This window comes from Streptosporangium sp. OZ121 (assembly GCF_051918885.1).
Lineage (GTDB): Bacteria > Actinomycetota > Actinomycetes > Streptosporangiales > Streptosporangiaceae > Streptosporangium.
Genome location: NZ_JBPXMC010000012.1, coordinates 57,026 through 114,696, shown reverse-complemented (window position 1 = coordinate 114,696; position 57,671 = coordinate 57,026). Strand labels below are relative to the sequence as shown.

The 57,671-nt window shown below is 71.8% G+C and carries 45 protein-coding genes and 4 tRNA genes (2 of these 49 running past the window's edge); 23 read left to right on the top strand and 26 right to left on the bottom strand.

Going from position 1 to position 57,671, the window contains the following annotated elements; genetic code table 11:
- The 4 genes from ACTOQ1_RS22355 to manA all read right to left on the bottom strand — a co-directional run.
- Positions 1–1,301, bottom strand: the 5' portion of a protein-coding gene (locus ACTOQ1_RS22355) for a hypothetical protein (RefSeq protein WP_440069932.1). Its footprint begins 949 nt before the window's first position; 1,301 of the gene's 2,250 nt are visible here — the first part of the coding sequence; its start codon is at positions 1,299–1,301; the stop codon falls past the left edge of the window.
- Positions 1,302–1,527: 226 nt separating this feature from the next.
- A complete protein-coding gene (locus tag ACTOQ1_RS22350; protein WP_440069930.1) occupies positions 1,528–2,457 on the bottom strand; it encodes a hypothetical protein in 930 nt (309 codons plus the stop codon).
- Between the two features lie 180 nt (positions 2,458–2,637).
- Positions 2,638–2,844, bottom strand: a complete 207-nt coding sequence (locus ACTOQ1_RS22345; protein WP_440069929.1) for a hypothetical protein — start codon at positions 2,842–2,844, stop codon at positions 2,638–2,640.
- 503 nt (positions 2,845–3,347) lie between these two features.
- Positions 3,348–4,451 carry a mannose-6-phosphate isomerase, class I gene (manA, locus tag ACTOQ1_RS22340; protein WP_440069927.1) on the bottom strand — a complete coding sequence of 368 codons (1,104 nt, stop codon included), beginning with the start codon at positions 4,449–4,451 and terminating at the stop codon, positions 3,348–3,350.
- A gap of 584 nt (positions 4,452–5,035) precedes the next feature.
- On the opposite strand from manA, the gene rfbC reads away from it, so the two are divergent.
- Positions 5,036–5,629 carry a dTDP-4-dehydrorhamnose 3,5-epimerase gene (gene rfbC / locus ACTOQ1_RS22335; protein ID WP_440069926.1) on the top strand — a complete coding sequence of 198 codons (594 nt, stop codon included), beginning with the start codon at positions 5,036–5,038 and terminating at the stop codon, positions 5,627–5,629.
- A 163-nt stretch (positions 5,630–5,792) separates the two neighbouring features.
- Here rfbC and ACTOQ1_RS22330 read toward each other — a convergent pair whose 3' ends face one another.
- The gene (locus ACTOQ1_RS22330) at positions 5,793–6,755 is read right to left on the bottom strand and encodes a TetR/AcrR family transcriptional regulator (RefSeq protein ID WP_440069924.1); all 963 of its coding nucleotides are present in this window, start codon (positions 6,753–6,755) and stop codon (positions 5,793–5,795) included.
- 254 nt (positions 6,756–7,009) lie between these two features.
- Between ACTOQ1_RS22330 and ACTOQ1_RS22325 the strand changes: the two genes are divergently transcribed.
- Complete coding sequence (locus ACTOQ1_RS22325) at positions 7,010–8,554, top strand: MFS transporter (protein ID WP_440069922.1); 1,545 nt, start codon at positions 7,010–7,012, stop codon at positions 8,552–8,554.
- Here the strand turns inward: ACTOQ1_RS22325 and ACTOQ1_RS22320 are convergent.
- Positions 8,460–8,762, bottom strand: coding sequence for a hypothetical protein (locus ACTOQ1_RS22320; protein ID WP_440069920.1), 303 nt, complete (start codon positions 8,760–8,762; stop codon positions 8,460–8,462). The two genes, ACTOQ1_RS22325 and ACTOQ1_RS22320, sit on opposite strands and share 95 nt — an antisense overlap.
- Before the next feature lie 125 nt (positions 8,763–8,887).
- On the opposite strand from ACTOQ1_RS22320, the gene ACTOQ1_RS22315 reads away from it, so the two are divergent.
- Together ACTOQ1_RS22315 and ACTOQ1_RS22310 are read left to right on the top strand one after the other, a co-directional pair.
- Positions 8,888–10,114, top strand: a complete 1,227-nt coding sequence (locus ACTOQ1_RS22315; protein WP_440069918.1) for a sensor histidine kinase — start codon at positions 8,888–8,890, stop codon at positions 10,112–10,114.
- A gap of 37 nt (positions 10,115–10,151) precedes the next feature.
- Positions 10,152–10,823: a response regulator gene (locus ACTOQ1_RS22310; protein ID WP_440069917.1), complete on the top strand. Its 672-nt coding sequence runs from the start codon at positions 10,152–10,154 to the stop codon at positions 10,821–10,823.
- Between the two features lie 30 nt (positions 10,824–10,853).
- Here ACTOQ1_RS22310 and ACTOQ1_RS22305 read toward each other — a convergent pair whose 3' ends face one another.
- The 10 genes from ACTOQ1_RS22305 to ACTOQ1_RS22260 form a co-directional block, all read right to left on the bottom strand.
- On the bottom strand, positions 10,854–11,771 hold the full coding sequence (locus ACTOQ1_RS22305) for an NAD(P)H-binding protein (RefSeq protein ID WP_440069915.1): 918 nt from the start codon (positions 11,769–11,771) through the stop codon (positions 10,854–10,856).
- Between the two features lie 189 nt (positions 11,772–11,960).
- Complete coding sequence (locus ACTOQ1_RS22300) at positions 11,961–12,509, bottom strand: hypothetical protein (RefSeq protein WP_440069914.1); 549 nt, start codon at positions 12,507–12,509, stop codon at positions 11,961–11,963.
- Positions 12,506–12,973, bottom strand: a complete 468-nt coding sequence (locus ACTOQ1_RS22295) for a hypothetical protein (RefSeq protein ID WP_440069912.1) — start codon at positions 12,971–12,973, stop codon at positions 12,506–12,508. Before ACTOQ1_RS22295 ends, ACTOQ1_RS22300 begins: the two co-directional genes overlap by 4 nt.
- Before the next feature lie 34 nt (positions 12,974–13,007).
- Positions 13,008–13,790, bottom strand: coding sequence for a hypothetical protein (locus ACTOQ1_RS22290; RefSeq protein WP_440069910.1), 783 nt, complete (start codon positions 13,788–13,790; stop codon positions 13,008–13,010).
- A gap of 25 nt (positions 13,791–13,815) precedes the next feature.
- On the bottom strand, positions 13,816–14,316 hold the full coding sequence (locus ACTOQ1_RS22285) for a hypothetical protein (RefSeq protein ID WP_440069908.1): 501 nt from the start codon (positions 14,314–14,316) through the stop codon (positions 13,816–13,818).
- 48 nt (positions 14,317–14,364) lie between these two features.
- Complete coding sequence (locus tag ACTOQ1_RS22280; protein ID WP_440069906.1) at positions 14,365–15,906, bottom strand: hypothetical protein; 1,542 nt, start codon at positions 15,904–15,906, stop codon at positions 14,365–14,367.
- On the bottom strand, positions 15,903–17,354 hold the full coding sequence (locus ACTOQ1_RS22275) for a pyridoxal phosphate-dependent decarboxylase family protein (protein WP_440069904.1): 1,452 nt from the start codon (positions 17,352–17,354) through the stop codon (positions 15,903–15,905). The genes ACTOQ1_RS22280 and ACTOQ1_RS22275 overlap by 4 nt, the downstream gene beginning before the upstream one ends.
- Before the next feature lie 1,106 nt (positions 17,355–18,460).
- Positions 18,461–18,532, bottom strand: a tRNA-Val gene (locus ACTOQ1_RS22270).
- A gap of 14 nt (positions 18,533–18,546) precedes the next feature.
- Positions 18,547–18,617: transfer RNA gene (locus ACTOQ1_RS22265), tRNA-Cys, on the bottom strand.
- 27 nt (positions 18,618–18,644) lie between these two features.
- Positions 18,645–18,716: transfer RNA gene (locus tag ACTOQ1_RS22260), tRNA-Gly, on the bottom strand.
- Between the two features lie 153 nt (positions 18,717–18,869).
- Between ACTOQ1_RS22260 and hutH the strand changes: the two genes are divergently transcribed.
- On the top strand, positions 18,870–20,417 hold the full coding sequence (hutH, locus tag ACTOQ1_RS22255; RefSeq protein WP_440069902.1) for a histidine ammonia-lyase: 1,548 nt from the start codon (positions 18,870–18,872) through the stop codon (positions 20,415–20,417).
- Between the two features lie 105 nt (positions 20,418–20,522).
- Here the strand turns inward: hutH and ACTOQ1_RS22250 are convergent, their stop codons facing one another.
- Positions 20,523–21,839 carry an NAD(P)-binding domain-containing protein gene (locus ACTOQ1_RS22250; RefSeq protein WP_440069900.1) on the bottom strand — a complete coding sequence of 439 codons (1,317 nt, stop codon included), beginning with the start codon at positions 21,837–21,839 and terminating at the stop codon, positions 20,523–20,525.
- Positions 21,840–21,912: 73 nt separating this feature from the next.
- Between ACTOQ1_RS22250 and ACTOQ1_RS22245 the strand changes: the two genes are divergently transcribed.
- Genes ACTOQ1_RS22245 through ACTOQ1_RS22235 form a run of 3 tightly spaced genes read left to right on the top strand, consistent with a single transcriptional unit; the run spans position 21,913 to position 24,651 of the window.
- A complete protein-coding gene (locus tag ACTOQ1_RS22245; RefSeq protein ID WP_440069898.1) occupies positions 21,913–22,800 on the top strand; it encodes a LysR family transcriptional regulator in 888 nt (295 codons plus the stop codon).
- 4 nt (positions 22,801–22,804) lie between these two features.
- On the top strand, positions 22,805–23,824 hold the full coding sequence (locus ACTOQ1_RS22240; protein ID WP_440069896.1) for a chorismate-binding protein: 1,020 nt from the start codon (positions 22,805–22,807) through the stop codon (positions 23,822–23,824).
- Positions 23,821–24,651 (top strand): aminotransferase class IV, encoded by an 831-nt coding sequence (locus tag ACTOQ1_RS22235; protein ID WP_440069894.1) that lies wholly within the window; start codon positions 23,821–23,823, stop codon positions 24,649–24,651. The genes ACTOQ1_RS22240 and ACTOQ1_RS22235 overlap by 4 nt, the downstream gene beginning before the upstream one ends.
- A 120-nt stretch (positions 24,652–24,771) precedes the next feature.
- Here ACTOQ1_RS22235 and ACTOQ1_RS22230 read toward each other — a convergent pair whose 3' ends face one another.
- Positions 24,772–26,214 (bottom strand): LVIVD repeat-containing protein, encoded by a 1,443-nt coding sequence (locus tag ACTOQ1_RS22230; protein ID WP_440069893.1) that lies wholly within the window; start codon positions 26,212–26,214, stop codon positions 24,772–24,774.
- A gap of 52 nt (positions 26,215–26,266) precedes the next feature.
- On the opposite strand from ACTOQ1_RS22230, the gene ACTOQ1_RS22225 reads away from it, so the two are divergent.
- Positions 26,267–26,872, top strand: coding sequence for a DUF305 domain-containing protein (locus ACTOQ1_RS22225; RefSeq protein ID WP_440069891.1), 606 nt, complete (start codon positions 26,267–26,269; stop codon positions 26,870–26,872).
- 168 nt (positions 26,873–27,040) lie between these two features.
- On the opposite strand, the gene ACTOQ1_RS22220 is transcribed toward ACTOQ1_RS22225, so the two are convergent.
- On the bottom strand, positions 27,041–27,457 hold the full coding sequence (locus ACTOQ1_RS22220) for an SsgA family sporulation/cell division regulator (RefSeq protein WP_184547867.1): 417 nt from the start codon (positions 27,455–27,457) through the stop codon (positions 27,041–27,043).
- A 472-nt stretch (positions 27,458–27,929) separates the two neighbouring features.
- Here ACTOQ1_RS22220 and ACTOQ1_RS22215 point away from each other — a divergent pair.
- From ACTOQ1_RS22215 to ACTOQ1_RS22190, 6 genes are all read left to right on the top strand, one after another.
- Positions 27,930–28,001: transfer RNA gene (locus ACTOQ1_RS22215), tRNA-Val, on the top strand.
- 167 nt (positions 28,002–28,168) lie between these two features.
- Positions 28,169–31,045: a helix-turn-helix transcriptional regulator gene (locus ACTOQ1_RS22210; protein ID WP_440069889.1), complete on the top strand. Its 2,877-nt coding sequence runs from the start codon at positions 28,169–28,171 to the stop codon at positions 31,043–31,045.
- Between the two features lie 947 nt (positions 31,046–31,992).
- Positions 31,993–35,595, top strand: a complete 3,603-nt coding sequence (locus ACTOQ1_RS22205; protein WP_440069887.1) for a galactose-binding domain-containing protein — start codon at positions 31,993–31,995, stop codon at positions 35,593–35,595.
- A 320-nt stretch (positions 35,596–35,915) separates the two neighbouring features.
- Positions 35,916–37,817: a DNA helicase RecQ gene (gene recQ / locus ACTOQ1_RS22200; protein WP_440069885.1), complete on the top strand. Its 1,902-nt coding sequence runs from the start codon at positions 35,916–35,918 to the stop codon at positions 37,815–37,817.
- A 137-nt stretch (positions 37,818–37,954) separates the two neighbouring features.
- Positions 37,955–38,617 (top strand): potassium channel family protein, encoded by a 663-nt coding sequence (locus ACTOQ1_RS22195; protein ID WP_440069884.1) that lies wholly within the window; start codon positions 37,955–37,957, stop codon positions 38,615–38,617.
- A 232-nt stretch (positions 38,618–38,849) separates the two neighbouring features.
- Positions 38,850–39,746 (top strand): LLM class F420-dependent oxidoreductase, encoded by an 897-nt coding sequence (locus ACTOQ1_RS22190; RefSeq protein WP_440069882.1) that lies wholly within the window; start codon positions 38,850–38,852, stop codon positions 39,744–39,746.
- A gap of 73 nt (positions 39,747–39,819) precedes the next feature.
- Here the strand turns inward: ACTOQ1_RS22190 and ACTOQ1_RS22185 are convergent, their stop codons facing one another.
- Complete coding sequence (locus ACTOQ1_RS22185) at positions 39,820–40,437, bottom strand: hypothetical protein (RefSeq protein WP_440069881.1); 618 nt, start codon at positions 40,435–40,437, stop codon at positions 39,820–39,822.
- A gap of 319 nt (positions 40,438–40,756) precedes the next feature.
- The gene (dapD, locus tag ACTOQ1_RS22180; protein WP_440069879.1) at positions 40,757–41,734 is read right to left on the bottom strand and encodes a 2,3,4,5-tetrahydropyridine-2,6-dicarboxylate N-succinyltransferase; all 978 of its coding nucleotides are present in this window, start codon (positions 41,732–41,734) and stop codon (positions 40,757–40,759) included.
- A 93-nt stretch (positions 41,735–41,827) separates the two neighbouring features.
- Here dapD and ACTOQ1_RS22175 point away from each other — a divergent pair, with 93 nt between their 5' ends.
- Positions 41,828–42,433 (top strand): glycoside hydrolase family 25 protein, encoded by a 606-nt coding sequence (locus ACTOQ1_RS22175; protein ID WP_440069878.1) that lies wholly within the window; start codon positions 41,828–41,830, stop codon positions 42,431–42,433.
- 68 nt (positions 42,434–42,501) lie between these two features.
- The gene (gene thrS / locus ACTOQ1_RS22170; RefSeq protein WP_440069876.1) at positions 42,502–44,469 is read left to right on the top strand and encodes a threonine--tRNA ligase; all 1,968 of its coding nucleotides are present in this window, start codon (positions 42,502–42,504) and stop codon (positions 44,467–44,469) included.
- Positions 44,470–44,571: 102 nt separating this feature from the next.
- On the opposite strand, the gene ACTOQ1_RS22165 is transcribed toward thrS, so the two are convergent.
- Positions 44,572–45,237, bottom strand: coding sequence for an Asp23/Gls24 family envelope stress response protein (locus tag ACTOQ1_RS22165; protein WP_440069875.1), 666 nt, complete (start codon positions 45,235–45,237; stop codon positions 44,572–44,574).
- Positions 45,238–45,484: 247 nt separating this feature from the next.
- On the opposite strand from ACTOQ1_RS22165, the gene ACTOQ1_RS22160 reads away from it, so the two are divergent.
- Entirely contained in the window at positions 45,485–45,769 is a 285-nt protein-coding gene (locus tag ACTOQ1_RS22160; protein WP_440069873.1) for a hypothetical protein, read from the top strand.
- A gap of 74 nt (positions 45,770–45,843) precedes the next feature.
- On the opposite strand, the gene ACTOQ1_RS22155 is transcribed toward ACTOQ1_RS22160, so the two are convergent.
- Complete coding sequence (locus ACTOQ1_RS22155) at positions 45,844–47,376, bottom strand: ISL3 family transposase (protein ID WP_440069871.1); 1,533 nt, start codon at positions 47,374–47,376, stop codon at positions 45,844–45,846.
- A gap of 158 nt (positions 47,377–47,534) precedes the next feature.
- On the opposite strand from ACTOQ1_RS22155, the gene ACTOQ1_RS22150 reads away from it, so the two are divergent.
- A complete protein-coding gene (locus tag ACTOQ1_RS22150; RefSeq protein WP_362846648.1) occupies positions 47,535–48,086 on the top strand; it encodes an HIT family protein in 552 nt (183 codons plus the stop codon).
- Here ACTOQ1_RS22150 and ACTOQ1_RS22145 read toward each other — a convergent pair.
- From ACTOQ1_RS22145 to ACTOQ1_RS22135, 3 genes are all read right to left on the bottom strand, one after another.
- Positions 48,029–50,338 carry a hypothetical protein gene (locus tag ACTOQ1_RS22145; protein WP_440069869.1) on the bottom strand — a complete coding sequence of 770 codons (2,310 nt, stop codon included), beginning with the start codon at positions 50,336–50,338 and terminating at the stop codon, positions 48,029–48,031. The genes ACTOQ1_RS22150 and ACTOQ1_RS22145 overlap by 58 nt on opposite strands.
- A 164-nt stretch (positions 50,339–50,502) precedes the next feature.
- Positions 50,503–52,107: a glycoside hydrolase family 10 protein gene (locus ACTOQ1_RS22140; RefSeq protein ID WP_440069867.1), complete on the bottom strand. Its 1,605-nt coding sequence runs from the start codon at positions 52,105–52,107 to the stop codon at positions 50,503–50,505.
- Between the two features lie 159 nt (positions 52,108–52,266).
- Positions 52,267–54,399, bottom strand: a complete 2,133-nt coding sequence (locus ACTOQ1_RS22135; RefSeq protein WP_440069865.1) for an elongation factor G-like protein EF-G2 — start codon at positions 54,397–54,399, stop codon at positions 52,267–52,269.
- A gap of 288 nt (positions 54,400–54,687) precedes the next feature.
- On the opposite strand from ACTOQ1_RS22135, the gene pgsA reads away from it, so the two are divergent.
- The 4 genes in view from pgsA to ACTOQ1_RS22115 are tightly spaced (at most 12 nt apart) and all read left to right on the top strand, a layout consistent with a single transcriptional unit that may run on beyond the window.
- Positions 54,688–55,305, top strand: a complete 618-nt coding sequence (gene pgsA / locus ACTOQ1_RS22130; RefSeq protein WP_440069863.1) for a phosphatidylinositol phosphate synthase — start codon at positions 54,688–54,690, stop codon at positions 55,303–55,305.
- A 12-nt stretch (positions 55,306–55,317) separates the two neighbouring features.
- Positions 55,318–56,250 carry a phosphatidylinositol mannoside acyltransferase gene (locus ACTOQ1_RS22125; protein WP_440069862.1) on the top strand — a complete coding sequence of 311 codons (933 nt, stop codon included), beginning with the start codon at positions 55,318–55,320 and terminating at the stop codon, positions 56,248–56,250.
- Positions 56,247–57,479, top strand: coding sequence for a glycosyltransferase family 4 protein (locus ACTOQ1_RS22120; RefSeq protein ID WP_440069860.1), 1,233 nt, complete (start codon positions 56,247–56,249; stop codon positions 57,477–57,479). The genes ACTOQ1_RS22125 and ACTOQ1_RS22120 overlap by 4 nt, the downstream gene beginning before the upstream one ends.
- Positions 57,476–57,671, top strand: partial view of a hypothetical protein gene (locus tag ACTOQ1_RS22115; protein WP_440069858.1) — the 5' portion only. Its footprint extends 344 nt past the window's final position; only the first 196 of its 540 coding nucleotides appear in the window; its start codon is at positions 57,476–57,478; its stop codon lies off the right edge, out of view. Before ACTOQ1_RS22120 ends, ACTOQ1_RS22115 begins: the two co-directional genes overlap by 4 nt.

Sequence of the window (57,671 nt, the reverse complement as noted above, 5' to 3'; positions counted from 1 at the left end):
ACCACCGCCTGCTGGAGCAGGAGCGCCTCGGCGCCCGGGTTGAGCAACCGGGCGCGGTGGGCGTCCAGGGCGCCGCCGATCGTCGCGGAGCGGAACCGCAACCTGCCGCCGGTGGCCTCCATCTCCCGCAGGTCCACCATGCTGTCGACGACCACACCCTGGGCTGCGATGAGCGAGTTCCTCTCCGGCAGGCTCCACCGGGTTCCCCGGAGGATGAGGCCGCCCCTGATGTGCGCCCCCGCCAGGCGCAGCGTGCCCTGGACCGCCGTCCCCTCCTCGATGAGGAGGTTGGAGCGCACCTCGGCGTTGGTCAGGTCGAGGGCGCGCCCTCCGCCGACCGTGAGCTCGCACCCCCGGTGGATCCGCACGGTGCTGAAGGAACCCATCGAGAGGTCCACGCCGCCGCCGATCCGGCACTCGCCCTCGACGCTGAGATCCCCGCCCACGAAGAGGCCGGGGGCGCTGATCGCGGTTCCACCGTCGCGCCTGCTGGAGTATCCGGCGCCGCCGATCGCCTCGGTGGGCTCGAGGGTGGCGCCGCGGATCAGGAACTGGCCGGAGATCCGGGCGTTGCCCAGATCGACGCGGCCGCGGATCAGCGGGCGACGGCCCGTCTGGTCGTCGATGAGGAAGACGCTGCCGCCGATCTGCGCGTCGCCCAGGTCCAGGGCCAGCCCGCGGTCGGGACGGGTCAGCCGGGCACCGGTCAGGTCCAGCGAGCCCGCCACCTGAACCCCCAGCAGCCGCATCCCGCCGCGTGCCTCGAAGCCGTGCAGCAGCCGGATCGTCCCGCCGACCCGCATCCGGTCGGCCTGGACCGCCCGCATCGCGGAGTCGATGACCGTGTCCAGGCAGATCAGGCGCCCGCCGATCTCCGACTCGCACAGCCAGACGGCCGCGCTGCGGGAGGTGCTGGCCGAGGTCCACAGGTCGCCGGTGACGTGCGACCTGGACAGGTCCAGGTCGCGGCGGACCCGCAGCCCGTTGGCCAGGATTCCCGGCACCGCGCAGCCGTCCAGCACCAGCAGGTGCAGGTCGGCCCCCTCCAGCAGAACGGGCCGGTCGAACACGCAGCCGGTGAAGCGCAGGGGGAAGGGCACCTCCATCCCGCTCAGGTCGAGGTCGCCGCAGATTCTCGCGCCCTGGATCGCCAGCCCGCGCGGGTCTATCTCCTCGCGGCCGCGCCGGCACAGCTCACGGACCAGGCGGCCCTCGACGACGAGCTCCTCGCCGTCCCGCGCCCGCAGGACCCGGCCCGCCACGCAGGCCCGCAACAGGGTCACCTCGTCGATCACGGTCACGCCGCGCGGCCTCCCGTCGGTCCAGGAGAAACAGGGGGAAGCCGGCTCCTCGGCGGGAACCGGCCCGGCCACCCTACCGAGGGGGGCTCGGTGTGGCCTCGACGCGGCGACGGGGACGCGGGCCGCCCCGGCCGCCGTCGCGCCCGCTGCGGCGGGCGTCCCGGTCGCCGCGCGCTGCGGCCGCCGCCGTCCAGGCCGTCGTCCAAGCGGCTGTCCAGGCGGCTGTCTAGGCCGGTGGCGCGAGCCGTTTCACCTGGTCGCGGGCGTTCGCGTCGAGGTTCGCCTGGAGCAGCCCGTTGTTGACACCGGGGTCGCAGGCGGTCAGGACCCGGACGGCCGCGGGCGGTCCTTCCGGGTAGCCGAACAGGAGCAGGAGGGTGTCGTCCTGTGCGCCCCCGCCTCCACGGCACACGTTCTCGCTCGGCAGGGTGTCCAGGGAGTTCAGCGTCGCCGCCAGGGCCGCGGCCGTCGGCCCGCCGTGTTCCAGCCGGGGAGACGGCCTGTCGTACGTGGCCCGCCCGCAGACCAGGACCGAGACGGGTTCGCCGGGCACCATCCGCTCGTTCTGGCCCCGGCGCCCGGGAAACCCTTGGCAGGGGTCGTCCGGCGGCGCGGGGCTCCACGTGCCGGTCCGGTAGGCGGCGGCGATGTCCCGCCCGACGTACGAGCGGCTGCCGACGGTGCCGTTCGTCGTCGTCACGCAGGAGTTGGCCTCCTCGGCGCTGCCCACCCACAGGGCCTCCCCGCGGGGATAGGCGAACCTGATGAGGTAGTTGGTCATCGCCCCGCCCTTCTGCGTGCACGGGCCGCCGGGATCGGCCGTGGTCACCGGGAGGTAGTCCAGGTCGCGGGCCATGGCCCCGGCCTCGCCGGTCAGGATCCGGGATCCGGCGAGCCTCTCTCCTCCCGGGCGCGCGTTGTGCCCCGGGTAGGCGCAGATCATCGCCGTGACCGGCTCTCCGGGGACGAGCGACTCCTCGACCCCGTCGAGGTCGGCGGCTGCGGGCACCCATCCGCCGGGCCTGTCGCCGTCCCAGCGCTCCGGGCACGAGGCCGGCACGGACGACGGCGCGCGCACCGCCTGCGAGATCAACGCGGACGCCGCGCACACCGCCGTCACGGCCAGGGCGATGCGGACACTGTGGAGAATCCTCACGATGCTGGAACGTCAATCCCCTGAGAAAGGTTCGGACGGTGGTGGGAAGGAGCCGCGCGTCTCGCCGGCTCGGGGACCTTCCGCGAGATTTCCGCGTACGCGTCAGGTGCCGGGCGGCGCTCCGTCTTCCGGTGGGAAGTGGGCGGGAACGTCGGGAGGTTCTCCACGCCTGCCTCCTGGTCACTTCCTGGGGGCGAATCCGTGCCTGACCTCGCCCTTGGTGCAGCGCGGGCAGGGGCGGTACTGGCGAGGGAAGAAGGTGGCTTTCAGCGTGCCAGATCCGCTGCATTTACGGCATTTTGATAGATAGTTACGGATCCAATCGGAAATAACCCATATGGCGAGAACGGCGATGATGAGCAGCGCGGTTTCCACGGTGAACTCCACCTGGTGAGGGTTCCATGAGGCCTTCCCTCATAACACCCCGTGTTCACGCCGACGCGTTACGTTTCGATGGGCGGTATATCGCCTGCTCATATCAGTTGCGGCGACACCCGGAATTATGATTACCCCTCTTGCGGGGTTTTGGGGTGGGGCGGCGGGCGGTGCAGACCGATCGATACCGCAGAAACCGAACGGCACACCATCATCCCCGCGCCCGTCCCCGGCTCCCCCCGTGGGAGCCGGGACCGGGACGTTCAGTCGGTCGCGAGGTGCTCGGCCTCGTGGTGCAGTACCTCGACCAGGATCAGCTCCAGACGGAGGTCCGGATCCGTGAGGTCGTCGGACGGTGTCATCGAATACCTCCAGCCTCGCCGGTGGGGACGCCCCGCCTACCTCTGGGGTGTATCCGCCATACCAGGCCGGTATGAACGCGAGGGCCCCGCCCGGCGTCCCGCGCGGTCCCGCCCTCCGGCCCCCGGCGCCCTCAGGAGCGGCCGGGGAGCACGTCAGTCGATTCCGGGTTCGGCCCAGAAGACCGTTCCCGAGCCGTGCAACCCGACGGGCCCGTGGGCGGCGGGGACGAAGACGGACTCGCCGGGACGCAGGGTGTGCTCGCCGGTCTCGACCTCGCCCTCGGTGCACAGCAGGATGCGCGGCACCCCGCCCTCCAGGGTGAGGCCGGAACCCGGGACGGCCGTCCCGAGGCGGAACTCGGGGACGGGGGTCCGGTAGAGGTTGCCGACCGGCTCGACCCGCAGGGCCGGGACCGAGGGGTCGGTGACCCGCAGCAGCTCCTCCACGTCCATCGGCTTGCCGGTCAGCCCGGCGCGCAGCACGTTGTCGGAGCCGCCCATGATCTCCACACCGAACCCGCTCAGGTAGCAGTGCAGGACCCCGGCGCCCAGGAAGAGCGCCTCGCCCGGCCGCAGCTCGTGGCGCCGCAGGAACAGCGGTGCCAGGCAGGCGGGGTCCTCCGGGTGGATTCCCGCCAGGCGTACGACCAGCTCGTTGTCGGGGCCGCCGGCGGCCGAGGCGGCCCGCGTGACGGCGGCCACGAGGTCCGCCCTGCCGTCCTTCGGCCACTCCACCAGGGCACGGAGCGCGGCGGAGGCGTCTGCGGCGGCCAGCGGCGCGACGACGGGCTCCAGCTCCGCGACGCCCAGGGCGCCGATGAGGGCCGCCGCCTCCCGGGGAGGACGGAATCCGGCCAGCGCGGTGAACGGGGTCAGCGCGCAGATCAGCTCGGGCTTGGGGAACGGATCGACGTAGGTGCCCCGGGCGAACCCCTCCCGCGCCTGCTCCTGCGAGGGGTGGACCTGGAGCGAGAGCGGCAGGTCCACGGCGATCAGCTTCAGCAGGTACGGCAACCGCGAGCCGAACCGCTCGACGGTCTCCTCGCCCAGCTCGGACACCGGGTCGGCGGCCACCGTCTCGGCGAGGGAGTGCCACGTCCCTGCGCGCAGCACCGACGAGGAGCCGGACGGGTGGGTGCCGAACCACATCTCCGCCTCGGGCAGCTCCGCGGGGGAGGGGCGCCCGGCCAGCGTGGCGATCGCCGTGCGCGAACCCCAGTCGTAGTTCTTCACCGGGTTGCGCAGGAGGTCCGTCATGACGCCTCCGCCGATGCGGGCGCGGCGGTGCCGGGCCGCCCGCGGCCGTTCTCCGGCCGGGAGGACCGTCGCGCGCGCGTGCCGCCGGGCCCGGCCTTGCCTGCCGCCGCGCGGGCGGCGGGGATGAAGGAGTCGTTCATGGTCCCCTGTGTCCGTGTGAGTCTGTGTGAGTCCGTGAGCGGGAATCGGAATGCCGCAGAACGCCGATGTTACGCGTCCTCGATGTCGTACGGCCGCCGGGGCGTGCCAAGACACCGTACGGCCGGCAGGGCGTGCGCCAGGATCTGGTGCCCGGGAGCCGGGGACGGTCGCGTACCGGCGGGAGCGTGACACTCCTCGCCGTCTCCGCTGGCCGGAAGTGGCCAGATCGGCCGGTCACCGGCCTGACGGGTGCCCACCTGGGACAACCCGGTCACGACGCCCCGGAGCGGTCCCGCGGAAGGCCGTGCGCGCCTTCACGACGTACGGACGGGTTCACAACGGGCCGGTGGTCCTGGAGACTCCGCTGGGGAGCACTCGCCCCGCGTGCCGTTCCTCCGGGAGCCGCCCCCGGACGGGGCGGGATCACGGAAGGAGAGGTGAGCATGCGTTCGCTCGGTATCGAGGGTGCGTGGGTGTTCGAACCGAAGGTTTTCCTCGACGACCGGGGCGGTTTCCACGAGTGGTTCCGCCTGGAGGCCTTCCGCGAGACCACCGGCCAGACCCTGGCCCTCTCGCAGGCGAACTACTCGGTCTCACGCCGGGGGGCACTGCGCGGCGTGCATTTCGCCGATGTCCCACCCAGTCAGGCCAAATACATCAAATGTGTCAAAGGCGCGGTTTTTGATGTGGTCGTCGACATCCGCGTCGGGTCGCCCACCTTCGGGCAGTGGGAATCGGTGATCCTGGACGACGAGGACCACCGGGCCGTCTACGTCTCCGAAGGGCTCGGGCACGCCTTCATGGCGCTGACCGACGACGCGATCGTGGTGTACCTCTGCTCCGAGGGATACGCGCCGGGGCGCGAGCACGGGATCGATCCGCTCGACCCGGAGCTGGGGATCGAGTGGCCTTCGGGGGTGGCGCCGCTGCTGTCGGACAAGGACGCGAAGGCCCCCACCCTCGCCGAGGCCCGGCGGCAGGGCCTGCTCCCCGCGTACGAGGAGTGCAGCCGGCTCTACGCCAGGCTACGGGCCTGAGGCGGCGTCTGGCTGTCATGGGGATTCGGCGGTCGAGGCTTCCGGCCCCACCGCCGCGGCCTTTCCGCCGCCTCGCGACGTCGCGCCCGCGGGCCCGACGTCGCGCCCCGGCTCTCCGTCGTGTGCCGGCCGGTCAACCCCCGGCCGGTCAACCCCCGGCCGGTCAACCCCCGGCCTCGTCAGCCCCCGGCCCCGTCCGATGGCCCTCTATCAGGACGGCGAGACCGTCGAGAAGGCGCCGCAGCCCGAACTCGAACCACTCGTCGAGGTCGATCGCGTCGCCTCGCTCCTGGTGGAGCCTGGACAGCATCGGGAACCGGCCGGACTCCAGGATCTCCTGGAGCATCGGGGCCTTCAGGGCGCGCCACTGCCTCGCGGTGACACCGGTGCGCCGCTCGCTCTCCACCTCGTTGACGAGCAGCAGGGCCCAGCCCTGCACGTGGGCGCTCACCATGATGGCCACCCGGTGCATCGTCATCAGGTCCAGGCCGAGACCGTCGACGGCCCGCATCGACCGTTCGACGTCGGCCAGCACGTTCGGCCCGAGCGGTGGCTGGGGCGTGGCGATGACCCGCAGCACCCACGGATGCCTGGAGTACATCGCCCACTCCCGCCTCGCGGCGAGCTCGAGCCCCGCGCGCCAGTCCCCGGCAACGGGGTCGCAGGGCGCGCTCTCGCCGAAGACGGCCTCGACCATCAGCTCGATCAAGGTGTCCTTGCCCGGCACGTAGCGGTACAGCGACATCGTGCCCGCCCCCAGTTCGGCCGCGACGCGGCGCATCGACAGCGCGTCCAGTCCCTCGGCGTCGGCGACGCGGATCGCGGTGCGGACGATCCGCCCGGTGCTCAGCCCGTCCTGAGGCTCACGGCGCTCCGGCCCGGTCTCCGCCGTCGGCCCGGTCTCCGCCGTCCGGTCGCCCCCTTCGGCGGGCTTCGCCCGCTCGGTCCGTGTGAGCGTGCCGGAGGCGTCGCGGGCAGGCGTGAGGGAGGGCCCGGGAGGGGTGGCGGCCCGCTCGGCCGCCCTGGTCCGGTACGCCCGCGCCTGGCACGCCCGCGAGCAGTATCGGGGACGCCGCCCCCGGCGCGCCGCGTTCAGGGGTTCCCCGCACTGTACGCACGTCGACATGCGTTGCCCTCGCTCGATTACGTCACTTCCGGCTGTCGGTGACGAAATTCTAGCACGCGTTTTTGTGACGTAATAACTGCGGCCAGGTGAGGTCGGCGTGATGAAATTTCCAGCAGGACGAAAAAATAAGCCCTATTTCGCAGGAAAAAAGCGGCAATCCTACACGCTGATTGGATCATTGATGATTCCCGACCCTTGTGCGTACGATGTATGCGTCCAGGTGCGTACGCTGTACTCGCGGAAGGTCGGGATTCATGATGAAAGGTGCGGCGGGGAAAAGGGAGTGGCTCGGCCTCGCGGTGCTGGTGCTGCCCGTGCTGCTCGTCTCGGTGACGGTGACGGTGCTGTACTTCGCGCTGCCCTTCCTGAGCGCGGACCTCGCGCCCACCGGATCCCAGCTGTTGTGGATCGTCGACGTCTACGCGTTCCTGCTGGCGGGTCTGCTGGTCGCGATGGGCGCCCTGGGCGACAGGATCGGCCGCCGCAGGCTGCTGCTGATCGGCGCGGCCGTCTTCGGCGTCACGTCCGTCGCCGCCGCGTACGCTCCCAGTGCCGAGCTGCTCATCGCGGCCCGCGCCCTGCAGGGGGCCGCGGCGGCGAGCCTGATGCCGCCGACCCTGGCGCTGATCCGCGACATGTTCCGCGACCCGCGGCAGCGCCGGACGGCCGTCGCGCTGTGGGCCGCGAGCTTCGCCGGGGGAAGCGTGCTCGGGCCGATCGTGGGCGGGTGGCTGCTGGAGCGCTTCTGGTGGGGTTCGGTCTTCCTGATCAGCGTTCCGGTCATGGTCCTGCTGCTGGTCCTGGGGCCCTTCCTGCTGCCCGAGCACCGAGCCCCGGCCTCGGGAGGGTTCGACCTGCCCGGTGCCGCGCTGTCGCTGGCGGCGGTGCTGCCGGTCGTGTACGGGATCAAGCAGCTCGCCACCGGCGGCCCGGCTCCGGTGGCGGTGCTCGCGGTCGCCGCGGGGCCGGCGCTCGGCGCCGCGTTCCTGCGCAGGCAGCGCGGCCTGGCCGACCCCATGCTCGACACGCGCCTGTTCGCCGACCGGGACTTCACCCTGCCGCTGGTCACGAGCACGCTCGCCGTCTTCGCGCTGGTGGGCCTGTTCTACTTCGTCGCGCAGTACCTGCAGCTGGTGCTCGGGCTGGGGCCGCTGGTGGCCGGACTGCTGACGCTGCCCGCGGCCGGCATGGCGCTCGTCGGCGCGCTCCTGGCCGCGGGGATCTCGCGCCGGGTCCGCCCCGGGTACATCCTGGGCGCGGGCATGGCGCTCGCCGCCGCGGGGTTCCTGGTGGTGAGCACGCTCGACGCGGACTCCGGCCGGTGGCTGCTCGTCACCGGACTGCTCCTGCCGGGAGCGGGGATCGGCGCGGTGCAGGCGCTGGCCTCCGGGATGATCGTCGACGCCGCCCCGCCGGAGCGCGCGGGCTCGGCCTCGGCGGTCCTGGAGGCCGCCACCGAGCTCGGCGGGGCGCTCGGCGTCGCGACACTGGGCAGCGTGGGCCTGGCCGTCTACCGAGACCGGTTCGCCGCCATGGCCCCCGAGGACCTGCGCCCCGACGACTCGGGGGCGGCCGGGGAGGGACTGGGCGGGGCGGCCGGGGTGGCCGCCCGGCTGCCGGAACAGGCCGCGGCGGAGCTGCTCGACGTCGCCCGCACCGCCTTCACCGGCGGGATGCAGGTCGCCGCGCTCCTGTGCGCCGCCCTCATGGCGACGGCGGCGGCGTCGGCCGCGATCCTGCTCCGGACGGTGCCGGCGGATCCCGGCGGATCGACGCCTCGACGCCTTCGACAGCGGTGATCGCGCCGTACGCGAGCAGCCGTACCAGGCCGGCGTCGTCCGGATGGCCGGCACGCCAGGCCGCGACGTCGGCGTCGGTGACGCGGTACGGCGCCGGCGCGGCGAGCAGGGCGAGCCGCGCCCCCGGCCGGTCGGCGCCGGGCAGGTCCGCCAGCAGGGGAAGGCTCTCACCGGCCGGCCGCCGCCTGCGCACGGTACGGGCCAGCACCCTGCCACCCAGTCGGACCCGGCACCGGGGGCGTAGCGGTCCCGGGGGCTACTCCACCGGCAGTAGCCCCGGTCCCCTCTCCGCGGAGGAGGCGGCGAACACGGCGCCCGGTCTACTGTTCGAACATGAGTCGCATGCGCGGATGGCGCCGTCACGTGCGCGGGTTGCGGGGGCGCGCGTACGGATGGCGCGATCGGGTGCGCGGATGGGGTGGCAGGGTGCGCGGGCGGGGCGGTCGCGGGCAGGTGCCGGACGCGGCGCTCGCCGGGGGGATCGCCCTGCTGCTGGTGGCGGGCACGCTCGCCGGGCCCGCGCAGGGCGCCCCGCACGGGCCGGCCGAGTACGCGCTGCTGCTCGCCGGCGCCCTGTCGCTCGCGGTCCGGCGCCGCTTCCCGGCCGTGGTCGCGCTGGTCGCCGCGGTGTGCATGACGGCCTACTCCGTGCGGGCCGGCACCGGCCCCCCGGCGGCCTTCCCGGTGCTGGTGGCCGTCTACACCGCGGTCCTGGCCGGTCGCCGCGCCGCCGCCGTGGCCGCGAGCGCCGTGTTCCTGAGCGGAGACCTGGCGGCCGGCCTGTCGCCCGGGTCCGCAGGGGTCTCGCAGAACTCCACCGGCCTGCTGGTCGGCTGGTTCGTCGCCGCGGGCGTCATGGGCGTGGTCTCCCGCCACCGCGGGGACGACCTGAGACGGGCGGAGGAGCGCGCCGCCGAGGCGGAACGCACCCGCGAGGAGACGGCCCGCCGCCGCGCGGACGAGGAACGGCTGCGGATCGCCAGGGAACTGCACGACTCGCTCACCCACAGCATCTCCGTGATCAAGGTGCAGGCCGGGGTCGCGGTCCACCTCGCCCGCAAGCGGGGTGAGGAGGTGCCCGGACCGCTGCTCGCCATCCAGGAGGCCAGCGGGGAGGCCATGCGGGAACTGCGCGCCACCCTGGAGGTGCTGCGTGACGACGGGCCGCCCGGCAGCGGGCTCGACCGCCTCGCCGAGCTGGTCGAGCGGTCGCGGGCGACGGGCCTGCCCGCGACCGTGGTCGTGGACGGGGAGCGGCGGGCGCTCTCGGCGGACGTCGACCGCACCGCGTACCGGATCGTCCAGGAGGCGCTCACCAACGCCGCCAGGCACGCCGGTCCCGCGGTGGCGTCGGTGCGCATCACCTACGGCACGAAGGAGCTGACCGTGCAGATCGACGACGACGGCAGGGCGGCGCCCGGTGCCGACCCGGTGCCCGGGGTCGGGCTGAGCGGCATGCGCGAGAGGGTCACCGCGCTCGGCGGGCGGCTGCGCGCCGGCCCCCGCTCCGAGGGCGGTTTCCGGGTCCGCGCCGAGCTGCCCGTGGACGGTCCCGCGTGACGCGCGCCCGCACCGGGCTCCCGCCGGAGGGCGCCCCGTGATCCGCATGCTGCTCGTCGACGACCAGGCGCTCATCCGCGCGGGATTTCGCGCCCTGCTCGACGCCGAGGACGACATCGAGGTGGTGGCCGAGGCGGCCGACGGGCTGCGGGGCGTCGCGCTGGCCGTCCGGCACGTCCCCGACGTCGTGCTCCTCGACATCCAGATGCCCGTCCTCGACGGTATCGAGGCGACCCGGCGGATCGCCGCCGATCCGGGCCTGGCCGGGGTGCACGTCGTGATCCTGACCAACTACGGGCTCGACGAGTACATCTTCGACGCCCTGCGCGCGGGCGCGGCCGGATTCCTGGTCAAGGACACCGAACCCGAGGACCTGCTGCAAGGTGTCCGGGTGGCCGCGCGGGGAGACGCCCTGCTCTCGCCCGCCATCACCCGCAAGTTGATCGACCAGTACGTCTCCCGTCCGCCCGGCGTGGACACGGAGGAGGTGCTGAAGGTCCTCACCAGGCGCGAGCGGGAGGTCGTGGCGCTGGTCGCCCGGGGCCTCAGCAACGACGAGATCGCCGCGCACATGGTGATCAGCCCGTTCACCGCCAAGACCCACGTCAGCCGCGCCATGATCAAAACCGGTGCCCGCGACCGTGCCCAGCTCGTCGTCCTCGCCTACGAGTCGGGCCTGGTCGCGCCCCGGTCCGCGGGCGGCCCGTAGCCGGCAGGCCGGACCGGGCGGCGCGGGTGTTCACCGGGTGAAGTCGGCGGCCCGTTCCGCGACGAACTCCTCCACCGTCGTCGCGGGCCTTCCCGTGACCGCCTCGACGTCCCTGGTCGCCCGGTCGTAACGGTTCAGGCGGTGCAGGCGCGCCATGGTGATGATGTGCTCCTCGGTGTGCGCGGGGAGCCCGGCGGGGGAGAGGACCTCCTCGGCCCAGGTGTCGAGCGGGACGTCCACGTAGGTGATCTTCCTTCCCAGCGCCCGGGAGTACTCCTCGGCGACACCGGTCATCTCCTGGGACCGTGGTCCGGTCAGCTCGTAGACGTTCCCGATGTGCGGTCGCGGGTCCTCCAGGATCGTGGCGACGACGGCCGCGACGTCGCCGGCCGCGACCGGTGACGTGCGGCCGGTGCCGAAGGGAAGCCGGATGGTCCCGCTGTCGGCGATGGAGCGCTCGGCCAGCGTCGTGAACATCGGGTTCTCCAGGAAGGAGGTGGGCCGGACGTGCACGACCGGAAGCCCGGACCAGTCGAGCACCTGCTCCGACAGCCAGTGCAGCCGCTGCTGGTGGGACTCCTCGGTGCTCAGCGCGTTCATCTGGGACACGGTCATCTGCGAGATGCCGACCAGGGCCTCCAGGGCGCCCACCGCGCGGGCGACCGTCGCGACGGTCGCGGTGGCCTCCAGGTACGACGGTGACACGCTCATGCCGAAGAACATCCGGGAACAACCGCCGAGGGCGTCGGCCACGTCGCCGGGCCGGGTGAGGTCGCCGATCACCACCTGGGCCCCGAGGGCGCGCAGCGCGTCCGCGCGCCCGTCGTCGCGGTGCGCCATCGCCCGAACGGGCAGGCCGTGTCCGCGCAGCAGCCCGACCACGGTGCGGCCGACGCCCCCGACGGCCCCACCGGCGCCGGTGACGAGGATGGGATCGTCGTCGGCCATCGCCGTGCCTCCTCACCGCCTCGCTCCCGAGCCCCGGCCGATCACCCCTCATGGCTCACCCGGCGCTCCGACGTACCGTATTCGAGACGTTACTCCAGGCCACGGCGCCGCCGGGCCGCGGGGTCACCGGCCTGGACGCCAAGGCCGCCGGCCCGGTTCACCACACCGCGCCGGCGGCCCCGGACACCGTCAGACGGGCAGTACCCGCAGGGCGGGGTAGCGGACCGAGTTCAGGTACAGCTTGTCGGTGCCGTGTTCCTTCTCCAGCTCCAGGACGAATCGATAGCGGTAGAGACCCGGCCGGGCCTCGCTCATCACCGCCCCGGCCCAGTAGTAGTAGACGGCGGTGTACTGGTCGCGCATCCGGTCGGGAGCGCCGTAGACCTTGAGCTCGGTCATGATCCGGCGTTCGGCGACGTCGTCCTCGTCGCCCTTCTCGATGTCGAGGAAGACGATGTTGTTGATCTTCGGCATCGGGGGCCAGGTGCCGTCCGCGCCGCGGTGCATGTCGATCGGGCGGATGATCCAGTTGATCACCTGGCCCTGCTTGCAGATGGTCTCCAGATGGTCGCTGCCCTGCCCGATCCCGCCGACGCTGTTGTCCATCATGTAGAGGCAGCCTTCGAGGGACTTCGTCGCGGCGGCCCGCTCCATGTCGACGAGGGTCACCACGTTCAGCTGGACGGAGTTGAGCTGGCCGCGATCGGCGAAGTCCGTGGCCGCGTACGCCTGGGTCATCGGCCTTCCTTTCCCTCGTTGGCGGGACCGGCCAGGGCCGGCCGGGCGGTGGGGGTGAACGGCGTGCTGACGGTGCCGAGCAGGAACGAGAGCCGGTACGGGACCGGTTCGGTGAGGTCCTGCTTGACCTCGGCGGTCCAGAACACGATGTCGGTGCCGGGATACACCTTCTGCGTGGGCTCGGCGATCCGGGGGTCGATCTCGATGTCGCTGAGGGACACGTAGGTCTCGCACTCCAGCGGGATCACGTTCCACAGCAGGGTGTCGCCCTTGCGCACCCGGCTGTGCAGCGCGGGGGTGCCGAAACCGGTGGACCCCGCGGCCTTGTTGGTGTCGTAGAAATAGAGGTTGTCGTCCAGGTTCTCCGACGCCAGCGCGGCCACGGGGTCGACCACCGCGGTGATCGTCACGGGCCGGGCGGGCCGGGCGGGCTGGCGTTCTGGCTGCTTGTTCCTCGGGGGCATGCGGCTCCTCCGCTCGAAAACGTTCCGGATCGGGTCAGCGGACGGCCGGGACGGCCGGGAGGGGGAGCGCGCCCACTCCGGCACCGGTGAACCCGTTTCGCTTCGGGTCGTTGATGATCTTGAGGCTGGACGTGCAGGTCATGTCCACGGACTGCCAGACCATCTCGTCGTTCTGCTCGACCAGCTCGTGCAGCTGGATGTGCATGGTGTATGGGTAGACCCCGGGCCGGCTCGTGTCCACGGTCGCGGCCCAGTACCAGCCGTCGTAGATCATGTCGGGCGACCCGTACTGGGCCGGGTACATGATCTTCTCCGTGACGGCCTCGCCGGTGATGTCGGTGATCACCGGAGCCGGGTAGTTGTACGCGGCGGAGCTGCTCGTGGTCTTGCCGGTGACGTCCAGCAGCTTGGCCGCGGTGAGGCCGCGCCCGCCGCCCTGCTTGCCGGCGCGCTTGCCGACCCGCCGCTGCAGCCGCTTGAGATCGGTCTCGCTCACGCCGTCCTCGGTGTTGAGCGAGGCCAGCTCGTTCAGCGTGCGCCGGTCGTCGGCGCGTTCCTGCTCGGCCAGGTAGTTGCGCGGCACCGTCGGGGGGATCGACCCCAGCGCCGCGGGCAGCCAGTTCAGCACCTGCTCGGTCGCCTGCGACCCGTCGAGGAAGTGGGTGCCGGGCACGATCGTCACCAGCTGCTCGGTGCCCACCCCGGCCGAGCCGAACAACTTCATGTTGTCGAACCAGTACGTGTTGCCTTCGAGCGACCGCGTCCGGAGCGCGTTCTCGACGTCGAAGAGCACGATGATCCCGTGTTGCTGGGCCATGAAACCGCCTTTCGCAGAACGTGGCTCACACGCGCAGCAGCGCGGGCGAGTCGATGTGCAGCACGCTGTTGGGGCCTTCGTGGAGCCTGAGGGAGAGCCGGTACCGGTACGGGACGCCGGGCGTCATGTCGTAGGGCACGACGCCCTCCCACACCAGCAGGTCGTAGTTCTCGAAACCGTTGGAACCCGTGGCGTCGGCCCTCGCCCCGGGCACGGCACCGGGCGCCGCGACGCTGGAGGGCGCCGCCGGGTGCGGCGGCGCGGCCTGGCCCGCCGGGGACGGGACGGCCGCGCCGGACAGGAACTCGATGGCCTGGATCTCGACCGGGGTCTGCACGTCCACGTGGATGGGCGTCCACTGGACGACCTGCCCCGGGGCCACCGCCGTGATGAGCTCGGGGGTCCCCTGGTGCCTGCTCCCCGCCGAGCTGTCGTCGACCAGCGAGAGATTGCCGTTGTGCAGCGTCCGGTCGGACAACGCCCCGACGGCGTCGACCATCACGACGATGCTGATTCTCTGTCTCATCGATCCTCCCTTGTCGGATGTCATGTGGGCGTACGGGCCACCACGTGCTCAGCCCCGGTCCCTGACCAGCGGCGTCTTGCCGACGGTGGTCCGTTCGATCTGCGGTGAGGAGGGGGGCGTGAACACCAGCCGGAACCCGTATCCGGTCTGCTCGATGGCCGCCGCGTTGGCCTCCCGGTCGTTGAAGAGCGACAGGGAGCTCGGCAGCGCCTGGGTGAACAGCTGCCGCGTCCCGCTCGGGCCGAGCGCGTGCTCGACGGCCGCGGTCATGCCCTCGGCGTCGTCCACCGCCACCAGCAGGGTGAGGGTCCGGTCCTCACGGTGGTTGTGGAACTGGACCTCGTGCGCGACCAGGTCCAGGTCGACGCCGGTCGTCGAGCGCAGCCGCCCGCGCAGGGCCGCGTAGGCCAGCGTCGCCGAGTACTGGCTGTCGTTGAGGTGCAGCACGTCGGCGGTGCGCCCGGCGAACTCGAATCGCTCGGTGCGCAGCCCCGGCCCGTTCAGGGCGGGGCGGCGGATCATCCGGTCGCCGAGCTTGAGCCGGAGCAGCGGCGTCTCGTCGGCGTGCAGCCGGGTGACGACCAGCTCGCCCTCCTCGCCCTCGGCGACGGCCCGGCCGTGCTCGTCCACGATCTCCACCAGGTGCAGCCCCGGCACGGCCGAGAGCGCCGGCGAGGCGTGGTCGAGCTGGAGCCCGACGCACTCGGCCTGGGTGGCGGCGAAGTAGCTGAGGATCGACACGTTGGGGAAGAACGCCTGCAGCTCGTCGCGCTTGCGCTGCGGCAGGGAGCCGCTGCCGTACATGGCGACCCGGAAGCTCGCCCTGGCGTGCGGGGGCAGGCCCGCGCCCAGCTCCGGCAGGAGCGCGATGCCGGCGGTGATGCCCATCAGCGCCTTGTGGCCCGGGTAGGAGAACATGTGCTCCAGCACCGGCGCGCTCACCGGCCCCGCGCCGATGTAGTTGACCTCCGGGACGTGGGACAGGACGCCGCCGACCATGGTCCCGCTGCTCCACATCTGGTAGTCGGCCAGGGTGGTGAACAGCCAGCGCGGCGCGGGGCCGCGCAGGTAGCGGCCGAGCTGGTAGGCGCCCATGAACGCCCCGGCGATGCGGTAGGTGTCGCGCAGCTCCCGCAGGGAGTACACGATCTCCAGGGGCATGCCGTCACCGGTGCCGCCGCTGGCCACCACCTCGAACCCGCCGTGGTCGAGCGGCACGACCATCCCGGCCCGCGCGCCCATGAACATGTCCCGCTGCACGGTCTTGTCCGAGAGGGGGATCCGCTCCCACTCGGACATGTCGGCGGGCGCGTCGCGGATCCCGAAGTAGTGCAGCCGCTCGCGCCACAGCGGATTGAGCAGCGCGATGCCGACGAGCTGCTGGAGCCGGCGGAACACCAGCGCGTTCTGGAGGTCGAGCGGGGACTCGCAGTACGGGACTCCGGCGAGCCGCCCGCACTCCTCCAGCTTCCCCGTGAACGACGGCAGCCGGGTGACGTCGTCCACCGAGCGGGGCCGCAGCTCCTCCTCGGGGATCAGCCGTGCCGCCAGCTCCGCCGAGGTGGTGATGTCCAGATCCGTCATGGTCATGAGTGACTCCCGTTTCGCTGGTCGTGCCGGGTCGTGGCGCTCGCGCGCAGCACCCGTTGCCCGATGTCCCTGATCTCGGCGATGAGCATCGCCAGGTGGTCGGCGTCGATCAGGTGGTTCATCACCACCACGCGCAGCGCCGCCACCCCGTCGATGTCGACCTTGGAGATGAAGAAGCGCCCGCCGCCCCGGATCCGGTTGCGGATCTCCAGCTGCAGCCGGTGCACGGTCGCCGGTTCCAGGCCGTCCGGCCGGTACCGGAAGCACAGGATGTTGGACTCCGGCTCGTGCGCCACGGCGAAGTCCGGCTCGGCGGCGAGCATCCGGTACGCCTGCCGGGTCATCGCGCACAGCCGGTCGATCCGCTGCGCGAACAGCGCCGGGCCGTAGACCGACCAGACCGTCCAGAGCGGCATGATCATCGGGCGTTTCGTGCACTCGAAGTTCTTGTCCGCGCTGTCGTAGGCGCTGTAGACGTCCGGTTCCTCGTCGAAGACGTAGCTGGCGCGCTGCCGGAACGCGCCGCGCGCCGACGTGCCGTCGCGGTAGAAGAGCAGCGTGCACGGCGCCGGCATGAACAGCATCTTGTGGGCGTCCCAGGTCAGCGAGTCGGCCTGCTCGATGCCGCGCAGCCTGTCCCGGTGCCGGTCCGACAGCAGCAGGCTCGCCCCGTGCGCCCCGTCCACGTGGAGCCAGAGCCCATGCCGGTGTGCCACGGCCGCGAGCTCCTCCAGCGGGTCGAAGGCGCCCATCGACGTGGTCCCGGCCGAGGCCACCAGGCAGAACGGTCGCAGGCCGCGCCGGTATGCCTCGGTCAGTGCCGGGCCGGCCAGATCGGGGCGGATCCGCCCGGCCCGGTCGACCGGGAGCCGGACGATCTGCCGCTCGCCGATGCCGAGCACCCCGGCCGCCCGGGTCACGCTGTAGTGGGCCTCCTCGCTGACCGCGATGGCCGGGGACCCCTGCATGCCGCCGGCGCCGCGCGTCCAGATCTGGGGGAAGGCGCGGTTGCGGGCGGCCAGCAGCGCGGTCAGGTTGGCCAGGGAGCCCCCCGAGGTCGTCACCATGGCGAACCGGTCGCGGCTCCAGCCGATGAACCGGTTGAGCTCCTCGGCCATGAGCCGCTCGGCGACGCTGGGGAGCTGCCCGGCCTCGTAGAAGGAGGAGGGCTGGTTGACCACCGAGCCGACCAGGTCCATGAGGCTGGCCAGCGGCACCACGCCGGAGAACTGCCGTCCCATGTAGCCGGGCGAGTACACCGGGATGCCGGTCCCGGTGTACAGGTCGACGATCTGGTTGACCCGGTCGGCGTCGAAGTCGGCGACGCGCTGCCGTTCCGGGGTCATCAGCCCCCGCGCGGCCTTCAGCAGCACCGCGGGGTCGAGGAGGTCGAGCCCTCGGACCGACCGGTCGCCCAGATACGTCGTCAGGCGGCTGACGATGTCCACGGCGCCGTCGTGGAAACGTCCGGGGTCGAAGGCCGCGGTGAGGGCCGGCGTGGGAGACCGGGAGCCTTCGCCGGTCGCCGGCTCTGGAGTCGTCGGCTCTGGAAAGGAACTCTGGACATCGGAAAGCGAACTCGTCACGGAGGAGGCTCCAAACGATCCGGCGTCGAGAACGCCATATGGTCGCGCCTGGGCGGGAGTCCGGGCATGGTGAATTGAACTCCCGGGCGATCACATGGAGGTTCTCGTGAATAAATACGTGATCTGCGATGGTGCGTCGGGCGAGAAATAGATCTCCGGCATCCGGGGCGCGAGGTGGAATTCGCGCCGCCGGGCCGTTTCGACGTGTTGGAACGGTCCAACTTCGGGAGGGAAGGTTGATCGGTGATGGTGGGGGATGGCACGAGGGGCGTCGCCGCCCCTGCTCACGTCCTGTTCGAGCGGTCCGGATCGGTGCGGCGGCGCTGCCGCCGACGATCAGGATCTGGAGGAGATCCGTCGTCGACGAACAGCGATTAATTCGAGGTGAATTTCACTCGCCGGATACGTTGGCACGCCCGTCATGTAAGCGACCTAACCATTGATGACGTGAGGGGCGCAAGACCTCGGACGCAGGTGGAGTGGCAGATTCCGGCCACAGTTACTCACGCGCGGCGATTGGGATGGGGAGATGCTCGGTGGCTCTTAGTTGTTTTGGGGCTTATGGGTTTTTCTTGCGAACGTGGATTAAGCCCGGCGTTTGAGGTCGCCCGGCGGAGGGCGGTCCTTCGCGCCGAGGACGCCCGGGCCCGCGCCGAGGCCGAGATCTTCGAGGCCGCCCCCGCGCCTGCGGAGCCCTCGACGGAAGCCTGCGGAGCCCTCGATGGAAGACCGTGTGAGGGCGCCGGGGCCCGCAGGGCGAGAAGGCTCCGGGCCGATCCCTCGATCCCGGGACCTCGGGGACTCCTGATGCGCCAGAACCGGGCATGTCATCCAGGGGGGCCGAGATGCCGGGGAAACCCGTTCGGGCGCGGCGCGAGGGGGCTCCTGTGAGATCCGGGGCGACGGCCGAACGCGGGAGGCCAGATCCGAAGATCTTCGAATCTGGCCCCTGAGCTGGTAAAACCGGGTGGACGATACAGGGATTGAACCTGTGACCTCTTCCGTGTCAGGGAAGCGCTCTCCCGCTGAGCTAATCGTCCTCGCTGAAAACCAGAGGTGGAGACGGGATTTGAACCCGTGTAGACGGCTTTGCAGGCCGTTGCCTCGCCTCTCGGCCACTCCACCGAGTGGGGGGCGCATGCCCCTTTTCCGAGCGGAAGACGGGATTCGAACCCGCGACCCTCACCTTGGCAAGGTGATGCTCTACCACTGAGCCACTTCCGCGTGCCTCCGGGACCGGCCCGGACTCACGGTGAGAACTCTAGCGAATACCCGGCGACTCCCCAAACCGAATACGACCGGTATCTTGAGATGTAAGGAGCCGGCAAGGGTTTCACCGGTTACCAGTGCTCCCCCCTACGCGAGAGAGTTGACAGCATGCGCGACAACGAGGTCGTGAACATCGGGCCGGAGCCGTTGAGCTTCGAGGAGGTCGTCAGGGTCGCCAGGCACGGTGCTCCCGTACGCCTGGGCGACGACGCCGTGGCCGCCATGGCGGCGGCCCGCACCCGCGTGGACGAGCTGGCCGAGAGCCCCACCCCCGCCTACGGCGTCTCCACCGGGTTCGGCGCCCTGGCCACCCGGCACATCGACCCCTCGCTCCGCGCCCAGTTGCAGCGATCCCTCGTACGCTCGCACGCCGCCGGGTCGGGGCCCGAGGTCGAGATCGAGGTCACCCGGGCGATGATGTTGCTGCGCCTGCACACCCTGGCCACCGGCCACACCGGCGTGCGCCCGAAGACGGCCAAGGTGCTGGAGAGCCTGCTCAACGCGCGGATCACCCCCGTCGTGCACGAGTACGGAAGCCTCGGCTGCTCCGGCGATCTCGCGCCGCTCTCCCACGTGGCCCTCACGATCATGGGCGAGGGCGTCGTCCGCGACGCCGCGGGGGAGCGGGCCGATGCCGCGGAGGCCCTCAAGCGGGCGGGCATCGAGCCCGTGGAACTGGTGGCCAAGGAGGGGCTCGCGCTCATCAACGGCACCGACGGCATGCTCGGCATGCTCATCCTGGCCATGGACGACCTCGCCCGCCTGTTCAAGACCGCCGACGTGAGCGCGGCCATGAGCGTGGAGGCGCTCCTGGGCACCGACCGTGTCTTCGCCGCCGACCTGCAGGCCCTGCGCCCGCACCCCGGGCAGGCGGCCAGCGCCGCCAACCTCAGGGCCCTGCTCGGCGGCTCGCAGATCATGGAGTCCCACCGGGACGGCACCTGCACCCGCGTCCAGGACGCGTACTCCCTCAGGTGCGCCCCGCAGGTCGCCGGGGCCGCCCGCGACACCCTGGCGCACGCCGCCCTGGTCGCCGGGCGGGAGCTGGCCTCCGCGATCGACAACCCGGTGGTCCTGGCCGACGGCCGGGTGGAGTCCAACGGCAACTTCCACGGAGCCCCCGTCGGCTACGTGCTCGACTTCCTGGCCATCGCGGTCGCCGACATGGCGAGCATCTCCGAGCGCCGCACCGACCGCATGCTGGACGTGGCCCGCAGCCACGGCCTGCCCGCCTTCCTCGCGGACGACCCCGGCGTCGACTCCGGCCACATGATCGCCCAGTACACCCAGGCGGCGGTGGTCTCCGAGCTCAAGCGCCTGGCCGCGCCCGCGAGCGTCGACTCCATCCCGAGCTCCGCCATGCAGGAGGACCACGTCTCCATGGGCTGGTCGGCCGCGCGCAAGCTGCGCCGCTCGGTGGACGGCCTCACCCGGGTGCTCGCGGTGGAGGTCCTCACCGCCGCGCGGGCCCTGGACCTGCGCGCCCCGCTGCGGCCCGCCCCGGCGACCGGGGCCGTGGTGGACGCGCTGCGCCAGTCCGTCCCCGGTCCCGGCCCCGACCGCTTCCTCGCGCCGGAGATCGAGACGGTGGTCCGGCTCGTCGCGGCCAACGCGGTCGTCGCCGCCGCCGAGACGGTCACCGGCCCCCTGTCGTAGGGCGGTCACGGCGCCGTCACGGCGCCGTCACGGGCCGCCGGCGCGGTGATCCCGCCGTCACGGCCCGCGACGAGCCCGGTGGACGCCGCGCCGTCACCGCCGCCGTCACCGGCCCGCGGGGAGGGCGGCGATCACCTCCACCTCGATGAGCAGCCCCGGCCGGAACAGCCGCGAGACCTCCACGGTCGTGCTGGCCGGGGGTTCGCCGGTGATGAAACGCTCGCGTACGGCCCCGTACTCCCGCAGCAGCGACATGTCGGTGAGGTGGCTCCGGATGTGCGTCACGTCGTCGAACGTGCAGCCCTGGTCGGCGAGGACGCGTGACAGCAGGTCCATCACGTACTCGGACTGGCGCGTCATGTCCCCCTCGCCGACCACCCTCCCCTCCTCGTCCAGCGCCACCTGCCCCGAGACGAACAGCAGGTCCGCGGCCCTGGTGGCGTGGGAGTAGAGCCCGTTGGTGGCGGGAACCGTGGCCGGGTTCAGTCTCGTCACGCCGGTACGGCCCGGCCCTCCCTCCCCTGTATCTCCGATGCCCCTGATGTCCCTGGTTTCCCCCTGGCCCGCCTGGCCCGCCTGGCAAGGCTCGCCCGTCCGGTCCGCCCCGGTGGGACCGGTCGCGGCGACGTGCGTGAAGATCGCGGTCAGGTCCGCCCCGCCGAGCCCGGCCGCCACCGCGCCCGCCAGCCTGGCCCCGGCCGCGGCGACGAGCGTCTGGGTCCCGTGCGCGGCCAGCCCCATGTCCTTGGCCGCCAGGCCGAGGGCGTAGCGCGTCCCGTACGGACCGCTCTCGACGGCCGGGCGGACCCGTTCGACGAGCGGTCCCAGCGGCGTGCCGCCGAGCACGTCCAGCAGGGCCGCGGTGTCCACCCCGGTCGCCTCCGCGTACGCGACGGTCTCGGCGAGCAGCACCTGGGCGGGCACCAGCGCGCTCATCACGGCCAGCTTCATCGCCGCGCCCGCGCCGGGGCCGCCGGCCTCGAGCACCCGGCCGAACACCTCCAGCGCCTTCCGGCAGCGGGCCAGATCCCCGGGCAGGCCCCCGGCCAGCACCACCAAGGTGCCGTCCGCGGCCGGCCCCACGCTGCCCAGGACCGGCGCGTCGACCAGTCCCACCCCCGGGGGAAGCAGGTCGCGCAGCCCGGCCACCGCCTCGGGCCCGATCGTCGACATCTCCGCGACCACCGTCCCTGGCCGCAGCCCCGGTGCCGCGTCCGCGAGCACCCGCCTGGCCGCCGCGGGGTCGGCGAGCATCGTGACGACCAGCTCCGCGCCCGCCACGGCCTCGGCGGGCGACGCCGCGGCGGCGGCCCCCTCGACCGCGCGGGGGGTGCGGTTCCACGTCGTCACCGTGTATCCGGCGGCCACGAGCCGCCGGGCCATCGGGGCGCCCATGCGTCCCAGACCAAGAAAGGAAATCACGCGCTCCACGCTACGAACCGGGAAGGCATTCCACCAGCGACTAGATTGCATGCAAGCCATGCGAAGGAGGAATGTGTTCGACGTCGAAGGGCTGCGCCTGCTGGACACCGTGGCCCGCACCGGGTCGTTCACCGCGGCCGCCGCCAGGCTCAACTACACCCAGTCGGCCGTGTCCCGCCGCATCGCCACCCTCGAACACCGCGCGGGCGGCCCGCTGTTCGAGCGGCTGCCGCGCGGGGTGCGGCTCACGCCCGCCGGTGAGGCGCTGAACCATCACGCCCAGGTCGTCCTGAACCGGCTGACCAGGGCGGAGGAGGAGCTGGCCGGGATCCACGGCGGCTACCGGGGGCGGCTGCGGGTGGGGGCGTTCGCCACCGCCAACGTCGCGCTCGTGCCCGGCGCCCTGCGCGCGTTCCGCGAGGACTTCCCCGAGGTCGAGCTCGTCCCGATCGAGGGGCCCAGCGGGAGCCTGCTGCGCCGCATGCGCGAGGGCGGCCTGGACGTCGCGGTGGTCAGCGACTACCCGTCCGAGCTGCCCCGCGAGGAGGAGATCGAGATGATCGAGCTGGCCGGCGACGAGCTGCTCGTCGCGCTGCCCCGCGATCACCGGCTGGCGGCGGAGGAGATCGTCGACCTGCGCGAGCTGCGGGAGGCGACCTGGATCGAGGCGCCCCCGCCCGGCCGGGCCACCGCGCTCGCCGCGGCCTGCGCCCGCGCCGGGTTCGCGCCCCGCGCCACGGTCAGGATCGCCGAGTGGACGGGCAAGTTCGGGTTCGTCGCGGCCGGGCTCGGCGTCACGCTCGTCCCCGCCATCGCCGCGTACGCCGTACCGGCCGATCTGGTGCTCCGCTCCCTCGGCGACCTCGCTCCGCGCCGGACCGTCTACGCGGCGCTGCCGCCCACCCCGCTGCCCGCCGCCCGCACCCTGGTGCGGCTGCTCGCCGAGCGGGCGGGACAATAGGGCGGTGCATGACTCTTTTGCGCATGTCACCGGATATCTGGCCACCGGCCTCCGGGACCTCACCACCGATCTCGCCGCGCTGGACGGCGAGGGATGGTGGGCCGTCGTGATCGACTACGAGGGCAAGGTGACGTGCGCCAGGTTCGGGGACGTCCGCAGGGCCCCGCTGCCCGCGCCGCGCGGCCCCTGGCGCGGGCCGCACCCGTCGTCGTGGCGCACCTCCCTCGACCGGGCCGCGTACGAGGACGGCGTGCGGCGCATCCGCGCCCACATCGAGCGGGGCGACGTCTACCAGGCCAACCTGTGCCGGGTGCTGAGCGCGCCTCTCCCCGCGGGGCAGGGACCGGACCCGCTGGCCCTGGCCGTACGGCTGGCGGAGGGCAACCCCGCCCCCTACGCCGCCACGGTGAGCCTGCCGGGGCTGAGCGTCGTGTCGGCCTCCCCGGAGCTCTTCCTGTCCAGGGACGGCGACGTGGTCGAGTCCAGGCCCATCAAGGGGACCGGGGTCACCGCGGCGGACCTGCTGGAGAAGGACTACGCGGAGAACGTGATGATCGTCGATCTCGTCCGCAACGACCTGGGCAGGGTCGCCGCGGTCGGTTCGGTGAGCGTGCCCGCCCTGTGCGAGGTGGAGGAGCACCCCGGTCTCGTGCACCTGGTCTCCACGGTCCGGGCGCGGCTGGCGCCCGAGTACGGGTGGCCGGAGCTGCTCTCCGCGACCTTCCCGCCGGGATCGGTGACCGGCGCCCCGAAATCCTCGGCCCTGCGAATCATCGATGAGCTCGAACCAGAGCCGCGCGGGCCCTACTGTGGAACCGTGGGCTGGGTCGACGCCGACCGGAGGCGGGCGTCCCTGGCCGTGGGGATCCGCACGTTCTGGCTGTCGTCCGACGAGATCCGTTTCGGTACGGGCGCGGGCATAACCTGGGGTAGCGATCCGCGACGCGAGTGGGACGAGACCGAGCTGAAGGCCTCCCGGCTCATCGCGCTGGCATCAACATCAGGCTCAGAAGGAGTCGCATGAACGTACCCATATGGCTTAACGGGGCACTGGTCTCCCCGGATCAGGCCGTCGTCTCGGTGTTCGATCACGGCCTGATGGTCGGTGACGGGGTGTTCGAGACGATCAAGTGCATGGACGGCGCCACGTTCGCGCTCACCCGCCACCTCGACCGGCTCACGCTCTCGGCGCGGCGGATGGACCTGCCCGACCCCGACGTGGCCGCGATCGCCGACGGGATCCGCGCCTGCCTGGCCGAGGCCCCGCCGTGGCGGCTCGGCCGCGTCCGGGTCACCTACACCAGCGGCCCGGGGCCGCTCGGCTCCGACCGGGGCGACCAGGGCTGCACGACCGTGGTGATCGCCGACGAGCAGAAGGCGTTCCCGGCCACCGCCGACGTCACCGTCGTGCCCTGGCCGCGCAACGAGCGCGGCGCGCTCGCCGGGGTGAAGAGCACCTCCTACGGCGACAACGCCAAGGCGCTGTTCTACGCCAAGGCGAGGGGCGGCGGCGAGGCGATCTTCGAGAACCTCGCGGGAAACCTCTGCGAGGGCACCGGCAGCAACATCTTCGTCGTACGCGACGGGCGGCTGCTCACCCCCACGCTCGCCTCGGGCTGCCTGGCCGGGGTCACCCGCGCGCTCGCCCTGGAGTGGTGCGGGGGCATCGAGGAGGACGTCCCGCTCTCGGCCCTGTACGAGGCCGAGGAGGCGTTCCTGACCTCCACCACCCGTGACATCCAGCCGATCCGCGCGGTCGACCGGACCGTGCTGCCCGCCGCGCCCGGCCCGATCACCGCCAAGGCCATGCAGATCTTCGCCGAGCGCTCCGCCGCCGACCTCGATCCCTGAGCCCGGTTCCCCGGGATTCGTTCCCGTTCCCGGAGCCACGTTCCCGGCTCCGGTGAGGGCGTGCCCCACCGGAGCCCGGAGCCGGCCGTCCGGCGGTCACGGACCGGCCGGACCGGCGGGCTAGTAGGACACCTGGGTCTGCGCGTTCAGCTCCTTGGTCCTGACCTTGGCGGCCGGGTCGGTCAGCGGGTCGTCGATGCGGAGCACGTCCAGGCCCTTGGTGATGTCACTCGAGTAGATGTGGCCGTTGTAGTAGTACGCCGACCAGGAGCCGCCGACCCCCGGCACCGGGCCCCGCTCGAAGAAGCCGATCTCCCGGGGCTTGGTCGCGTCGGTGAAGTCCCAGACCGACACCCCGCCCTGGTACCACGACTGGACCATGATGTCCTTGCCCGGCACCGGCAGCAGCGATCCGTTGTGCGCGACGCAGTTCTCCTCGGGCGACTGCTCCCTCGGGATCTTGAAGTAGCCGCGGAGCGTGAGCCTGCGGTCCTTGCCGAGGTCGTACACGGCGTTGGCGCCCTTGGTCTTCGGGGTGTTGGCGTCGCAGGTCGCGCTCACGCCGCCGCCCAGCTCGTCCCCGAAGACGATCTTGGTGGCGTCGTTGTTGAACGTCGCCGAGTGCCAGATCGCGAAGTTCTCCTTGTCGCTCACGTGCTGGAGGACCTTGGGGTTGACCCGGTCGGAGATGTCCATCAGGATCCCGTCGCCGAAGCAGGCGGCGGCGGCGAGGTCCTTCTCCGGGTAGACCGTGAGGTCGTGGCAGCCGCCGATGGCCCCCTCGACGGCCTTCTCGGAGAGGGCCGGCTGCGAGACCACCTTCGCGGTCTTCGGGGCCTCGACCGGCACCTCGACCACGGAGATCTTGTTGTGCGGGGGCGGGCAGGTCGCCGTGCCGGGCTCGGGGCCGGGGGAGGAGATGTAGAGGTAGACCTTGTCAGGGCTCTTGCCGGGGACGAGCGTGTGGGTGTGCGAGCCGCAGTCGGTCTGGACCGCCGAGACGAACTTGGGGTTGGTCTTGTCCTCGATGTCGAAGATCCGGATGCCCTCCCAGGCGTCCGACTCCGGCTCGCCGCGCTGGGCGTCGCACTCCGGGCCGACCCTGGCGGAGTCGATCGACAGGAACAGCAGGTTCCCGCTCACCGAGATGTCGTTCTGCTCGCCGGGACAGAGGACCTGACTGGCGATCGAGGGCTTCGACGGGTCGGAGATGTCGAAGACGCTGAAGCCGTCGAAGTTGCCGACGAACGCGTAGTCGCCCTGGAAGGCCAGGTCGGTGCCCCACGACTGGGGCCCGTCGAGCGGGGCGCTGGGGGGCACGTTGGCCAGGTGCGTGATGTTGTCGCTGTGCGTGCCGTCCCCCGAGATTCCGGAAGCGGGGGTCTCCGCCGGCTGTTCCGAGGCGCTCGGGCTCCCCTGCGGGGTGGGCGCGGCCGCCGTGGACGGTGGCGAGGCAGCGGGAGTCGGATCCGCCCCGCACCCTGCCACGAGAAGTAGCGCGGACAGGACGAATGCCACGATCGGTCGCACGGTGCCCCCATTACGTCGGTCCACTTGCCCCATTATTGAAGCTATGCGGAGGATGCGTGTGCCGAGTCAGGGTATCGCGGTGATCATGATGGCAGCGGTTCTCGGTGGATGCGCGGAGGCCGGATCGGAGCGGTCCACCCCGCTGGTCGCCGAGTCCGGCGCGCCGGTGATCGTCCCGGGTGGCCCGGGGGAGGTCGGTCGCACGGCGAGGCCCGGCGAGCGCCTCGGGGAGTCCGAGGCGCGCGTCACCGCGGCCGACGTCAGGTTCGCCGAGGGCATGATCCCGCACCACCGGCAGGCGCTGGAGATGGCGGCACTGGTGCCGGCCCGGTCGTCCTCGCCGGTCCTGCGGAAGCTCGCCGAGCGGATCACCGCGGCGCAGCGGCCGGAGATCGCGGCCATGACCTCGTGGTTGAGGGCGGCCGGACGCCCCCCGGGCGAGCACGGCGGCCACGACGACCACACGCTCCCGCTGGAGGAGATGAACCGGCTCAGGGCGGCCAGGGGGGCGGCCTTCGACACCCTCTTCCTGACCCTCATGATCACCCATCACGAGGCGGCGGTGACGATGGCGGGGCTCCAGCTGCGCGAGGGCACCGACCGGGTCATGCTGGCCACCGCCAAGGACGTCGTCTCCGGGCAGGCCATCGAGATCGCCCGGATGCGGGACCTGCTCAAGCCCGGGACGTAGCCTCGAACCCGAGACGCGGTCTCAACCCGGGACGCGGCTCTTCGGACCCGGGATGAGTCCTCGAGCCCGGGTCGGGGCCTCAGGCCCGGATCGGGCCTCGAGCCCGGGTCGGGGCCCGGCGGCCCCGCAGGGAGGCCGTCACCGCGCGACCCGGCGGCCGGGGACCCGTCACGAACTCCAGAGCATGTTGCTGAGCTCGGCGTCCAGATCCATGAAGTCGGTCTCGCGACCGGCGGGGACCAGCTCGTACGTCCGGTGCAGGAACTCCGTGAGCGGGGCCAGGGGCACCTCGAACAAGGCCTGCCCGAACGGCGACGTGAGGCTTATGTGCAGCGTGCGCTCGCCGTCGGCGCGCGCCGGCCACACCTGCACGTCCCCGTCGCCGACCCGCCGCACGATGCCGACCGTCAGCAACTCGCGAGCGAAGATCCACTCGACCGGTTCGTCGTTGCCCACGTGGAAGGCCATCCTGATCGCGTACGGATCACCGGCCGTGTAGCTGAGCCCGGCGAGCAGGGGGACGGTGGTACGGTCGGGGACCACAAGCCGAAGGCCTAGCTCGGCAGAGACGGTGGCGCTGTTCATCGTCAGCCAAACCTTTTTCGTCGTCGGTCCCCTCTGCGGGGCTTTCACTGCTCTCACTGCTCCGAAACGGCCTCGTTCCTCGCGAGCTATCACGCGGAACAAAGAAACCTGTAGGAAAGATTCCGCCTCGACGCCCTTCTGTAACACACATCACAGCGCGACATTTGGGCATCTACCTGGCTAAACATCACCAACAGGGCCGTATTTGCAAGGGTTTTGCGTCTCGTTTTGGTCACCGTCGACTCCCTGGCGGGGCGTCTCGGGTGATTCGGGTCGAGCGCGGGTCGTTCGGTGCTTCTACGGATCAGGACGATGCTATGACACCGTAGCCCCCCGCCGGATGCATCCTCAGACCTTTGCCTCCCGACCGTGTCGTCTTTCAAGATCATTTAGTTGGCGGATACCGCTTCGCGAGCACTCCCGGATTGCTGTATGGTTTTCCACGTCGGCACCGTGAGGGGCCGCACAGGGCGGGCGATTAGCTCAGCGGGAGAGCGCTTCGTTCACACCGAAGAGGTCACTGGTTCGATCCCAGTATCGCCCACACTAGCAAGTCGCAGGTCAGAGCCTCCTGGTTGACGTCAACCGGGGGGCTTTTTCCATGATCGGGCATCTCGTGCGGCGGGAGTCGCCGGGACGGGCTCGGAGCGGGGCGGGGAGGCGTGCCCCGCGGGACGCCTGACTGTCGGTGGCCGGTGGCATCCTGGGGGCGTGAGAGCCCACACGGTAAGCCCCCTGTTCGTCGGCCGCGCCGACGAACTCGCCGTCCTGGAAGGCGCGCTCGCCAGGGCGCGCTCCGGATCGGCCTCGACCGTGTTCGTGGGAGGCGAGGCCGGGGTCGGCAAGACCCGCCTCGTCCGCGAGTTCACTGAGCGCTCCGACGACGCCCTGGCGCTGGTCGGCGGGTGCCTGGAGCTGGGCGTCGACGGCCTCCCCTTCGCCCCCTTCACCGCGGTGCTGCGCAAACTCGCCCGCGACCTGGGCCATGACGGCGTCGCCGCGCTGCTGCCCGGCGGGGCGACGCGGGGGCTCGCCCGGCTGCTGCCGGAGTTCGGTGAGCCGGAGAGAGAGGGCGCCGAGGCGCGGGCCCGGCTCTTCGAGCAGATCCTGGGCCTGCTGGAGCGGCTCGCCGATACCCGGCCGACGATCCTGGTCGTCGAGGACGCCCACTGGGCCGACCGCTCCACCCGCGACCTGCTGTCGTTCCTCGTCCGCTACCAGCGCCCCGACGTGCCCCTGCTGACCCTGGTCACCTACCGGGCCGACGAGCTGCACCGCACGCACCCCCTGCGCCCGCTGCTGGCCGAGCTGGGCCGGGTCGACTGGGTCACCCGGCTCGACCTGCGCAGGCTGAGCCGCCGGGAGGTGGGCCAGCAGGCCGCGAGCATCCTCCACGGCGAGCCGGTCGCCGACATCGACCTGGTCTACGCGCGCAGCGAGGGAAACCCGCTGTTCGTCGAGGCGCTGCTCAGCGAGGGCGGGGGCGAGACCCTGCCCGACTCGCTGCGCGACCTGCTGCTGGCCAGCGTCGAGCGTCTGCCGGAGGAGACCCAGGAGCTGATGCGGCTGGCCGCCGCCGGCGGGGCGAGGATCGAGCACGCGATGCTCTCGGCCGTCGCCGGGGCCGACGACGGCGACCTCTCCCGCCTGCTGCGCCCGGCGGTGGCGGGCAACGTGCTCGTGGTCGACGGCGAGACGTACGCCTTCAGGCACGCCCTGATCCGCGAGGCCGTCCACGACGACCTGCTGCCCGGTGAGCGCACCCGCCTGCACACCCGTTTCGCCGAGGCCCTGGAGGCCGACCCCGGCATCCTGCCCGCACCCAGGTCGGCCATCGAGCTCGCCCACCACTGGCACGCCGCGCACAACCCCCTCTGGGCGCTGATCAGCGCGTGGCACGCGGCCGCGGCCGCCAGGAAGGCGGCGGCCTACGACGAGCAGCTGCGCATGCTGACCCGGGTGCTCGAGCTGTGGGAGGCGGTGCCCGACGCCGCGGAGCGGATCGCCGCCGACCACGTCGACGTGCTCCGGCAGGCCGTCACCGTGGCGCACCTGGCGGGGGAGTTCGAGCGGGGCATCTCCCTCGCCAAGGCGGCCCTGCGGGAGATCGACACCGCCACCGACCCGATCCGCGCGGCCCGGCTGCTGCGGCAGCGCGGGCTCGTCAGGTACGACCTCGGCAGGGCCGGGTACGTCGAGGACCTCCGCACCGCCGCCAAGCTCGTTCCGGCCGAGCCGCCGACCTCCCTGCGCGCCCAGGTCCTGGAGAACCTGGCGCGCGTGCTCAGCGAGCACGGAGACCGGGCGGAGAAGGAGGCGACGGCCGAGGAGGCGATGCGCATCGCCCAGGAGGTGGGCGACGCCGACGCCGAGGCTCACGCGCTCATCACCCTCACCTGGGCCGGTTGCCGTTACTCCCGGACGGAGGACGAGATCGCCGCGTTCGCCCGGGCGCGGGAGAACGCGGGCAGGGCCGGCTCCTACCACGCGCTGATGCGGGCCGTCATCTTCGAGTCCGACGCCCTGGAGGGGGGCGGGTGGCATGAGCGGGCCGCGGAGGTCGCCCGCCGCGGCGTCGCCGACGCCGAGGCGTACGGCCTGGCCCGCACGTCCGGCGCCTTCCTGGCGATCAACCTGGTCGAGCCCCTGGTCTCGCTGGGCCGCTGGGACGAGGCGTCCGAGGTGGTCGAGCGCGTCCTCGAGGTCGCCCCGCCGGCCCCCTACCGCGCGAGTCTGCAGGGCCTGGCCACCGACATCGCGCTGGCCCGCGGAGACCTCGATCGGGCCGAATCGCTCATCCGGGCCTCGCGGGCCGTGTTCTCCAGGGGCACCTACCGGAACCAGACGATCCTGCCCCACCTGCGCAGGGAGATCGAGCTGCTGGTGGCGCGCGGCAGGCACGACGAGGCGTCCGCGCTCGTCGAGCGGACCCTGGACGAGCAGGACCTGGAGATCACCCCCCGCTATGTCTGGCCGCTCCTCCTCGCCTGCCTGCGAGTGGTCGATCCCCCGCTGCCCCGGCTGCGCGCCGTGGCCGCGAGGCTCGGCGTGGAAGGGGAGCTCCAGAGGGCGCACAGCCTCACCTTCACGGCCGAGGCCGCCCAGACGGAAGGGGTGCTCGACCGGGGGGCGTGGGACGCGGCGGCCGCCGCCTGGGCCGCGCTCCGCCAGCCCTACGCCGAGGCCTGCGCCCTGCTCGGCGCGGCACGGGCCGCCGTCGCGGCGGGGGAGCGCGACGAGGCCGCGCTGAGTCTGCCCCGGGCGGCGGAGCTCGCGGCGCGCGTCGGGGCCCGGCCGCTCGCCGCCGAGATCGGCTCCCTGGCCAGGCGGGCTCGGATCCCGCTCTCCGGGGAGCCCGCCCCCGCCGAGCCGGTCTCCGAAGGGGCCGGGTTCGGGCTCACCGCGCGCGAGCACGAGGTGCTGGGCCTGGTGGCGGCCGGCCGCAGCAACCGCGAGATAGCGGGGGAGCTGTTCATCTCGGCGAAGACCGTCAGCGTGCACGTCTCCAACATCCTCGCCAAGCTGGGCGCCGCCTCGCGCGGCGAGGCCGCGGCGACGGCACACCGGCTGCGCCTGTTCGAAGGGTGAAACGTCACCACGTCTCACGTTGCTGTCCGTTAAGCCACATATTTCAGACTAAATAGTCCGAAACAGCTCTTGTTTCGCGTTCTCCGGGTTTCGTGCCGATCCGCGCGTCCCCGGTCCCCGTCATGTCGCGGGCGCCCCCACCGTCCCGCCGCGCGGGACCTCCCCGAGGGGCTCGCGCCCCCCTCGCGTACCGGCCCCGGACGGGGCTCGAAGGCCCCCGTGGCAGGCGGATCGGCCGGATCGCACGCGGGGCCGCGCGGCGAAGTAAGCCGCCCTTCTCGACCCGTTGACGCGGCCGTAGCACGTATGTAACATTTGGCCAGCGCAATGCAAAAATATTGCAAAGTCCTGTTAAATTCTCTCTGTTCTCCGCAACTTACGGCAGTGATGTGCTGCGCCGGCACGTCCCTCCCACCCCTCCGGAGAGGCCCCAGGTGATGTCGTTCTCGGCATTGCGCGGCCGGTCGCCGCCATGGCGGCCCCGGTTGCGACACTCTGCGACACTCATTGCCCCGCGCCGACGCCGACCCGTGGCCGAAGGCAGGGCCGTCACGGCCCGCGCCCGGCGAAGCGTCCCGCGCCGCAGCAGCCGGTCAGGGGCCCGTGGTTCCGGACGTCTCCCGTCCGGGGCCCGCCGACAGATCCGACCAGGTCCGATCAGATCCGACGTTCACCCATCGCTCGTCCCGCCGGTCGTCCCCACAGGAGGAACACCGGCGCACACGGCGACCAGCACCCCCCCAGCGACGAACGAGGCACGGCACGCGGATCGGCCCGCACAGACCACCCGGCCGGCCCGCCCGCCGGATTCCGGGGACCCGGAAGAAGCGGGCCGGGGATCCGCACCTCGTGGGCGAGGCACTCCCGGGTGCCGAGCGCGTCGCGTGACGGAGGCCACGGGCCTCCCTCCCGACCCTGTCGTTCCAGACGAGAGATAGAGGAACGCAATGAGAAAGCAGTACCTGGCGTTACGGCTGATGGCGGCGATGGCCGCGACCAGCCTGCTCGCTCTGGCCGGGGCGGTCGTCGCACCGGCCTCGGCGGCCGCAGGCCCCAACCTGGCGGCGGGCAAGTCAGCCTCGTCCAGCAGTGTCAACGCCCCCTACGGCGCGGGCAACGTCACCGACGGCAACGCCACCACCTACTGGGAGAGCAGCAACAACGCCTTCCCGCAGTGGGTGCAGGTGGACCTCGGAGCCGCGGCCAGCGTCAACCAGGTCGTCCTGAAGCTGCCGCCCGCGACGGCCTGGGAGACCAGGACGCAGACGCTGTCGGTGCTGGCGGGCACGAGCGCCACGCCCACCACGACCGTCGTGGGCTCGGCCGGCTACACCTTCAACCCGGCGACCGGCAACACGGTGACGATCAACTTCACCGCGACCAGCGCCCGCTACCTGCGGCTGAACCTCACCGCCAACACGGGCTGGCCCGCCGGTCAGCTCTCCGAGTTCGAGGTGTACGGCCCCACCGGAGGCGGTGACACGACGCCGCCGAGCACGCCGTCGAACCTGGCCTACACCGAGCCGGGCTCGGGCCAGATCAGGCTGACCTGGAACGCCTCGACCGACACCGTCGGCGTGACCGGTTACGACATCTACGCCAACAACGCCCTGCGCGGCAGCGTGGCGGGCAACGTCCTGACCTACACCGACACCCAGCCGGCCACCGCGACGGTGTCCTACTACGTCAAGGCCAAGGACGCCGCGGGCAACCAGTCGGGCAACAGCAACACCGTCACCCGCCAGGGCAGCACCCCGACCGGGACGAACCTGGCCGTCGGCAAGGCGATCACCGCCTCCTCCTCGGTCTTCACGTTCGTGGCCACCAACGCCAACGACAACAACACGGCGACCTACTGGGAGGGCAACGGCGGCAGCTACCCCAACACGCTGACCGTCAGCCTCGGGGCGAACGCCACCCTCAGCTCGGTCGTGCTGAAGCTGAACCCCGACAGCGCCTGGGGAACGCGCACCCAGAACATCCAGGTCCTCGGCCGCGCGCAGAGCTCGTCCACCTTCACCAGCCTGGTGGCGGCGGCGAACCACACCTTCAACCCCGCCTCCGGCAACACGGTGACGATCCCGGTCAGCGGCGCCTACGCCGACGTCCAGCTCAGGATCACCTCGAACACCGGCGCCCCCGCCGGGCAGGTCGCCGAGTTCCAGGTCATCGGCACCCCGGCGCCGAACCCGGACCTGACGATCACCGCTCTGACCGCGTCCCCCGCCTCTCCTGTCGAGACCGCCTCCGTCACGCTCTCGGCCACGGTGCGCAACGCCGGCTCGGCGGCCTCCGGCGCGACGAACGTCGACTTCTACCTGGGCACCACCAAGGTCGGCACCGCCGCGGTCGGCGCGCTGGCCGCCGGGGCGTCCGCCACGGTGTCGGCCGTCGCCGGTCCGCGTGACGCGGGCAGCTACGCGCTGAGCGCCAAGGTCGACGAGGCCAACAGCGTCATCGAGCAGAACGAGTCGAACAACACCTTCGCGAGTTCCTCCCCGCTCGTGGTCACGCCGGTCAGCACCTCCGACCTGGTCGCCACGACCAGCTGGACCCCCGGCAACCCGTCCAACGGCGCCGTCGTCACCTTCTCCGTGGCGATCAGGAACCAGGGCACCCTGGCCTCCGCGAGCGGCGCCCACGGCATCACGCTGAACGTCCTCAACGAGTCGGGCACCGTCGTCCGCACCCTGACCGGCTCCCACAGCGGCGTGATCGCGCCGGGTGCCACCACCGGCCCGGTGAACCTGGGCACCTGGACGGCGGTCAACGGCAAGTTCACCGTCAGGACGGTCCTCGCCGACGACGCCAACGAGCTCCCGGTCAAGCGGGCCAACAACACCAGCACCCAGCCGTTCTTCGTCGGCCGCGGCGCCAACATGCCGTACGACATGTACGAGGCCGAGGACGCCGTCGTCGGCGGCGGGGCGGCCGTGGTCGGCCCCAACCGCGAGATCGGCCACGTGGCGGGTGAGGCGTCCGGCCGCAGGGCCGTGACGCTGAACAGCACGGGCAGCTACGTCGAGTTCACCACCAAGGCCAGCACCAACACCCTGGTCACCCGCTTCTCCATCCCCGACGCCCCGGGCGGCGGCGGCATCGACTCGACGCTGAACGTCTACGTCAACGGCACCTTCCTCAAGCCCATCAACCTGACGTCCAGGTACGCCTGGCTGTACGGCCCCGAGGCCGGTCCCAACAACTCGCCCGGCTCCGGCGGCCCGCGTCACATCTACGACGAGGCCAACGTCATGCTCGGGACCACCGTCCCGGCCGGCAGCAAGATCAGGCTCCAGAAGGACCCCGCCAACAGCACGACGTACGCGATCGACTTCATCAACACCGAGCAGGTCTCGCCGATCGCGAACCCCGACCCCGCCAGGTACACGACCCCCGCCGGCTTCACCCACCAGGACGTGCAGAACGCCCTTGACCGGGTGCGGATGGACAACACCGGCAACCTGGTCGGCGTCTACCTGCCGGCGGGCACCTACCAGACGTCCAGCAAGTTCCAGGTCTACGGCAAGGCCGTCAAGGTGGTCGGCGCCGGCCCCTGGTACACCCAGTTCCGGGCGCCCGACAGCCAGGACAACACCGACGTCGGCTTCCGCGCCGAGGCCAGCGCGAACGGCTCGTCCTTCGCGAACTTCGCCTACTTCGGCAACTACACCTCGCGCATCGACGGCCCGGGCAAGGTGTTCGACTTCGCCAACGTCGCCGACGTGGTGATCGACAACATCTGGAACGAGCACATGGTCTGCCTCTACTGGGGCGCCAACACCGACCGGGTGACGATCAAGAACTCCCGCATCCGCAACATGTTCGCCGACGGCATCAACATGACCAACGGCAGCACGGACAACCTCGTCAGCAACAACGAGGCCCGCGCCACCGGTGACGACAGCTTCGCGCTGTTCTCGGCCATCGACGCCGGCGGCGCCGACATGAAGGGCAACGTCTACGAGAACCTGACGTCCATCCTGACCTGGAGGGCCGCGGGCGTCGCGGTCTACGGCGGGTACGACAACGTCTTCAGGAACATCTACATCGCCGACACGCTGGTCTACTCCGGCATCACGATCAGCTCGCTGGACTTCGGCTACCCGATGAACGGCTTCGGCGCCAGCCCGCCCACCAGGTTCGAGAACATCTCGATCGTCCGGGCCGGCGGTCACTTCTGGGGACAGCAGGTCTTCCCGGCGATCTGGGTCTTCTCCGCCTCCAAGGTCTTCCAGGGCATCCGTGTCAACAACGTGGACATCGTGGACCCGACCTACGGCGGCATCATGTTCCAGACCAACTACTCCGGAGGCCAGCCGCAGAACCCGGTCACCGACACGATCTTCACGAACGTCTCGATCACCGGGGCGAGGAAGAGCGGCGACGCCTTCGACGCCAAGTCCGGCTGGGCCATCTGGGCCAACGAGATGCCCGAGCCCGGTCAGGGCCCGGCGGTCGGCTCGGCCACGTTCACCAACCTCCAGATGAGCAACAACTTCCAGAACATCAAGAACACGACGTCGACCTTCACGATCACCGTCAACCCGTGATCACGGGATCCCGTGATCACGTGATCTCGTAGGAAGACCGCGGGAGAACCGCGGTGCCGGTGCCGCCGGGAGGTCCGACCCTCCCGGCGGCACTTCTCCCGTTCGGTCCCTCGTCAGGCGCGGGTGCCCGGTCTCCGCCCAGCCTCCGCACGGCCCCGCCGGACCCCGGTGTCCGGGTCCCGCACGGCCCGGTGCGGTCCGCCCGGCGCGGGTGCCCGGGTTCCACACGGCCCCGGACCGCCCCGGACGGCCTCGGGCGATGTCCGTGCTTCCTGCCTGTTCGCCGCCGACCAGCAGGAAGATCCTCGTACAATGTCCCGATGGCTTCCCCCGAGAACGGCCCCGAGGTGAGCGACGCGTCGCGGGTCCTGCAGCGCGTCTTCGGCTACGACTCGTTCCGGGCGGGCCAGCAGGAGATCATCGAGCACGTCGTGGCCGGCGGCGACGCCCTCGTGCTCATGCCGACCGGCGGCGGCAAGTCGCTGTGCTACCAGATCCCGGCCCTCGTGCGGAAGGGCACCGGAGTGGTGATCTCGCCGCTCATCGCGCTCATGCAGGACCAGGTCGACGCCCTGACCGCGCTCGGCGTGCGGGCCGGGTTCCTCAACTCCACCCAGGACTTCGAGGAGCGCCGCGCCGTCGAGTCGGCCTTCCTGTCCGGCGAGCTGGACCTGCTCTACCTGGCGCCGGAGCGCCTGCGGGTCGACGCCACGCTGCGCCTGCTCGACAGCGGGGTGATCTCGCTGTTCGCCATCGACGAGGCGCACTGCGTGGCCCAGTGGGGGCACGACTTCCGGCCCGACTACCTCGCCCTGTCCGCGCTGCACGAGCGCTGGCCGGACGTGCCGCGCATCGCGCTGACCGCGACGGCCACCGAGGCCACCCACGCCGAGATCGCCTCCCGCCTGAACCTGGAGGGGGCCCGCCACTTCGTGGCGAGCTTCGACCGCCCCAACATCCAGTACCGCATCGCCCCCAAGAACGAGCCCAAGCGGCAGCTGCTGGAGCTGCTGCGCACCGAGCACGCCGGGGACGCGGGCATCGTCTACTGCCTGTCGCGCAACTCGGTCGAGAAGATCGCCGAGTTCCTGGTGCAGAACGGCATCGAGGCGCTGCCCTACCACGCGGGGCTCGACGCCCGGGTCCGCGCGGCCAACCAGGCGCGCTTCCTGCGCGAGGACGGCCTCGTCATGGTCGCCACCATCGCGTTCGGCATGGGGATCGACAAGCCCGACGTGCGCTTCGTCGCCCACCTCGACCTGCCCAAGTCCGTCGAGGGCTACTACCAGGAGACCGGCAGGGCCGGGCGTGACGGCCTGCCCTCCACCGCGTGGCTCGCCTACGGCCTCCAGGACGTCGTGCAGCAGCGCAAGATGATCGACACCTCCGAGGGCGACGACGCCCACCGCCGCCGCCTCGCCGCCCACCTGGACGCCATGCTCGCCCTGTGCGAGGCGGTCGAGTGCCGCCGTGCGCGGCTGCTCGCCTACTTCGGCCAGCAGGGCACCGCCTGCGGCAACTGCGACACCTGCCTGTCGCCGCCGGAGTCGTGGGACGGCACGGTCGCCGCGCAGAAGGTCCTGTCGACCGTGTTCCGGCTCATGCGCGAGCGCCGCCAGAAGTTCGGCGCCGGCCAGATCATCGACATCCTCCTCGGCAAGAAGACGGCCAAGGTCATCCAGCACGACCACGACGGCCTGACGGTGTTCGGCATCGGCACGGAGCTGAGCGAGGCCGAGTGGCGCGGCGTGGTGCGCCAGCTGCTGGCCCAGGGGCTGCTCGCCGTCGAGGGCGACTACGGCACGCTCGTGCTGACCGAGGCGAGCGCGGAGGTCCTGGGCCGCAAACGCCAGGTCCCGCTGCGGCGCGAGCCGGAGAAGGCGCCCAGGGCCGCCAGAGCCGCCACGTCGTCCAAATCCTCCACCTCGCGCCGGGCCGAACCCGTCGAGATGCCGGAGGAGGCGATGCCGGTGTTCGAGCTGCTGCGCGCCTGGCGTGGAGCCACCGCGAAGGAGCAGGGCGTGCCCGCGTACGTGATCTTCCACGACGCGACCCTGCGCGAGATCGCGACCAGGGCCCCCTCGTCGCTGGCCGAGCTGGGCACGATCAGCGGGATCGGGGAGAACAAGCTGGCCAAGTACGGTCAGCAGGTCCTCGACACCCTCGCGGGATCCGGCCGGGAATCCGGTGGCGGAGAGGAAGCCCTTCTGGAGTTCCCCTGAGGTAGAATCGGGCGAATTCGGGCCTGATGGCCCGCGCAGTGAGACGCATATAGGAGCCTGGAGGCTGTCGTCCGCCTCCGGGCTTCTCGCGTTGGCGGATCCCCCCGTGGCTGCGGACTCCCGAAAGAGGACGATCGTTGGCTGACAGAAGGAACGATCCGGTGGTGGTCGTCGGGCTCGGCCGTTTCGGCAGCTCCCTGGCTGTCGAGCTGTTCCGCAGGGGCACCGAGGTGCTGGCCATCGACAGCCGCCCCAAGGTGGTGCAGAGCCTGGCGGGAAAGCTCACCCACGTCGTCGTCGCCGATTCCACCGACATCGAGGCGCTGCGGCAGATGGGGGTGCCCGACTTCTACCGGGCGGTGGTCGCCATCGGCACCGACCTGGAGTCCAGCATCCTCACCACGTCCCTGCTCGTCGAGCTGGAGATCGAGGACGTCTGGGCCAAGGCGGTCAGCCGCGAGCACGGCCGCATCCTGGAGCGGGTCGGCGCCCACCACGTGATCCTCCCCGAGCACGACATGGGGGAGCGGCTCGCCCACCTGCTCAACGGGCGGATGCTCGACTACATGGAGGTGGACGGCGACTACGCGGTGGTCAAGACCCGCCCGCCCCGCGAGTACGTCGGCGTGCCCCTGGGCGAGTCCAACCTGCGGCGCAAGTACGGCGTGACCGTGGTCTGCGTGAAGGGCCAGTACGACGAGTTCACCTACGCCGACGCCGGAACCGTGCTGGGGTACGGGGACGTGATCGTCATCGCGGGCAAGATCGAGCAGGTGGAGCGGTTCACCGAGCTGCCCTGAGCCTCCTGGGCTGCTCTGAGCCTCCAGCTGCCTTGAGGCTTCCGGGCTCTTCCGTCGTGCTCCCGCCGTGTTCTCCCGTGTTCCCGTCCCGTTCTTCCGTTCTCCGGTCCCGTTCTCCCGTTGCGTTCCCGGGGGTTGCCGCGTGCCCGCGATTCGCCGCGCCCGCACCGCTGTGTGATTCCCGCGATCGATCTAGACTGGGCGGACATTACTAGAATGGAGTTCGGTAGCGATGCGATTCGGACTGTTCCTCAGCGGCTCCCAGAAACCGGACGCGTTCGGCGACCTGCGGGAGCGGATCGCCCGCGGGGCCGATGACGGCTTCTCCTCCGTCTGGATGTCCCACACGTTCGACCTCGACGCTCTGACCGCGCTCGCCGTGGTCGGAAGCCAGGTGCCCGGGATCGAGCTCGGCACCGCCGTCGTCCCGACCTACCCGCGCCACCCGGCGGCCCTCGCCCAGCAGGCGCTCACCGTCAACGCCGCCCTCGACGGGCGGCTCGCCCTCGGCATCGGGCTCTCGCACCAGATCGTGATCGAGGGCATGTACGGCATGAGCTTCGAGCGGCCCGCCCGCCACATGCGCGAGTACCTGTCGATCCTGATGCCGCTCGCGCGCGGGGAGAACGCGGCCTTCGAGGGGGAGACCCTCACGGGACGGCTGGGGCTGAACACGCCGGGGCCGAGGGACATGCCCGTGCTCATCGCCGCCCTCGCCCCGAGGATGCTCAGACTGGCCGGGGAGGTGGCCGACGGCACCGTGCTGTGGATGACCGGTGCCAGGACGGTGGCCGAGCACGTGGCGCCCGCCGTCACCGAGGCCGCTCGGGCCGCAGGGCGGCCCGAGCCGAGGATCGTGTGCGCGCTGCCCGTCTGCGTCACCGACGACGCCGAGGCGGCCAGGGCGCTGGCCGCCGAGCGGTTCGAGATCTACGGCCGGTTGCCGTCGTACCGGGCGATGCTCGACAGGGAGGGCGCGGAGGGCCCGGCGGACGTGGCGATCGTCGGCGACGAGGACGAGGTGTCGGCGCGGATCGAGACGCTCGCCAAGGCCGGGGTCACCGACTTCGTCGCCGCCGAGTTCTCCCGGAGTACCCGGACGAGGGAGTTCCTCAAGAGCCTTCTCTGAGGGTCCTGCCGCCACCGCGTCCGCGGATCCTTGCCGCGCGACGGCCTCCCCTCCGAGGGAGGGCCCGCCCCGCTCAGACGCCGAAGGCGCTCAGGGCCGCCCAGGCCGTCCCCGCGCCGGTGACGGCCCCGGCGGCGACCTGGGCGGGCGTGTGGTGGGTGAGCCTGACCCGCGCCCAGCACACCATCGCCACGACCAGCGCGCCCGCGACCAGCGTGGGCACGGCGGGCAGCACGTGGGCCAGCACCACCACGGTGCCCGCCGACACGGCCGCGTGGAAGGAGATCTTCCACCAGAGGGTGATCGGGACCGTCACCGCGAGCGCGGCGAGCATCGCGGTCACGGTGGCCACCAGAAGCCGGGGAGCGCCCAGCAGGATCAGCAGCGTCAGCGCGACGACCACCGAGGCGACCGCCACCAGCAGCGGAACCGTACGGCTCGCCCGGTCGACCAGATGATGGGAGTCGAGGCGCCCGGAACGGACCCCGTTCAGGATCACCAGGGCCGGGATCCCACCGCACAGGGCCGAGGCCACCAGGCCCCAGACCGCGCCAGGCCAGCCGTCGGCCATCAGCCCGACGAGCGGGGGCAGCCCGATGACCAGCACCTGCGGCGCGAACAGCCCGGTCACCCACCGGGCCGCCGCCCCCGCGGTGCCGTCGCCGTCGCCCGCCATCTCCTGACCGGTCATCTCAATCCTTCCAGCGCGGAGACCCCGCTCCCGAGCTTGCCGGTGAGGGGGCCGGCCCGCCCGCGTCGACATGAGGCCTGCGGGACCCGTGGGGCCCGTGAGGCCACCCTGTCAGCTGAGGGGCCCGGGGACGAACATCCACGGGCCCCTGCGGCCCCAGGGTCACGCGGGGCGGTCGCGACGGTGCCCCCCGGCGCCCCCGGCGCCCCGGACGGCGACCGGCAGCGCCCCGGACAGGCGCCCCCCGGAGAGTGACCCGGCGTACCCGCGAGGGCGGCAAACCGCGCTCACGGGCGCGCTCCCGGGTGGGCGGCGGTGGTCAGTCGTTGGCGTGCAGGGTGCTGTTGAGCTCCACGCCCGTCCCCCGGCGGGGCACGGCCTCGACCGCGCCCGAGGTGGAGTTGCGGCGGAACAGCAGGCCGGAGGCGCCGGAGAGCTCGGCCGCCTTGACCACCCGCCCCTCGGGCAGGGCCACCTTGGTCCCGGCGGTGACGTACAGGCCCGCCTCCACGACGCAGTCGTCGCCCAGGGAGATGCCGACGCCGCTGTTGGCGCCCAGCAGGCAGCGCCGCCCGATGGAGATGACCTGCTTGCCGCCGCCGGACAGGGTGCCCATGATCGAGGCGCCGCCGCCGACGTCCGAGCCGTCGCCCACGACGACGCCCGCCGAGATACGGCCCTCGACCATGGAGGTGCCGAGCGTCCCGGCGTTGAAGTTGACGAAGCCCTCGTGCATCACGGTCGTGCCGCTCGCCAGGTGCGCGCCGAGGCGGACCCGGTCGGCCTCGGCGATCCGGACCCCGGTGGGCACCACGTAGTCGACCATCCGGGGGAACTTGTCCACGCCGTAGACGGTCACCTGCCCCCGGGCGCGCAGGCGGAGCCGCACCTCCTCGAAGCCCTCGACGGCGCACGGGCCGTGGTTGGTCCACACCACGTTGCTGAGCAGGCCGAACAGCCCGTCCAGGTTCTGGCCGTGCGGCTGGACGAGGCGCGCCGACAGCAGGTGCAGGCGCAGGTAGGCGTCGTGGGCGTCGGCCGGTGCCTCCGACAGCTTGGTGATGCCGGTGCGTACCGCGACCACCTCCACGCCGCGGTCCTCGTCGGGGCCGAGCAGCGCGGCGACCCCGGAACCGAGCTCCTCGACCGCCTCCTGTTCGGTCAGCCGCCTGGTGCCCGGTGAGGAGGGCTCGCCCAGCTGTGGGGACGGGAACCACGTGTCGAGCACGGTTCCGCCGGTGGTGATGGTCGCGATGCCGGCCGCGTGCGCGCCGGAGATCTGGGCTGCTGCGTTCACGCCGACCAAGCCTAGCCAAAGTGGCCGCAATGGCAGTACGCCGAGGGAGCGTCGGACGTGTGCCCGCGGTGCCCGCTGGCTAGCGTGGCCGCCATGTTGCAGGGGATCGACGTGTCGAACTGGCAGGGCGCCGTGAACTGGGGCGCGTACGCGAGGGGCGGGGTCTCCTTCGCCTTCGCCAAGGCGAGCGAGGGGAGCACCTTCACCGACAAGTGGTTCGGCACCAACTGGAACGGCATGCGCGAGAGCTGGATCGTCTGCGGCGCCTACCACTTCGCCCGCCCCGCGGGAGACCCCGAGGCGCAGGCGGTGCACTTCCTGCGGATCGTGCAGCGGGCCGGTGGGCTGCGCAGGGGGGACCTGCTCGCGCTCGACCTGGAGACCAACGACCACCTCCCGGCGCCCCGGGTGGCGCGGTTCGCCCGCAGCTGGTGCCAGGCGATCGTCGCGCTGTCGGGGGTCAGGCCGGTGATCTACACGTTCCTGTCGTTCGCGCGCAACGGCAACTGCGCCGGGCTGGAGCCCTACCCGCTGTGGATCGCCGCGCCCGACCACCCCCGGGGCCGGCCGGAGGTGCCGAGGCCGTGGAACAAGTGGACGATCCACCAGCACTCGAACAAACCCGTCGATCGCAACGTCTTCCGCGGCACCCGGGCCGAGCTGACCTCCCTGGGTTACCGCCGGAGCCGCAAGGCCTGAGAAATCGCGTTGCCGACACCGGTAGCATCGATTCCAGACCATCCACCGACGTCTCCCAGGGAGCAACCGTGTCCGCCGTGCCAGAACTTCGTATCACCCTCGCCGGAGCCGTGCGTGTGGTGGCGGGAGGCACGACGTACGGGGAGGCGCTGGAGGCGGACGGCCGCTCGGTGGTCGCCGCCCGCGCCAACGGCGAGCTGAAGGACCTCGCGGCCCCGGTGGCCGAGGGCGACGTGATCGAGCCGGTCCCCGCGGGCAGCCCCGACGGGCGCGCCATCGTCCGCCACTCCACCGCGCACGTCATGGCCCAGGCCGTCCAGGAGATCTTCCCCGAGGCCAGGCTGGGCATCGGCCCGCCGGTCGAGAACGGCTTCTACTACGACTTCGACGTCAAGGAGCCGTTCACCCCCGACGACCTCAAGCGCGTCGAGAAGCGCATGCGCGAGATCGTCAAGCAGGGGCAGCTCTTCTCCCGCAGGCCCGTCTCCGACGAGCAGGCCGCCGAGGAGCTCGCCTCGGAGCCGTACAAGCTGGAGCTGATCGGCCTCAAGGGCGGCGCGGCCGACGAGGAGAGCGTCGAGGTTGGCGGCGGCGAGCTGACCATCTACGACAACCTCGACGCCAAGACCGGCGAGCTGCGCTGGAAGGACCTGTGCCGCGGCCCCCACGTGCCGACCACCCGGTCCATCCCGGCGTTCAAGCTGATGCGCTCGGGCGGCGCCTACTGGCGGGGCAGCGAGAAGAACCCGCAGCTCCAGCGGATCTACGGCACCGCGTGGGAGTCGCGCGAGAAGCAGGACGAATACCTCCACCTGCTGGAGGAGGCCGAGAAGCGCGACCACCGCAAGCTGGGCGCCGAGCTCGACCTGTTCTCCTTCCCCGACGAGCTGGGCTCGGGCCTGCCGGTCTTCCATCCCAAGGGCGGCGTGATCCGCCGCGTGATGGAGGACTACTCGCGCAAGCGGCACGAGGAGGCGGGATACTCCTTCGTCAACACCCCGCACATCACCAAGGAGGGGCTCTACAAGCTCTCCGGCCACCTCGACTGGTACGCCGACGGCATGTTCCCCCCCATGGAGCTGGAGGGGGCCAAGTACTACCTCAAGCCGATGAACTGCCCGATGCACAACCTGATCTTCAGGTCGCGCGGGCGCTCCTACCGTGAGCTGCCGCTGCGGTTGTTCGAATTCGGGACGGTCTACCGCTACGAGAAGTCCGGCGTGGTGCACGGCCTGACCCGGGTGCGTGGCCTCACCCAGGACGACGCGCACATCTACTGCACCCGCGAGCAGATGCGCGACGAGCTGAAGTCGCTGCTGCGCTTCGTGCTCGACCTGCTGCGCGACTACGGTCTCGAGGACTTCTACCTGGAGCTGTCGACCAAGGACCCGGTCAAGTTCGTCGGCAGCGACGAGGACTGGGAGGAGGCGACCGAGACCCTGCGCGAGGTCGCCGAGTCGGAGAAGCTGGAGCTGGTGCTCGACCCGGGCGGCGCGGCGTTCTACGGGCCGAAGATCTCCGTCCAGGCCCGCGACGCGATCGGCAGGACCTGGCAGATGTCGACGATCCAGCTCGACTTCAACCTGCCGCAGCTCTTCGATCTGGAGTACCAGGCGACCGGCGGCTCCCGGCAGCAGCCCGTCATGATCCACCGGGCGCTGTTCGGCTCGATCGAGCGCTTCTTCGGCGTCCTGGTCGAGCACTACGCGGGCGCGTTCCCCCCCTGGCTCGCGCCGGTCCAGGTGGTCGGCATCCCGATCGCCGAGGCCCACGCGCCCTATCTCCAGGACCTGGCCAAGAAGGCTCGCGAGCGGGGCATCAGGATCGAGGTCGACGCCTCCGACGACCGCATGCAGAAGAAGATCCGCAACGCGCAGCGGTCCAAGGTGCCCTTCATGCTCCTGGCGGGCGACGACGACATCGCCAACGGCGCGGTCTCCTTCCGCTTCCGCAACGGCGAGCAGAAGAACGGGGTGCCGGTCGACGAGGCGATCGCCGAGATCGCCGACGCGATCGAGCGCCGGGTCCAGGTCTGAGAACCTCCCCGTGGGCGGCCGAGGCCGCCCACGGGTGTACGGGGGGCCGTGAAGCCCCCCGTACGTCGTTTCCGGGCCCCTTTAGCCGGGGCCCTCGGCGTCCTACGCGTCGTTTCCCGGTGCGGCGGGAGCCTCGGGGCCGGTCTCGCCCGGCATGCGGACGTCCTCCACGTCGACGTTGACCTCCACGACCCGCATGCCCAGCATCCGGCTGATGGTCCGGGCCACGTTGGTCTTGACCTCGTTGGCCACGTCCATCACCACATGCCCGTACTCCGCCACGATCGTCACGTCCACGGCCGCCGTACGGTCCTGCACGTGGGCGTTGACGCCCCGGGGGCCGCGCCTGGCGATGCCCGCGCGCTCACGCATCGGTTCCACCGCGTGGGCGGCGTCGCCCCCCAGCTCGGCGACGCCCGTGACCTCCAGCGTGGCGAGGGCCGCGACCTTCTCCACCACCTCGTCGGCCACCTTGATCCGGCCCTTCACCACGGCCGAGGAGACCGGGGACGGCGGGGACGCCGCCGGCACCGCCCGGGCGAGGGTGGGGCGGGGCGTGTCGTCCGGCGCCTCGGACACGGATGAGGAGGGCTCGGGGAGCGCCTCGACCACGGCCAGGAAGGGCTCCCCCGTGGAGGAGGCCGGCTCGCCGGGGGACGGGACCGGCGGAAGCGACGCCGGCGGCTCCGGCGGCTCCGTGGCGGCGGACAGGGACAGGGAAAGGGAGAACGGGCGAGTGGGCCTGCCGCCCGTCTCGGTGGGCGACACGGAAGATACGGAAGATACGGAAGAGGTGGAAGACGTCGGAGACGCTGGGGACCCGGGGGACGCGGTCTCCTCGGTCGGCTCCTCGACGGAGACGTCGGTCATGGGGTGCTCCTCGGCAGTCGATGATCGTGCTTGGGGGATTCTGCCGGAAATTTGCCGCATTCGTCCGTCAATCCCGTGTGACATACGCCGCCCGATTCGTACTGGCATCGAATCCAGGCGATCCGGGTCCCGGGCGGTGGCGCGGGTGAGGACTCGGGCGGGGTCCCGAGCGGCGGCACGGGCGTGGGCGAGGGCCGGCGGTATCGGGAGTTCGTACGACTACATGCTGTCGGCCGGGCTCATGCCGCTCGGCCTGGTGCTCGCCGGGCCGGTGTCCGAGGCCCTGGGCGTGTATCCCACCCTGTACGCGATGAGCGCCGTCGCGATCCCGGCCGCGCTCGCGTTGTTGTGCGTTCCCGCGGTGCGATGCCTGCCGGCACGGCCCCCGGCCGCCGATTCACCCGACGCCGTCACGCCTGGCTCGCGGTGACCACCGATCCGGCCCGGACGGTCGCGGGTCTGTCCAGTGAACGGCTCTGTCTCTCTTTCGGTGGTGACGGAGCGTTAGGCCAAGAGGATGCGGTGGCGGAGCAAGGTGAAGCCGGCTCGGCCGTGCATCTGGCGCATGATTCGCTTGGTCTTGGTGTTCACGCCTTCGGTGCCGCCGTTGTGGAAGGGCATGGTGACGGCCGCGCGGACGGCTTCGTGGTCCTGGTCGAGGCCTCGGGTGAAGGCGTGCAGATGAGGTAGATCGGCGCCGCGCGCGGTGGTGATCCACGCGTCGAGGTGGTCGGCGTTGTCCTGGCGTGGCCGGAGCAGGTCAGCGAAGGTGCGCACCAGCCCGGCCAGGTCGATCATCTCGGGGCAGGTGGTGGTGAGGTCGTCGTGCAAGCGCCGTTGGTCGTCGGTGAGGTGGTCGGGCCGGGTGAGCAGGAGTCGGGCCAGGCGGCGTGGGGAGATGGGAAGCCGGTCGGCTTCGACCCTTCCTTGGGTGATGTAGCGGTAGAGCAGGTTGAAGCTGCCCTGGTAGCCGAGGGCTTTGATCTCGGTGAACAGGTGCAGGACGGGGACGGCGGGCTCGTCGCCGCGGCGGCGCCGAAGGTGGTCGCGGTAGGGGTCGACGAGGGTGGGCCGGTATTGCGGGGCGCGTTGCAGCCGCTCTGGCTCGCGGGCGCGGGCGTAGCGTTTGACGGTGTTCAGACCTAGGTTCAGTCGGCGTGCGCACTCCAGCAGGCCGACGCCTTTGCCGAGGAGGTCGTGGATCTGGTGCCAGCGCTCGCGGGTGGTATGGGCGCGTTTGCCGTCCTGCAGCGGCGGTCCGGCCTTGGCCCAGCAGGCGCTGTGTCCGGCGACTTCTCTCAGGACGGCTTCGCTGAAGTTGTGCCATAGGTGCCAGCGGTCGGCGACCTGGATGGCTTCTGGCAGGGCACGGCGGATCGCTTCGGCGTAGGTGGCGGAGCCGTCCCGGCACACGATCTGCACTCCGGGATGGGCCTGCAGCCAGGCTGCCAGGAGATCGGCGGTGCGGCCGGGTAGGACGTCGATGCGCTCGCGTGTTTCGGCGTCGATGAGCACGGTGGCGTAGCGGTGGCGCCGGCGCAGGGCGAAGTCGTCTACTCCCAGCACTCGAGGTACCCGCGGCTGAGGTAGCGGCAGGCGCAGCAGGATGCGCAGGGCGGTATGCCGGGACAGGTGCACGGCCAGCGCGGATAAGGCGCGAGCGCCGGCACGGCCGGCCAGTTCACGGACCACCACGCCGATCTGCGAGGTCAGGCGCGGAGTGCGCCGCTGGTAGCGCTCCAGCACACCGGGAAGCTGTTCGCGGAAGGTCTGGCGGCAGCCGGGCGTGGGGCAGATGAGACGGCGAATCCGCACCAGCACCACAACGCGGCGGGCATCGATCGGGATGTCGGCCACGCTCCGCTCGTAATAGCCGTGCACCCGCGCCGCCTCGGCCCCGCAGGCCGGGCAAGTGACTGATCCATCTGGGGTCCGCGCCCACACCCGGATCTGCTCGCCCTCGTCTGCGACGTCTTCAATGACCAGCGGCGATAAGCCCGAAAACACCGTATGCACAAGCTCGTCGACATCACGCACGACTCAGCGTGACCTATCGGCACCTTCCGTCACCACCGAAAGTGAGCCAGAGCCGAAAGAGAGACAGAGCCGTTGTTTGTACAGTCCCGAGCGCGGGCGGGGCGGCGCCGGGGGAGGCGCAAGACCGCGGGGATCGGCGTGGCAATATGCTGGCGACCATGAGCAACGAGCCGGAGGCGCAGCACGGAGCGGGGACACCGGACGCGTTCCAGAGACTCTGGACTCCTCACCGGATGGCCTACATCAAGGGAGCCAGCAAACCCACCGGTTCCGGCCCCGAGGACGGCTGCCCGTTCTGCGAGATCCCCCGCATGAGCGACGAGGACGGCCTGATCGTCGCCCGGGGTGAGACGGTCTTCGCGCTGCTCAACCTCTACCCGTACAACTCCGGCCACCTGATGGTCTGCCCCTACCGGCACGTGCCGGACTACACGGACCTGGACGAGGCCGAGACCTTCGAGCTCGCCGACTTCACCCGGCGGGCGCTGGTCGCCCTGCGCAAGGCCAGCGGCGCGCAGGGCTTCAACGTGGGCATGAACCTGGGCGGTGTGGCGGGCGCCGGGATCGCCGCCCACCTGCACCAGCACGTGGTGCCCCGGTGGGGCGGCGACACCAACTTCATGCCCGTCGTCGGCCAGACCAGGGTGCTTCCTCAGCTGCTGCGCGACACCAGGGAGTTGCTCGCCGGCTCCTGGCCCGGGTCGTCGTAGCGCGAGGCGCCGTCGTCCAGGGCCCGGATGCCCGCCGACAGCGTCAGCGGCACGGCGAGCGCCAGCGCCATGGACAGCACCGCGGCGCCCGAGTCGTTGACCAGCATGCCGACCACCCCGCTGACCAGGGTGCCGATCAGCCCGGCCTTCAGTGCGGGGGAGTGCGCGAACGCGGCGGGCAGCACCCCCGCGGTCGCCTGCTCGGGGCGCAGCAGCGCGTAGACGAGGAACGCCACCGCGGCGATCACGACCGGCATCAGGTTGGGGCTGAGCAGGGTGCCCAGCATCGCGCCGAGCTTGCGGCCGATCACCTCCATGGCCTCGCCGGTGAACACCTGGCCGACGAAGCGGCCCAGGTGCGTCTGTGAGCCCGGCGGGCGCAGGTAGTCGAGGTAGGCGATGGACATCACGATGACGCCGCCCGCCACGCAGAACGCGCCCAGCTTGACGATCGAGACCCGCCTGCCCGCGATCAGCAGCGCGGTCACCGCGATGCCCGGCACGAACGCGATCACCCCGCCGAAGTCGCTGCCCACGCCCGGCCAGCCGCCCAGGATCATCGCGAAGCCGCCCAGCACCGCCACGACGGCGGCGGCCACGATGCTCGCTCGGCTCCCGCGCGCGGGCCGATCCGCCACGACCGCGACGCTCGCTCGGCTCCCGCCCGCCGGCCGATCCGCCGCGACGTCGCCCGCCGAACCCGCGCGGTCGCCGGGTGCCCTCTGCTCCGCCAAGGAGCCGCCCGCCGGACCGCCTGGCGCCGGCCGATCCACCCGGGTGGCGGCCGGTGCGCCCGCGCGGTCCCCGCGCGTCAGCCGGTGCGCGATCGTGGCGGCCAGCAGCAGCACCGAGGTGGCGAAGAGCGCGAACGGGATGTTGCCCAGGCCGTAGTAGCGGGCCCCGACCACGGCGCTGTAGCCCATCACGCTGTTGAGCTGCAGGGTCGTCCCGGTCAGCAGGTCGCCCGCCAGCACCGTCGCGGTCACCCCGGCCACCACCGCCAGCGGCCCGAGCGGCGCCCGGCGCCAGGGCCCCGCCAGCGCCGCCGCGGCCAGCAGCAGCGCGCATCCGGCGATCCCGCCGACCAGCGCGAGCACCGGCGATCCCGCGTGGTGCCAGGGGGTGAGGTTCACCAGGTACGTCGACACGGGCACCGAGGCCAGCACCACCGCGGCCACCCGGATGCCGGTCAGCCCTCGCCTGCGGCGCAGCAGCAGGAACGCGGTCAGGTAGAAGGCGACCTGCAGCACCGCGACCGCGGTGAAGAAGATCCCGCCCACGTTCCTGATCGTCTCCCCGGCCACGTCGGCCCGCTCCAGCTCGACGCGCGCCGCCTCGGTGCCGCCGGTGCGTCTCTCGCTCGCCTGCCAGGGCACCCCGATCACGCCCGGAGGCGTCGCGATCCCCGTCAGGGAGAGCATCGTCGCGGTGATGTCCGGCAGGATCGTGGTGTCGTCGCGGTGGGTGGAGGCGGCCCCCAGGAAGCGACCGGAGACGTCTCCGTCGCGCATCATGGCCACCCGCAGGTGCGGGTTGCCGCCGTGGTCGGACAGGCCCGCCAGCAGCACGCTGACATCCTTGGGCAGCACGGTCAGCACCGCCCCCGCCTTGGCGTCGGCCAGGCGCAGCGCCGCGGCCCTTGCCTGCGCGGTGAGCCGGTCCTCGTCCCGTGACAGCCGCTCGCCGGTCACGTACGGCCGGATCAGGTCGTCGACGTCGACGGCCATCACCCGGCACCTGGTGAGCACGTCGGAGCGGATCTGCGCGGGGGAGGGGGCGTACACGTCGACCCTGCCCGAGCGGTCGGCCAGCGCCAGCGCGGCCCCGGGGCCGATCGCCAGCGTGCAGTCACCGGCGGCGTGGACGGCCTCGCCGAGGGCGCCCGCGTTGCGCTGGCCGGCGACGTCGTGCAGGTATCCGTAGTCGGGGATGATCGCGCCCGCCTGGTCGGACTCGGGCAGCGGGGGCAGCCCGCAGCCGTAGCCGACCGCGGACCTCACCCCGGCCGACACCGTCAGCCATCCGTCGTAGGGGCAGGTCACCCTGCCCACCGCGCGGACCGACAGGGATCCGACCGCGCTCAGCCCGGCCAGCTGCCACAGGTTCGGGGTGCCGGTGGGGCTGAGATCACTCCACCGCAGGCCGGGAACGCCGATCAGCATCACCCGCCCGTCCGCCTGCGTGGCGGAGTGCGCGGCCCCCGGCCACAGCAGGCCCAGCACCATCGCAAACGCGACGAGCGTCCGCTTCACGAACGACCTCCCCTTCAGCTCCTGCCAAGTGCTGGCACCGTAGGGGAAGATCGTGCCACGGGTCCAGCCGCCCGGGGGAACGGCGGGTCGCCGCCGCGCCCGGGGTCCGGGTCCTCGCGGGGGCGTTCTCGTCCGCCGTCCGCGCGGGGAGCCCCGGGCGGGGCTCAGGTCCCGGCGGGCGCGCTCTCGTTCTGCAGGCGGTCGAGGGCGGTGACCAGGTAGGTGCCGCCGCCCGCCGCGGTGAAGGCCTGGCGGTCGCCGGCCGCCGCGGGCACGATCGCGACCAGGTTGCGGGCGTCGGCGGTGGCGCACTCTCCCGGCTTGCCCGAGGCGATCCGGTAGACCGCGTACGAGCGGGCGTCCGGGGAGCTCTTCCAGCTCAGCGAGGTGCCCTGGAGCCGCACGTCGGCGGGCTTGGCCGGGGCCTGGCCGCCCCGGTCCCTCATCAGCGGCAGCAGCGCCGGGCGGCCGTAGTGGTCCTTCACGACGCGGTCGAGCGCGCCCAGCGGGTTGGTGGAGAGCTGCTTGGCGCTGAAGTAGACGTCGCCGGAGACCTGCCCGTACTTGCGGTTGCGCGTGAGGTGGGAGGACATCTCACCGGGCCTGGTCCAGGCGGCGGTGTCGGTGGCGCCGACCCGGTACAGGCCCTGGCCGATGTAGAGCTGCACCCCGGTGCCCTTGACCTCGTTCGCCCACCAGGGCATCAGCACGTCGTAGTCGGCGATCTTGAACCCGCGCGGCCAGTACAGCTGGGGGATGACGTAGTCGACCGTGCCCTTCTTGATCCAGTGGCGGGCGTCGGCGTAGATGGAGTCGTACGCGGACATGCCGCCGGTGGCCGAGCCGGTGGGGTCCTCGGACTTGTTGCGCCAGATCCCGAACGGGCTGACGCCGAACTTCACGCTGTTCCTGACCTCGTGCACGGTCTTGTCGACCTGCGCGATCAGCTTGTTGACGTTGGCGCGGCGCCAGTCGGCGAGCTTGGTGCCCTTGCCGTACTTGGCGAAGGCGGCGCCGTCGGCGAACTTCGCGCCCGCGACGGGGTAGGGGTAGAAGTAGTCGTCGAAGTGGACCCCGTCGACGTCGTAGCGGGTCACCACGTCCTTGACGACCTTGGTGACGTAGTCGCGGACCGCGGGAAGGCCGGGGTTGTAGTAGGCCAGATCCCCGTATTTCACGATCCACTCGGGGTGCAGCCGGGCGGGGTGCCCGGCGGGCAGCTTGGACAGGTCGCCGTCGGCGGACGCGCGGTAGGGGTTGAACCACGCGTGGAACTCCAGGCCGCGCCGGTGGGCCTCGGCGACGAGGAAGGGCAGCGGGTCCCAGCCGGGGTCCTTGCCCGCCGTACCGGTCAGATACTGCGACCACGGCTCCAGGTCCGACTTGTACAGCGCGTCGGACGCGGGGCGGACCTGGACGAACACCGCGTTGAACCGCCGCTTGACCGCGTTGTCGAGGATCTTGACGTACTCGGCTCGCTGGCGGGCCGGGGACAGGCCGGTCCGCGAGGGCCAGTCGATGTTCTTGACGGTGGCGATCCACACCCCGCGCAGCTGCCGCTTGGGATACCTCGCGTCCACCTCGCACCGGGCCGACGCGGAGGCGGCGGTCGTCGCGCCCGTCGTCGAGTCGACCGTCTCGGCCGAGACCGCCGAGCTCTTCGCGGCCTTCGGCCGGGCGGGCGCGGCGTCGGGGCCGAAGGTGTAGGCGGCTCCCGTGGTCAGGACGGCGAGCGCGGCAGCGGCCAGGAGAGGGCGTCCGTATCGCATGGTTCCCCAGTGTGGCACCAGCGCCGGTGTGCTCTGACCGGAAAAACGAAATCCTTTCGTGATGGCTCTGTTACATGTGTGCATGCTGGGAGACGTGCGCCGGGCGGTGCGCGCTCCGCGGGGGGCGGGGCTCCGTCCGGCGCACGTCTCACCGCCCCGTCAGCCGGTGACTTTGTCCATCAGATGCGAAGGAAGCGGCTCGTAGCGCAGGAAGGCCCGCCGGAACGTCCCGGTCCCGTGTGACATGGATCTCAGATCGATCGAGTATCGCGTGATCTCCAGCTCGGGCACCTCGGCCCTGACCAGGGTGCGCCCCACGCCCACCGGCTCCGTGCCGAGCACGCGGCCCCGGCGCGAGGAAAGGTCGGACATCACCGCGCCGACGTGGTCGTCGGAGACCAGGATGGACACCTCGTCGACCGGTTCGAGCAGCAGCGTGGGCACCTTGGCCGCGGCCTCCTTCAGCGCGAGCGCCCCGGCGATCTGGAACGCCATGTCGGAGGAGTCGACCGAGTGGGCCTTGCCGTCGTACAGCGTCACCCGCACGTCCACCATGGGATACCCGGCGAGCACCCCGCGCTGCATCTGGGTGCGCACCCCCTTCTCCACCGAGGGGATGAACTGGCGCGGCACCACGCCACCGACGATCTTGTCCACGAACTCGAAGCCGCCGCCGGACGGCAGGGGCTCGACCTCCAGGTGGCAGACGGCGAACTGGCCGTGGCCGCCGGTCTGCTTGACGTTGCGGCCCAGGGCCTGGCAGCTGCCGCCGAAGGTCTCCCTGAGCGGCACCCGCAGCTCGGTCTTCTCCACCTCCACGCCGTGCCGCCTGCTCAGCCGGTCGAGCAGCACGTCGGTGTGGGCCTCGCCCATGCACCACAGCACGAGCTGGCGGGTCTCGGGGTTGTTCTCCAGCCGGAGCGTCGGGTCCTCGGCGACCAGCCGCTGCAGCGCCTGGCCCAGCTTGTCGTCGTCGGCCTTGGACCTGGGCTGGATCGCCACGGGCAGCAGCGGCTCCGGCATGGTCCAGGCCGTCATCAGCAGCGGGTTCTCCCGGTCCGACAGGGTGTCGCCGGTCTCCGCGCGCGACAGCTTGGCCACCGCCGCGATGTCCCCGGCCACGCACTTGGCGGTCGTCCGCTGGTGCTTGCCCAGCGGCGAGGAGAGCGCGCCGATGCGCTCGTCCACGTCGTGGTCCTCGTGCCCGCGGTCGGACAGGCCGTGCCCCGAGACGTGCACCGTCATGTCCGGGCGCAACGTGCCGGAGAAGACCCGTACCAGGCTGATCCTGCCCACGTACGGGTCGCTGGTGGTCTTGATGACCTCGGCGACCAGTGGCCCGTCGGGGTCGCAGGTGATGCCGGAGACGGGCCGGCCGTCGATCGACATGATCTCCGGCATGGGGTGCTCGGGCGGGGAGGGGAACCCCTGGGTGACGAGCTCCAGGACCTCCAGCGCCCCCACGCCGGTCCCCGTGGCCAGCACCGGGTAGAAGCCGCCGCGCGCGACGGCCTTCTCCAGGTCCTCGATCAGGGCCTTGGTGTCGATCTCCTCGCCGGAGAGGTAACGGTCCATCAGGGACTCGTCCTCGCTCTCCTGGATGACGCCCTCGATCAGGGCGCCCCGGTAGACCTCGATCTGGTCGGCGTAGGCGGGGCCGGGGGAGTTCTCGCTCCGGGTGCCGGTCGCGTAGTTGTAGAACTTCTGGCTCAGCAGGCCGATCAGGCCGTTCACCTTGCCGTTGGTCACCACCGGCAGGTACAGCGGCGAGACGCCGTCGCCGAAGGCGTCCTGGCAGGCGGCGAGGGCGTCCTCGAAGTTCGCCCGCTGATGGTCGATCTTGGTGATCACGACCGCGCGGGGCATCCCGACCGCCGCGCACTCGTCCCAGAGCATCCTGGTCAGGCCGTCCACGCCCTCGACGGCCGAGACGACGAACAGTGCCGCGTCGGCCCCGCGCAGCCCGGCGCGCAGGTCGCCGACGAAGTCGGCGTAACCGGGGGTGTCCAGCAGATTGATCTTGATGTCGTTGTGGACCACGGGGGCCACGGTCAGGTTCACCGAGCGTTGCTGGCGCACCTCGACCTCGTCGAAGTCGCTGACGGTCGTGCCGTCCTCGACCCTGCCGGGCCGCTGGACGGTCCGTGTCGCGGCCAGCAGCGCCTCCACAAGTGTTGTCTTCCCGGCACCGGAATGGCCGACCAGCACGACGTTTCGTATCATGCCCGGCTGGTCGGCCGCGGGTGCCCTCCCCGCGGCTCCCGCTGTTCCGCCGGTCGCTCTTTCCGCCACATCGCCTCCCGCGTCGTTGCCGAAGGGGCGCGGCCTGGTGGGGCCACACCCCCGGGGTCCGCTGCCGAGCTCGCGCACCGCGCGGACTCGGTCTGTTCACCAAATACCCATGTGGCGAATATCACAAGAGGGATGTGGCGATCCTCTTGCGATAGGCGGACCTGATCGCTAACCGTCCAGGCCGTCCCGGCGGCTCCGCGCCGCCCTCGCGAACGCCGTTCTCCCGTGGCTCGCCGCCCCCGTCGCCGATGCGCGCTCGCAGGCCCGGTGGCCTACGATCGGAGCGCCATGCTGAAACTTCTGCGCCCCGCCGTCACCAGGCTCTTGACCCCGCTGGGCAGGGCACTGACCCGCCGCGGGATCAGCCCCAACGCGGTCACCGCCGCCGGCACGCTCGGCACCGTCGCCGCGGCCCTGTTCTTCTACCCGCGGGGCCAGTTGTTCGTGGGCACGTTGGTGATCACCTTCTTCGTGCTGGCCGACCTCCTCGACGGGGTGATGGCCAGGATGACGGGTCCGGGAAGCACCTGGGGCGCCTTCCTCGACTCCACCCTCGACCGGGTGGGCGACGCGGGCATCTTCTCCGGGCTGGTGTTCTGGTTCGTCCTGAGCGGGCAGCGGGTGCTTGCGGGGGTCGCCCTGTTCTGCCTCGTCGCGGGGGCGGTGGTCTCGTACGTCAAGGCCAGGGCCGAGGCGCTGGGCATGACGTGCGACGTCGGCCTCGCCGAGCGGCCGGAACGCCTGGTCGTCGGCCTGGTCTCCGCCGGTCTCGGCGGCCTCGGCGTGCCGTACATCCTGGCCGCGGGGCTCTGGCTGCTCGCCGCCGCCAGCGCGGTCACGGTCGGCCAGCGCCTGCTGCACGTGCGCCGGCAGGCCGTTTCCCACCCGCCACGGACCCTCCGCTGATCGGAAAGATCGATGACCGACAAGCCCTCCCCCCAGGATCGTCTCGTCGCCGCGGCGTTCGGCGCCGGTTGGACGGTCGTGCCCCGCCTGCCCGAGAGGCTCACCGCCTGGGCCTTCCGCGCCGCCGCCGACCGGCTGTGGAGGCGCCGCGGCAAGTCGGTGCTCAGGCTGGAGGCCAACCTCGCCAGGGTCAAGGGCACCTCGCCCGGCGACCCGGCGATCCGGGCGCTCAGCCGCGACGGCATGCGCTCCTACTTCCGCTACTTCCACGAGGTGTTCCGGCTGCCCTCGATCCCCATCGAGGAGATCGTCTCCCGCATGCGGGTGGTCGGGGCCGAGCCCGTCTACGACAACCTCGCCAGGGGGCGTGGCGTCGTCATGGCCCTGCCGCACATGGGCAACTGGGACCAGGCGGGCGCCTGGTTCGCCGGTACGGGCCACCCGTTCACCACGGTCGCCGAGCGGCTCAAGCCCGAGTCGCTGTTCCACCGCTACACCGCCTTCCGCGAGGGGCTCGGCATGGAGGTGCTGCCGCTCACCGGCGGTGACGGCCACACCTTCGGCACCCTGGCGCAGCGCCTGCGCGCGGGCCTGCCGGTCGCCCTTCCCGCCGAGCGCGACCTGACCGCGAACGGGGTCGAGGTGCAGTTCTTCGGCTCGGCCACCCGGATGCCCGCCGGGCCGGGCCTGCTGGCCGTGCACACCGGGGCCGCCCTCATCCCGGCGATCCCCTACTTCGAGCCGGACGGCTGGGGGCTGCAGTTCCACGAGGAGATCGCGATCCCGGCCGAGGGCACCAGGAAGGAGAAGGTGGCCGTCGTCATGCAGAGCCTCGCCACCGTCTTCGAGAAGGGCATCGCCGAGCACCCCGAGGACTGGCACATGCTCCAGCGCCTCTGGCTCGAGGACCTGGAGCCCCGGGAGCCCCGGGAGAGCAGGCCATGAGGATCGGCATCGTCTGCCCCTACACGTGGGACGTGCCGGGCGGCGTCCAGGTGCACATCCAGGACCTGGCCGAGGCGCTCATGGCCGACGGCCACCACGTCTCGGTGATCTCCCCGGCCGCGGAGGGCGCCGAGCTGCCCCCGTACGTGACGTCGGCGGGCCGCGCCGTCCCGGTGCCGTTCAACGGGTCGGTGGCCAGGATGTCGTTCGGGTTCCTGTCGGCGAACCGGGTGCGCCGCTGGGTGCGCGAGGGCCGCTTCGACGTGCTGCACGTGCACGAGCCGGCCATCCCCTCGCTGGGGCTGCTCGCCTGCTGGGTGGCCAGGGGGCCGATCGTGGCCACCTTCCACGCCTCGTACGGCAACTCCCGCTCCTTCTCGGTCGGGGTGCCGGTGATCATGAGCGCGCTGGAGAAGATCGGCGGCAGGATCGCCGTGTCCGACGCCGCCAGGAAGACCCTGGTCGAGTTCATGGGCGGTGACGCCGTGCTCATCCCCAACGGGGTGACGGTGAGCCGCTACGCAGAGGGCGAGCCGCTGCCCGGCTGGGACGAGGGCGAGGTGATCGGCTTCCTCGGCAGGATGGACGAGCCGCGCAAGGGCCTGCCGGTGCTGCTGGAGGCGTTCGCCCTGCTGGCCGCCGAGCGGCCCGCGCTGCGCCTGCTCCTGGCCGGGCCCGGTGACGCCGACGAGGTGCTGGAGCGGGTCCCGCCCGCCTTCCACGACCGGATCGGCCTGCTCGGCATGGTCAGCGAGGAGGACAAGGTACGCGCCTACCACACGGTCGACGTCTTCTGCGCGCCCAACCTGGGCGGTGAGAGCTTCGGCATCGTGCTGACCGAGGCGATGTCGGCCGGCGCGGCGGTCCTGGCGAGCGACATCCCGGCCTTCCGCAAGGTGCTCGACGACGGCCGGGCGGGGGCCCTGTTCGAGACGGGCGACGCCAGGTCGCTCGCCCGCGAGGCCGCCGCGCTGCTCGACGACCCCGGGCGCCGGGCCGCACTGTCGGAGAAGGCCCGCCTCGCCGTGCGCAAGTACGACTGGTCGACGGTCGCCCGCGACGTCCTGCGGGTCTACGAGACCGTGGCGAGCACGGCCGGGGTCGAGGAGGACTCCCTCGCGGACTCTGCGACGGGCTCCGCGGCGAGCACGGTGCCGGACGCGGCGGGGGCCGTCGCCGGGACCGGGAGGGCCGGGGAGGGCACGGCCGTGAGGGGCGACACGCTGTGACGACCACGCTGATCCTGGTGGTGGGCGCGATCGTCGTGCTCCTCGGCGTCTACATCTCCTGGCGGGCCGGGCGGCTCGACCGGATGCACATCCGGCTGGAGCTGGCCCGCGAGTCCCTGGACGCCGCCCTGGTGCGGCGGACCGCGGTCAGCCTGGAGCTGGCGGCCTCCCGGCTGCTGGACCCGGCGACGA

What these genes read in the sequence shown, in the direction of transcription:
- ACTOQ1_RS22120 (WP_440069860.1), top strand. Translation starts at nt 56,247, where the DNA reads ATGAGGATCGGCATCGTCTGCCCCTACACGTGGGACGTGCCGGGCGGC.
- ACTOQ1_RS22175 (WP_440069878.1), top strand. Translation starts at nt 41,828, where the DNA reads ATGTTGCAGGGGATCGACGTGTCGAACTGGCAGGGCGCCGTGAACTGG.
- ACTOQ1_RS22140 (WP_440069867.1), bottom strand. Translation starts at nt 52,107, where the DNA reads ATGCGATACGGACGCCCTCTCCTGGCCGCTGCCGCGCTCGCCGTCCTG.
- ACTOQ1_RS22230 (WP_440069893.1), bottom strand. Translation starts at nt 26,214, where the DNA reads ATGGGGCAAGTGGACCGACGTAATGGGGGCACCGTGCGACCGATCGTG.
- ACTOQ1_RS22295 (WP_440069912.1), bottom strand. Translation starts at nt 12,973, where the DNA reads ATGCCCCCGAGGAACAAGCAGCCAGAACGCCAGCCCGCCCGGCCCGCC.
- ACTOQ1_RS22325 (WP_440069922.1), top strand. Translation starts at nt 7,010, where the DNA reads ATGATGAAAGGTGCGGCGGGGAAAAGGGAGTGGCTCGGCCTCGCGGTG.
- rfbC (WP_440069926.1), top strand. Translation starts at nt 5,036, where the DNA reads ATGCGTTCGCTCGGTATCGAGGGTGCGTGGGTGTTCGAACCGAAGGTT.
- pgsA (WP_440069863.1), top strand. Translation starts at nt 54,688, where the DNA reads ATGCTGAAACTTCTGCGCCCCGCCGTCACCAGGCTCTTGACCCCGCTG.
- ACTOQ1_RS22300 (WP_440069914.1), bottom strand. Translation starts at nt 12,509, where the DNA reads ATGACCCAGGCGTACGCGGCCACGGACTTCGCCGATCGCGGCCAGCTC.
- ACTOQ1_RS22150 (WP_362846648.1), top strand. Translation starts at nt 47,535, where the DNA reads ATGAGCAACGAGCCGGAGGCGCAGCACGGAGCGGGGACACCGGACGCG.
- ACTOQ1_RS22305 (WP_440069915.1), bottom strand. Translation starts at nt 11,771, where the DNA reads ATGGCCGACGACGATCCCATCCTCGTCACCGGCGCCGGTGGGGCCGTC.
- ACTOQ1_RS22330 (WP_440069924.1), bottom strand. Translation starts at nt 6,755, where the DNA reads ATGTCGACGTGCGTACAGTGCGGGGAACCCCTGAACGCGGCGCGCCGG.
- ACTOQ1_RS22125 (WP_440069862.1), top strand. Translation starts at nt 55,318, where the DNA reads ATGACCGACAAGCCCTCCCCCCAGGATCGTCTCGTCGCCGCGGCGTTC.
- ACTOQ1_RS22190 (WP_440069882.1), top strand. Translation starts at nt 38,850, where the DNA reads ATGCGATTCGGACTGTTCCTCAGCGGCTCCCAGAAACCGGACGCGTTC.
- ACTOQ1_RS22285 (WP_440069908.1), bottom strand. Translation starts at nt 14,316, where the DNA reads ATGAGACAGAGAATCAGCATCGTCGTGATGGTCGACGCCGTCGGGGCG.
- ACTOQ1_RS22220 (WP_184547867.1), bottom strand. Translation starts at nt 27,457, where the DNA reads ATGAACAGCGCCACCGTCTCTGCCGAGCTAGGCCTTCGGCTTGTGGTC.
- recQ (WP_440069885.1), top strand. Translation starts at nt 35,916, where the DNA reads ATGGCTTCCCCCGAGAACGGCCCCGAGGTGAGCGACGCGTCGCGGGTC.
- ACTOQ1_RS22280 (WP_440069906.1), bottom strand. Translation starts at nt 15,906, where the DNA reads ATGACCATGACGGATCTGGACATCACCACCTCGGCGGAGCTGGCGGCA.
- ACTOQ1_RS22185 (WP_440069881.1), bottom strand. Translation starts at nt 40,437, where the DNA reads ATGACCGGTCAGGAGATGGCGGGCGACGGCGACGGCACCGCGGGGGCG.
- ACTOQ1_RS22315 (WP_440069918.1), top strand. Translation starts at nt 8,888, where the DNA reads ATGAGTCGCATGCGCGGATGGCGCCGTCACGTGCGCGGGTTGCGGGGG.
- ACTOQ1_RS22225 (WP_440069891.1), top strand. Translation starts at nt 26,267, where the DNA reads ATGATGGCAGCGGTTCTCGGTGGATGCGCGGAGGCCGGATCGGAGCGG.
- ACTOQ1_RS22290 (WP_440069910.1), bottom strand. Translation starts at nt 13,790, where the DNA reads ATGGCCCAGCAACACGGGATCATCGTGCTCTTCGACGTCGAGAACGCG.
- ACTOQ1_RS22235 (WP_440069894.1), top strand. Translation starts at nt 23,821, where the DNA reads ATGAACGTACCCATATGGCTTAACGGGGCACTGGTCTCCCCGGATCAG.
- ACTOQ1_RS22205 (WP_440069887.1), top strand. Translation starts at nt 31,993, where the DNA reads ATGAGAAAGCAGTACCTGGCGTTACGGCTGATGGCGGCGATGGCCGCG.
- manA (WP_440069927.1), bottom strand. Translation starts at nt 4,451, where the DNA reads ATGACGGACCTCCTGCGCAACCCGGTGAAGAACTACGACTGGGGTTCG.
- hutH (WP_440069902.1), top strand. Translation starts at nt 18,870, where the DNA reads ATGCGCGACAACGAGGTCGTGAACATCGGGCCGGAGCCGTTGAGCTTC.